The following is a 57,671-nucleotide window of genomic DNA, read 5'->3' as shown; positions in this document are numbered from 1 at the left end:
TTTACTGCTGCGTTGAATGATTTGCTTGGTTGTGAAAACGATCAGCGGAATAATAATCAATGTCACGATCGCTAATTGCCAGCTTAGTGTAAACATCGCGATGCTGACACCAACGACAGTTAAAATAGACGACACAATTTGCGTAACACTTTGTGCGAGTGCGGTATTTAAATTATCGATATCATTGGTCACACGACTCATTAAATCCCCAAGTGCACGCTGATCAAAGAAGCGTAATGTCAGCGTTTGAAGCTTTTGAAATAATTCGAGACGCAATGTCCGAATGGTTTTCATTGCCACATGAATCATGACATAGGTTTGCAGCCAAGTCAGTATAGAGGCTACCGTAAAAATAACGGCCAACAGGATGCCTAAACGAATCGTTCCGTCGATATCCTTTTTCATAATATAATCATCAATAATATGCCCAATCATATAGGGCCCAGCAAGGCTTAAAAAGGTTGAAGCGATGACAAAAAAGATAGAGAAAAACAGCCCTACTTTTTGCTGCTTGACATAATGCCATACACGTGACAATGTCTCCCTTTGATTTTTCGCCTTCTCAGCTGGTCCTCCCATACGCGGTCCACGTCCAAAATTCATTTGCTTTGGTTGACTTTGACTCATCCTTGTTCACCAGCCTTTTGCTGTGACGCGTAAATTGCTTGGTAATGCGCATTTGATTGTAGAAGCTGCTGATGGGTTCCTTGCCCAACAATGTCGCCATCCTCTAGTACCAAAATGACATCTGCCTGCTGAATAGAGGCAATTTTCGACGCTACGATGAAGGTCGTTGTGTCTTGATAATGTGTGGCAATGGCCTGCTGCACATGTTGTTCCGATGCACTATCGAGCGCTGACGTTGTATCATCCAGCACTAAAATGGCAGGCTTTCGAATAAATGCACGACTTAAAGCAAGGCGCTGTTTTTGCCCACCAGATAGATTCGTTGCACCCTGTGACAATTCATGCGCTAAGCCCTTATCAAGCCGCTCCACAAATTCACTGGCACATGCCGCCTCTAATGCCTGCTGTATGTCCTCGGCTGTCGCATCATCCTTGCCGAGTCGAATATTTTTTTCAATCGGTCCAGAGAACAATAACGCTTTTTGTGAGGTAAAACCAATATGCGCACGTAAGGTTGCAAGCGCATACGATTGTAGCGGTTTGCCGTCTATACGGATTTCGCCACCAGTAGGATCAAATAAGCGAGGTAATAACTTCACAAGCGTCGATTTACCACTACCTGTTTTCCCAATAATGCCAACCGTTTGCCCTGGCTTCACAGAAAATGAAATCTTTTTGAGAACATCCTCAGCTGTCTCATAGTAACGATAGCTCACCTGATCAAAGTCAATGGCTCCTTTTATTGGATCTGTCAGCGCCTGTTCCGCTTCCATGACAGCAATGTCTTTATTTAACACGTCCACAATGCGTTCTCCCGAAGGCAAGGCACGCGCAATTTGCATCAGCACCATACTAGAGGACATCAGTCCATTTAAAATAATCGTTAAGTAGTTGATAAACGCAAGAATGACACCAACTTGCAACGTCCCCGCCTCTACCTTAATAGCTCCTAGCCAAAGCGCCGCTACAATCCCTAGATTGACAACAAACATCGTAAAGGGCACAAGCACGCCGACAATTTGCTCAGCTGTAATGAAACGTTTCGTCAGCGCCTCATTTAATTCGCCAAACTGTGCCACCTGCTGTGTCTCACGACGAAAGGCTTTGACGACACGAATACCCGCCAAATTTTCCTGTAGCTTCGTATTGACGGCATCAATGGCCTCCTGAACACGACGATATAGGACGCCCGAATACTTCGTGAAAAAATACATCGCAATAATCAATAAGGGCACGATAATCAGAAGTATAGAAAAAAGCTCACGTGCTGTGACAAACACAATAATCACTGCGCCAATAAAGAGCAACGGCCCACGCACAAAAATACGCAGCGTCATCATAAAGGCACGCTGAATACTTTCCACATCACTCGTTAAAATCGTAATCAGCTTCCCAGTGGTAAACGCATCTCGCTCCTTAGCCGAGTACGTCATCATCTTCTCATATAGAGCCTGCCGAACATCCGACGCAAAATGAATCGCTGCCTTCGAGCTATAATACGAGCAACCAACCCCACCGATCAGTCCGAGCACTGCACTGCCAAGCATCCACACAAACATATTCAATACATATCGATTATCCCCATTGGCAATCCCCGTATCAATCATATGTTGCATAATGGTCGGCTGAATTAAATCCATCGTCACCTCCAGCACCATCAAAAGCGGTGCAATCAAAGTGAAAAATTTATAAGGCCCCAAATACTGCCCTAACTGTTTAACTTCCTGCATACATTCGTCTCCGTTCTATTTAAATCCCATTCGTTCCTCATTATAACTGAAAATCATTCCCATTTGGCAAATAATTTTTCGGGTCTCGTAATATTTTGGACTGGATTGGTTGGATTGTGTTGGGGGGAGATTCGTGAGGAGGAAAGATCTAATTTATAAGCGGCTTTTGGAGGGTGGTGACTCTTTTATTGAGCGGGGTTCTCACATTTTGGAGCGGGTTTTCCTTTCTTAGGAGCGGCTTTCTCACATTTTGGAGCGGGGTTTCCCTTCTTAGGAGCGGCTTCCATTCACTTTGGAGCGGGGTCACTCTCCTTAGGAGCGACTTCCTCTCACTTTAGAGCGGGTTTTCCCTTCTTAGGAGCAGCTTCCTCTCACTTTGGAGCGGGCTCTCCTTAGAAGCAGCTTCCCCACACTTACTAGCGGGCTCTCCCTCCTTAGGAGCGGCTTCCTCCCACTTTAGAGCGGGGTCACTCTTCTTAGGAGCGGCTTCCTCTCACTTTGGAGCGACTTCCTCTCATTTCAGAGCGGGTTTTCTCTTCTTAGGAGCGGCCTCCTCTCACTTTAGAGCGGGGTCACTCTCCTTATGAGCGGCTCCCTCACATTTTAGAGCGGGTCTTCCCTCATTAGGAGCAGCTTCCTCACATTTCAGAGCGGGGTCACTCCTTTGACAAGCGACCACCAGCTACTTTAGATTCAAAGTCACCCGTCTAATGAGCAACACACACCCAGAGCAAGAATACTATCGACTTAAAATAACCCTTGCTACGGATTATCTGGCCATGGTCCAAGAAAGGCTCATTTGCTCAAAACAAGCCTTATCACTTTACAGAAATGTGTAGTTTCTCAAAGTTTCGCAGGAAGATTGTTTGCGCCTGTTGCTCATGAGCAGGATCGATGCCTAGCAAAATGACCGTACAGGGTCCTGCTGATTTTGTACCATCGAGGGAGCTTTCAACTCGTTGCTCTCCAAACAGACGAGCAAATTCTCCTTGTAGCCCCTTTGATCCGACAGGCCATACTTGCTGAACAATTTCTGCCTGCCATGCCTGGAAAATCGGCAGCAGCTGTGCCACATCCTCAGGCTGTGCCAACACTTCTTCGCCAACAAGCGGCAGGCCATAGGTGTACCAGCTAAGCTGTTCATGGTCAAATGCTCGACGCTGCTGGATTTCTCCAAGCATCGTAACAGCTAAGCCTGACTGCAGTGTGGGCATATTGGATTCCGAACTCCCTGCAATGGCTGGACAGGTAAGACCTGCCTCTGCAAACACTTGCTGAATGCCTTTTTCATAGCGTGACCATGCGGCATCTCCAGAAAAATTCGCAAGTAGAACTTGAATAGGTAGTGCCTGTGCAGCAAGCTGTTCTAAAAACGTTACACGGGCTGTCATGTAGGCTGTTAATTGGTCTGGTGCCGACACAACATCTTGTGGTTTTTGGCCAATGGCTGCGGCATTATCCATGGTCGCAATGAATGCCCCTACTTTCATCGCATTTCTCACTGTACGCGACCTGCCTTGCGCACAAAAACCTTTGATAGGACAGGCATTACTACCGCAACAATGATTAAATTGATCACCGTTGCCATTAAAATACTCCCTAAAGCACCCCAGAAAAATGCTGGACTAATCATAAAATAAAATGGTAGTGGCGCTACAATACCGTTTAATACTAAGGCAACTGGCCATTTCCAAAAGTGCATGCCTTTTGTATGCATCACCCCGAAGACCCATACGACAATCAACATTTCTACCGCAATAATAATATGTAAAGGTCCTAGGGGAAATCCAGACGTTAATGCCGTAATAAAATGGCCGATCAATCCAGCGACCCCTGCTAAGATTGGGGATAGAAAGACAACCCCTAAAAAGGCAGGAGCTGAATCTAGGGCAGCCGTTGAAATAAATGTTGGTACCTTAATCATTGCTCCCACTGCACAGATGGCCGCTACCATGGCCGTCAAAATCCATTTCCTTAATTTTTGTCGTTCCATACCATTCCCTCTTTTCGGTTGAATTCTACTTTATTTCAATTGCTCAGCCATTCCATACCAAATCCGTACAACCTGCTCTGCTTCCTTGAACAAAGCTTGGTATAGACGACCACATGTATCTCGTAGCTGTCGGGCTTGTTTTTCCATTGGCACAACCCCACGCCCCATATCCGTCACAATAAGTGCGAGTGTACAATGCTGTTCAAGCTCTTGTAATGTGACTAGCACCTTTTGTACGATTTGTTCATCTTCCTCCAAGTTTTGTGTCACAAGCCATTTTTCTAAGTTCTTCAGGACAAGGACATCACAGGCTGGCGCCACCTCAGGAAGTTCGCCATCCATCATGACCACCTGTTGCTGTTCATACAAGCGCCTCACATAGTCGGTTTTGCCGTTATAGGCACCTCCGATAAAGACATGCATCGTGCTCCCTCCTCCCAAGCCTTTTTAGTAAATGTTAAAACAAATTGTTTGTCATGTGGCACCTGATAGGACCAAAAGGGCTGTTCTGTTGGCGCGAACGCAACAAGTAAGGCACGAATGACTCCGCCATGAACCACTAAATAATAGCTATCCTCATTTTTCGGTAGATAGTGAAATCCATCCACAACACGTGCCACAAAGTCAGCAAATGCCTCGCCCTGTGGTGGGGGCGTGTGGTTTGGATCATCTACCCATGCCCGATATTGAGTATTCATTTTTAATTCCTCATAGTTTTTTCCTTCGAAAGCACCAAAATTCGTCTCCCGAAGGCGTGCCTCCGCCTGATAGCTAGCATTGGGAAAATAATGAGCTGCCGTTTGTCGACAGCGTTGTAGATCACTGCCATATACCTTTTTGACATTAGTATCTACCACAGCAAGCTTCGTTGGATCGGCTAATGGTGCGTCTGTCCACCCAAGATAGCGTTTTTCAAGATTCTCTTTTGTTGGCGCATGCCGCATTAAGCACACAGTAACAATGTCACCCATAGCACAACCTCCATCCCTTCAATTGATGCACCCAGTAAATCGCCTGATACCCCGCCAAAATTACGCAACGTAAATTGTCGAAAAATAAAAAGCGCAATGGCTAAAACGATAACTAATACAAGGGGCAGCAAAGAGAACTGGGTGAAAGTGAAAACAACCCCCATCGCCAATACAAGCGATAACAGCATGATAACTTTCAATCGATTAACGTTTATATGAGACTTAAAAAAATAGGCAAGACCTTTTTCCTTCGAGCAATGGAGTGACATGAAATAAAAGCTCATGCCGACCCTTGTTAAAAAAGGAACGAATAGCACCATCCACAAGGCGAACTTCTGCTGCACAAAAAGCTCATGTAGAATAACAAACTTCCCCATTAATAAAAACACTACAGACAATACCCCGAACGCTCCCACACGAGGGTCATCTAAAATCTCCAATCGTTTCTCTCGGTCTCGATAGGAAAAATAAGCATCGCCCATATCAATAAAGCCATCTAAATGCAAACCACCTGTCCATAAGGCAAATAGCCCTATCACAATAAAAGCTAGCATGACTTCACTGCTTGCTGTCCACTGCATAAGACTATAGAGCACGGCTGCCACCGTCGTCCCCATCAAAGCGCCTATCCATGGTAAGCAAGCGAACATGCCTGTGATGGTGGATCTTGTTAATGGTAGCTCTTTATGTACTGGCAAAACCGTAAAAAATTGAAATGCCAGTAGCAGGCTATGCCAAAAATTTTTCATCGTCTTGCCTTCCTTCTTGATTATTTCCATCTCTTCACAATGCCGTAGTTCATTTCATAGGCCTCCTGTGCCATTGCAACGAACCATTGGTGGAATTGTCCGAGCGTTCGTCGATATAATTCTACCTCATCACTAGCATAAGGTGGCTCATCAAACAGTTCATTGGATACAACAAAAAAAGTCACGTCCTTCTTCAGTAGTGACTGGATAGCCTGCTTGACGACCTGCAGCTTATTAGCTAAACAACCAGGCTGCTGTAAACAGGGTGTCCCCTTGTCATAGCCTTCGTAAAAAGCATTGGTCAGCCAAGTTGTAACACAATCCCACAGCACCACATCTCCATCCTGGAGTGTCTCAAATACTTCAGAAATCGCATAGGGAGCCTCCACTGTCAGCCATTGAATAGGCTGTACCTGGCGATCTGCCTGATGACGTAAGATTCTTTTTTCCATTTCACTATCTAAGGCAATGCCAGAAGCCAAATAGAGCAAGCGTTTCGCTGTACTCGACTGCGCCTCGTAATGCTGAAGCGCTGTTTGCTCAGCAAAATGGGATTTACCACTTCGAACACCACCTGTAATAAAAATGAGTGGCATGTGGGACACCTCCTATTGTAAATGATGTAGATTGCCAATATCCTTCACAAGCCATTGTTGACCTTGCCGTTCAATCACGGTGACACTTGTTCCATGAATGTACGGAGCCGCCCACAGCTCACTGATGCTGCGCTGTAAAATAGCGTTGATGATGCATTTAATCGTTACGGCGTGGGAGACAATGAGAATTGTTTCATCCTGATGTTGCGCTGCTATTTTTTTTAAGGTAAACATCGCTCTTTCTGTCACAGCTCCAAAGCTTTCTGTATGGCTTGCCACAAACTGCGCAGGGTAGTTCGTATATAGCTCATAGTCAAGCTTATGTGTCGCCAGTATGTCCTCGATTGTCTGCCCCTGCCATTTCCCTAAATAGATCTCACGTAAATCATCTTCATAGGCAATAGGCAGCTTGCGCTCAGTCGTCAAAATGTCCATCGTCTCTCTTGCACGACCACTTGAACTACAATAAGCAGCGGTAAAAGGAATCTGTTGCAGTTGCTTGTGAAGTTTTTCAGCCGCTGCTCTACCATTTTCCGTTAATGGAGAGTCCAGCCATCCCTGTAGTCGATGCTCTTGATTCCATTGTGTTTCCCCATGTCTTACTAGATAAAAAGTTGTCACTTTTCTCTCCCCTTATTTGCATTAAACCAAGCTTGTAGACAATTATGTAAAGAAGTCATGGCCGCCATATCTTTTATACCAATACGGAACCATGCACCCTGTAAACCTTGAAAATTTTTCGTATGACGCAGGACAACACCCTGTGCTAAGCAGTAGGTGAAAAAGGCGTCCGCTTGCTGTGTTTTTGGTAATGAGAAGCACACATAATTCGTGACACTGTTGGTTACTTGGCAGCCGTTTTCTTGTAAATAACGATGTAGCCATTCTCTTTGCGCTGTCGCATAGCTAATTGCTTGCTGACAATAGCGCTGTTCATCTAAACAGCTTGCCCCAATGACAAGGGCAAAGGCATTTAAATTCCAATGTGGCAGCATGTCCTTTAAGGCGCTCACTATAGAAGCATGTGCGACCAAATAGCCAAGTCGTAAACCTGGAATCGCATACATTTTAGTCATCGAACGAACGACAATAACATGTGGGTTTTGTGCACTAAACTGAATCAGCGAATGCGCCTCATCTACCCAATCCATAAAGGCTTCATCGATAACAAGCTCACAGTGAACAGCTGCGCCGTGTGCTATTAAGGCAAGTAAATCTTCCTTTTTCGGCAGGACACCAGTCGGATTATTAGGTGTACAAAGATAAACAGCATCTGCCTTCACCATTTCCTGTTTTAGCTGCTCTAATGGCAATGTGTAATCGATAAAATCCGTCACGACAATGGGAACGATAGTAGCACCTGCAGCACACAATGTTCGCTCATATTCTGAAAAAGTCGGATGCACAATAATGACACGCTTATTGGCATAGCGTCTTGCTAGCACACTAAAAAGCTCGGAAGCCCCATTGCCTAGTAAAATCGTATTCTTCGCTACTTGATGAAAAGCAGCGACCTTCGTTAAAAAAGGCTCCCCATCTGGATCGGGATAGCGTTGAATCAGCGGATAAAATGTGCGCCAACGTGCCTCCACAATTGATGGTGGCCCTGCCGCATTGACATTTTCGCTGAAATCATACACCACCTCAGGCATCGTTAAGCCTAATTGCTGATAAACATTGTGCGGATTTGCTCCGTGATTAGGTAACTGCATAAATTAACACCTCCACTGCTAGCATGACAAGCGTGAAGAGGATTGTGGCAATACGCATATGAATAATGGACGTTGCAATATGCTCCTTCGTTAATGGAACTAATTTTTCGCCCATAATCGCTCGATGAGAGACAACGCCCTGATACATATTTTTTCCACCTAGCTGTACACCAAGCTGCACAGCCGTCGCTGCCTCTAAATAGCCACTGTTTGGACTTGGATGCTTCTTCGCGTCCTGTGCCCAACGCTTTAAACGCTTGCCAAGCGAACGATCTGTTTCATTTTTCGTACCAAGCACGATCAGTAAGCCTGTGATACGACTTGGAATAAAATTCAGTACATCATCCAGCTTGGCTGAAAACATACCAAAGTCTTTGTATTGCTCATTTTTATAGCCAACCATCGAATCCAATGTATTAACAGCCTTATAGCCCCATAAACCAATGGCTCCAAATAAAAAGGCATAAAAGAGTGGAGCTGTCACCCCATCACTTGTATTCTCAGAAACCGTTTCTACCACGCCACGCACAATTTCGTCCTCACCCAGTTTGTCTGTATCACGTCCGACAATCCATGACAGCTTAACACGGGCTTCGGAAAAATCGCCTTTGACAAGGGGCTCATAGACAGCCATCGCCGCCTCCTTCAAGCTACGCTGTGCGAGTCCAATGCCAATCAGAAGCCCTTCTACTAGGATGCCAAAAATAATACTCACCTGATAGCTTAGCAGTAAAATCAGTGTCACCACAAACATGGTTGTGCCAACAACAGCAAGTGCCATCACTGTTCCGCGTAGTTTGCGCCATTTGCCCTTATTCCATAAAGCTGTTTGCGATTGAATCAAGTGTCCAATCCAGCGTACAGGGTGAGGAAGCTTCGGAGGGTCCCCTACTACTAAATCAAAAATAAGCCCTATGATACAGGCAATCACGATAGCTATCATTTAGACCGCTCCTCTTTATCTTTTTTATATTTTCTAACCGCCTCACACATCGTTTCATAAACGCCATAGCCAATGACCTTGCCAAGCATGGTGATGGGGCCTGCATATTGATGGTAGTCCCCTTCTTCTGTCGAGGCAATGAGCAAGCTATCGGTAGATGTACCTGTAGCTTGCGTGCCTGTCGTTGGGTCTGTAATACCTTCATCCACTAACGCCTTCACCTTAGCTTCCGTTGTTGAAATCATCGCCTGAAATAGTGCTTCATCAGACAGCTTGCCATTGATCAGCACCCATGTATTGATGGTGCCTGCATGGTACTGCTCCTCCCGATGAAAAGCACGAGTAATATCCACCGCATTACCAAGCCCTGCGGTAATCATAATGACAAGGTGGATTCCCTCATATGTAAAGTCACGAATGGTCGCAAACTTGGCTTGGACAGCCGTCATCATGGCCACTGTATTGTCATGTGGAAAGTGCTGTGCCTGCAAAAATCGCTGTAATTCCTGATGTGGTTGTCGTTCATCATAGGTAATGGGCACCGTTCGATTCATGAGATGCGTATAATGACCAAAGCCTGGGTTATGCATGGCTGAGGATACAACCTTCATGGGTGAAGCCGTTTGAAGGGCAACATAATCGTCAAAAATATGAATGCAATCCTTAGTAAGTATAGGCAATCAATCGCCTCCTCGCGATAAAGTTGTCACGGAACATAAAAAAACAAATTCTTACAAAGAAGAATTTGTACTGTCGATTCTTTATTAAAATTTGAACCTTCTGAACATTTGTACAGAATAACAACTTCATAATACTCAAATTATTTATTTTCTTTGAAATTGTATCATAACTTTGGCTATTGTCACAATTCCATTTTCAAAGTGTTATTGCTGTTTTTGTTTGAGATTCTTAAAGCGGATCACGGAGCCGATAATAATAAAGACCCATCCAATGCCTATGTAAACAATTTTCATTGTTTTTGTCGATGATGGTAAAATATCCATAATCGTTAAACAGACAAAAAGTATCCCGATAATTGAAAAAAGCATACCAATTGTTAAATTCTTCACGAAAAACCCTCCCAACTATGTACGCCCTCGATTTTACCGTATTCTCAGCAAAAAGAAAACACTAATCCAAGCAAGAAACACTTGGATTAGTGATGTTTGTGTCATTATGCTTTTGCATGGGCAAAAAACTCTTCATATAACGCTTGTAAAATGCGGTTTTCATAATCCTGAAGGACCCCAAACACGAGGCTCACTTCAGAAGAACCTTGATTGATCATTTCAATGTTTGCGCCAGTTTTTGAAATCGCTGTGGCAGCACGGGCAGCTAATCCTGTGTTATGACGCATGCCTTCGCCCACAATCACGATCATAGAAAAACCGTGACGCATTTCTACATACTCTGCATGTAGCTCTTCTTTCACACGACTAATAATACGTGCTTCATTTTCTGGTGTTAGTTGATTCGAACGCATGATGACAGAAATATCGTCTAAACCAGATGGTGTGTGTTCATAAGAAATATTCTCATCTTCTAAAATTTGGAGGAGCTTACGTCCAAAGCCTACCTCACGATTCATCAAATATTTAGAGACATATAAAGTTGAAAAGCCACTGTCTGCCGAAATACCTGTAACTGGACGACCTGTTGCAGGACGGCTTGGTACAATACGTGTACCTGGGGCTGTTGGATTATTTGTATTTTTTATGTTAACGGGCACCCCAATCTTGTAGACAGGCATTAACGCTTCATCATGGAACACTGAAAAGCCTGCATATGATAATTCGCGCATTTCGCGATACGTAATTTCTTTAATTTCCACTGGATCATTGACAACCTTCGGATTCGCGGAGAACACACAATCCACATCCGTAAAGTTTTCATAAAGCTCCGCTTCAACGGCTGCTGCTAAAATGGAGCCTGTAATATCAGAGCCACCGCGGTCAAATGTTCGCAATACGCCCGCTTTAGTGTAACCGAAGAACCCTGGGAACACAATAATTTCTTTTGTGTCTTTTAAAGGGGCTAAATTAGCATACGCTTCAGGTAATGCAAAGGTTCTTTCTGGTAAATCATTGACCACTAAACCTTCTTTAGGACTGACATAGCGTGCGGGCATACCAATGGCATTAAAGTAAGCGGCAATAAGCTTGGCGTTATTATCTTCACCTGCTGCTTTAATACTATCGATGAATAATTCCACATTTGTTTTGTCACCTTGTACACGTTCACGTAAATCTTCTGCGATCACGTCACAAATGGCATCATCAAGCCCCAAACCATCTGCAATCGCTCTAAAACGATCCACAACAGTTTGCAATTTTTCCTCTGTATTCTCTTGTTGTAACGCTGCATTTGCTAATTGTATTAATAGGTCTGTTACTTTTATATCGTCACCAGAACGTTTCCCTGGTGCTGAAACGGCAACAATCTTACGTGCCGGATTAGATTTTACAATGTTTGCTACTTTTTGTATTTGTTCTGCACTTGCTACAGATGTTCCACCAAATTTACACACGATCATATCTATCAAATCCTAACTTTTTCAAATTAATTGTATTCCTCCACAAAACAATTGACTGTACACAGTGTACAAATTATCGTTTCCTACGTCAATACAATTTAAAAAATTCACGCAATTTATCGAGAAATATGGACAATTTTCGTACTGTTTGATTTATTATACGGATTTCACATGAAATAGTTAAGGTTTTTGTGAATTTTTTTTCGTGACGTTCACATAATCGTGAAATTTTCTGTTTTTGACTTTCTTCTATATAATGAAGAAAACGCTTACTCCATTTATGATATGCACAAATATCCACTATGTCTGTGCTATTTTGTATGTATCAAGGATTCCTTCAGCAGGGATTTTTCTTTTATTTATGAGGTTTCTCGCTCGTTATCGAGGATTTAACGGTCAATCGCGGGTATTCGCCTCTCTACCGCGTGTATCTTCACTCGATTCGCGGGTATTCACCCTCATCCATATAAAAAACTAGGCTCACATCGAGTGAAGCCTAGTTTTGTTGTTGCTATTCGATTAAATGGCTGTCCAGCCGCCATCGATTACAAGCTCTGCGCCTGTCATGAAGCGAGATTCGTCTGATGCGAGGAAAGCTACGCCATATGCTACATCTTCAGGTTCACCGAAGTACGGTAGTTGCGTGTAAGCTTGATAGTATGGCAATGCGCCGCCCTCTTCCATCGTAGGCGCTGTCATTGGTGTTACGATAATGCCTGGGTGAACAGAATTCACGCGAATTTTATCTTTACCATATTCAATCGCAGCCGATTTAGAAAGGACACGAAGCGCACCTTTTGCTGCTGTATAAGGGCTTGTACCAGCCATTCCCACGATCCCACCGATCGAAGAAATATTGATAATTGAACCGCCGCCAGCTTTTTGCATTTCAGGAATCACATATTTCATACCAATGATACAGCCATTCAGGTTAATGTCCATGATTTTATTCCATTCAGTCATTTCCATGTTGGCAATCGTTTTTGGTGATGAAACACCTGCATTGTTGACGAGAATATCCACTTTGCCATATGCCTTTACAGCCTCCGCAATCACCGCTTTCCACTCATCCTCAGAAGTAACATTATGTTGAAGACCAATAATGTCTCCACCATTTTCTTTAATTTCTTTTACTAAATTATTCAATGGCTCGATTTGTACATCTGTTGCAATCACCTTTGCTCCTTCTTGTGCAAATAGTTTTGCTTCCGAAGCACCCATTCCCATTGCTGCTCCTGTAATAATTGCTACTTTCCCATTTAAACGACCCATTATAAAACTTCCTTCCTTCTATATAAATGAACAATTCGTGAACACGTTAACAACTAGTTGTATTATCGACACTGTGTCGTTAATATAATTATAACTCGCTATTGGAAAAGGGCAAACAACATAGAAGCCCATTATGACGCTTTCACAACACTCGCAATCGAACTGTTGTTAAAATAGAAAATTTAATACAAGGAGCTTAAAAATGTCGAAAAAAATGGACCCTCGCGTCATCAGAACGCGCCAGTTATTAAGAGATGCACTCGTGGAATTAATTGATGAACAAGGCTATGAAAAAATTACGGTACAAGATATTACTCAACGGGCTACATTAAACCGTGCCACTTTTTATTTACATTACCGTGATAAACTAGACCTTCTTTATCAAAGCTCAGAAGAAACCTTACATGAGCTTGTAAGTAGTATCCATCCTACCTTTGAAGAGAAGAAGGACTTTGATTTATTACCGAATTATGACCAACCTCACGAGACATTTATGCATTTATTTGAACAAATAGCGCTGAATAGTAAGCTATACAAGGTCTATCTCACAGAAAAAAATATCCCTTATTTCTCTGATGGCCTAAAAGACATTATTATCAATTTTATATCAAGCGGCATTCAAAGTATGGAGCCTGACGATCAAAAGCTGACCGTGCCCCGCGAAATGGCCGTCCGTTTTTATGCGGCTGCCTTTCTTGAAGTAATTGTCTGGTGGCTAGAAAATGATATGCCCTATACACCAAAATTCATGGCGACCCAGTTAATGCGTATTACCATTAAAGGCCCTTATATTGATAACCCTTTTGAAAGATAAAGCAGAACATCAAATTTTCATTTAACAAAAAAAGGTAATCACAACGCATAGGTGATTACCTTTTCTTAGTGTTGAAAAACAAAACAGTCAATTGAAAGGTAGAAAGAATTTCCGTTGCAGGCTACTTGCTTTCCTATGGGCGAGCGCCGAATCGCTTCCTCCGCTATCGCTCCGTTTAGAGTTTTGCCTGTCTCGCTATCCCACGGGAGTCAAGTAGCCATAGCCGTGTCCTTAAGAAAACATCAGACATCCTATGCCAGATTTTCGTGTGTTTATCTTCTGTTTAAAATGGGTATTACACAAGGAGTGAGGGAAAAATGGCCTCACTAAATAAACTATACAAATTATCCATCCAAATATTGGGTTTACATCGACTTTTAAGAAGTTTTGCGTTTTTTACACTTTAGGCAAAATGACGAAACGTTTCGGGTGAGCGTATCGAAATAGACATATAGCTGTTTTTTCGAATGCCACATACTTTTTAAAAGTCGATTTATTTGTTTCGCAATCAACCGGACCGTCTTTCTTTCACTAATCCTCCGTTTTCTTGTCACCCACAGATCATTTCTCATCATTCCCATGATCATTTCAGTCAATAAAAGCACAATACTTTGAAGATAGAAATGACATAACCATCGTTCAATCTTCACCTTATCGACTTCTAAATCTGATTTCCATGTTTTAAATAAGAGCTCGATTTGCCAGCGTAATCGGTAAAGTTCATGAATTTCACTTGCTGGCATATCCTCTGGTACATTTGTTAAATAGATGACCACTCCAGGTATTTGTTCTACTTCATTTTTATGGACTTGCCCTTGTTTCTTTTGACGCCTTCTTTTTTCCCGCTTGTGTAGCTCTTTTTCCTGTTCCTCTGAGAGGCGATAGAGAATACAACGTGCAGGCATTTTTTCGTGTCGTCCTACAAATAATTGGGACCACTCTTTGTATTCGCCACGTACCATATCTAATGCGATTTCTTCTAAATGAATTTGTTTGTAACGGCGACTTTCAATCAATTTCCCATTTGGATGACGAGGTGGATGACTTACTTCGACAAACAATTGCGTATCTTTTTTCGTTTTTGTGATATAGAAAGCACCTTTTGCGTGCACCTTTTTAAAAAAATCGAATTGAAAATAGCCTAAATCCTGTAGAACCAGTTCTCTCTCCTGAATCAAAGGTAATCGCGTCATTCCTGCTGGATTATCGGCATCACGTCCGTTCATTAAATCAAAATAAAGTAGCTGTTGGGTTAAATAATCAAACTCCACTTGCACTTTAACAGACGAACAATGGACACCCTGAAAATTTCCCTGATAGGCATCTGGCAATTTGATCGTTGTGCTATCTAAAATACGTATTCGAGTAAATGTGTATCCCGTTAGCTTGGGGAAGGCGAGTTGAAGCTGCGTTTTGAATAATCGTCCAAAAATGGTTTCCAAAAAAGTAACAGCCCGTTCATCAAAGCGTTTATTAAGAGCCGATTTCGTCATAAATATATCCTGCTCCGCCAAGTCCGTACAAAGCGTTTCAAGCGAATCACTGATAATCTCACTCTTTTTCAAAAACAGAAAGTGTAAAAATTGTGCCGCACTAAACGAACGCTCGCGTTGAATAAAACCCGATAATCTACCCACCTCTTTTACTTCATTTTTCCCAAGTATCTGAAAAAGTGGCGCAAGTAATTGAATATTTTCTGGTTTCATTTTGCTGGACCTCCTTTATCAAGTGTACTTATCTATACCTTGATAAGAGAAATATGAACCCACGAATAAAGGAAATCACTAAGGACACGGCTATGGTCAAGTAGCTTCCACTCCAATCCACAAAAGTGTTACCTTTTTAGCAAAGGTTTTCAAATAAAGTGTAGGTTTTATGAAGAGGTGTTGTCACGCATCACTTCCCCAATAAGAGCTTATCCCCTCTAAGAATACAGATAATGGGCGATTTGATCGCTACTATGAAAAAAGTAAAGACACTTTGCAGAATGGTTGATTGGAGTGGAGCCAGCGTCACTCCTAGGGGATTTAGCGTCACAGAGGAGACCCTGGAGCGAACGTAAGTGAGTGAAGCGGCTCCTCGGACGCCCCCTGAAAGGACGCTGGCGGAACGGAAATCAACCCCTCGCCTTGCAAAGTTGCTTTTTCTGCCGTTGACATCATCTTTTTTCAACAACATGAAAAGGTAATCACAACGCATACGTGATTACCTTTTTCCATTTGTCTCGGAAGTTATACGATTTTCATGTTTAATTCTCTAGTAGGGTTATAGAAATGTAACCATTTATCAGCTTCACTAACCATCCACGCGCCAAATTCATTTAAAAACAATAACAATACGTTTGTATCTGTTGTGGGTGTTATCGCATATTCAAGTGCCCTTCTCATGTCGCTTTCCTTGTCAGGGAAATATTTCGAAAACCGTTTATAAGCGGGGTATAAATCCCTTGTATAGGCGTTTTCCTTCGTTATGACAAGTGCAAGTCCTGCTCTTACTATAATTTTCATAATCCACTTGCAACAATCCTTTATATCCTCACGATCCGAATTATCTTGAAGGTCATCACAGGCATTTTTAATTTGCCCCTGTAAATGAATAAGGTGGTCATTCGCTAAAGCTTCGTTCGCTTTATATCTTGGTAATTGAGGTATTAAATCCTCTCCAAACACACATATACTATGGGTTTGGAGGATGAAACTAATGATTGAAAAAGATGCCGTATTGAAAATCGCTTCTTTGCAGAACACACTTAGCTCAATCCCATCTACACAAGGATGGTGCTGAGTTAATGCTTGTTCTACTTCTTTTATCCGCTTCAACTGCTGTTTATTAGGGTTTTGCTTGGTAATCGCTATTGTGTCTAAGTCAGCTACTCCTTCAATACCTATACCTTTTGGAATCGATCCCCTTATGTATATGCTATGTAGGTCATCTTGAAGAAGGGTGCGATACGTATGAACCACATCGTTGATGACAGGCAGAAAAATAGGGCTGATTTTATGCCAATCTGCATGATTTATAATGTATCCATCACTATCCGTAATACATAAGCTTCCAATTTCTTTAATAGTCGTCATCACATTACTCCTTTTGTAATTTCAGGTGATTTATTCGCTTAAATAGCTAACTATCGCATAAAAATAGGATAGCATGTTGGAAGTCCTTTGAATGGAGATAGCCTTCAAAAACGATACTTCCAGCTAAAAAATCCGCTTTTACTTTTCATTAAACTCAAATTCAATCTTTCCTTCTACCAAACGGAGTGCCGCATTAAATTGTTTGCCATTCTTTGATTTAAAGCCTTTCATCACAGCTGTTTTCCCACTCTTACATAAATCATGAATGTTTTTTTCCGTTAGTTTTTTTCCTACGCTATGACCGTTTTTTCATCGTATTCATAATCCTGATGAAACATGGCGAGTGTCGTATTGAGGATTTCAAAATAAATATTGCGTTCATCAGCATTCATGGATTGTAACGCTTTTGCTGTCGGTATTTTTTTCGTTGGAATAATCGCATAGTGCTCCCCAACATTGGCACTATCGACATAGCGCTTGTTCTTCCCTCGATTGATCGCATGAAATGATTTTCCCACGAGTTGCTGATAGTTTGCCAATGATTCATTTAAATAGGCAAACTCATTATGTGTAATGAGCTGTGAATCGGTACGTTATCTACATAAAAATGGACTTAATTATTTTGGACCTAATTAATATGTATAAAAGTCCAAATTATTAGTCAACATAACTAGATTTTCTAGTAAAAGATGGACACAATATTAAAATAACCGTAATATTGAAATTTCATTTATAATTATAATACAAGAAGTTGTAATTATTATTAATAGGAGAAGAGTATATGAAAATAGTAATTGCAGAAAAACCAGACCAAGCTGCAAAATTAGCTGCCCCCTTTTCTTTTACAAAAAAATCTGGTTATTTTGAAGTGAAGCCAAACACATACTTTCCAGGTGGAGCACTAATAACATGGGCAATTGGACATCTATGTGAACTGAAAGCCCCTGAAGAATATAATCCTACATGGAAAAAATGGACATTAGAAACATTACCGATTATTCCAGATCGATTTGAATATAAAGTGACTAAGTCAAAGTATAAACAATTTAATGTGATTAAAAGTTTAGTAAAAAGACCAGACATTCAAGAAATCATTATTGGTGGTGATGCTGGGCGTGAAGGTGAATTGATTATCCGCACCATTTTAAGAGTATGCGGTGTTCATAAACCGATGAAACGTCTATGGATATCATCTTTAACAGAAAACGCTGTAAAAAACGGTTTTGCAAATTTACTACCAGAAGAGAAAACACGCGATATATATTTTGAAGCACTAAGTCGTTCATGTGCAGACTGGCTAATTGGCATCAACACATCCAGATTATACACGGTACTCCTCAAACGAAATGGCGTGAAAGATGTATTTTCAATTGGTCGTGTACAAACACCTACACTTGCACTAATAGTAAAGAGAGAACATGAAATTGCGAATTTTAAATCAGAACCATTTTGGGAAGTGGAAACAGAGTTTAATTTTGATGGAAAAATGTTAAAAGCAAAATGGCATAAAGATAACATTTCAAGGGTTCAAGAGGAACGACAAGCTATTGCGATTGCTAATTTCTGTATCAATAAAAATGTAGAAATTAATAGTATTAAAAGAGAAACAAAGGAATACGCTCCTCCATTGTTATTCAACTTATCTGCATTACAAGCTACAGCAAACAAGGCCTATAAATTCTCACCACAAAATACACTGGATATTTTGCAAAAACTTTATTTAAAGGGCGTAGTTTCCTATCCAAGATCTGATTCACAATTTTTAACGAATGAAGAAGCAAAAACACTACCAAAGATACTAGAGCATTTAAGTAAAATTAATAAATATAAAGGTCTTCTTCCGCCACCGACAAGTACAATTATGAATAATAAAAGATATGTGAATGACAAAAAAGTAACCGATCACCATGCAATTATTATTACAGAGCAAATACCAGACGTAGCAAAGCTAAGTACAGAAGAAGAAAAGATTTATGATTTAGTTGCAAGACAAGTCATTGCAGCACATTACAACAATGCCATATTTTCTTATACAACGATTCATTCCCTTGTCGATAAACGTGCAGAATTTATCTCTAAGGGCAAAGTGCTAATGGAAGAAGGTTGGCGTAAGGTTATTTATCATTCTAAAGATAACTCACCTATAGACAAAGATGAACTGCTCCCTCCATTACATGAAAATGAGCAAGGTATCGTTGCGAAAGCGAACGTAAAGAAAGGTGAAACCCAACCACCAAATCGTTATTCTGAAGGTAATTTGATTACCGTAATGAAAACAGCTGGTAAACATTTGGAAGATGTAGAATTAGAAAAGGTCTTATCGAAAACGGAAGGATTAGGTACTGAAGCTACACGCGCTGGAATTATTGGTACATTAAAAGATCGAAACTATATCGAAGTTAAGAAAAACCAAGTCTTTGCAACGACTAAAGGTATATTACTAATTGAGGCACTGGGTGAAAGTATCTTAACGTCCCCTTCCATGACAGCCAAATGGGAGCAACGACTATCTGAAATAGGTGACGGCAACGCTTCTCCTAAAGCATTTATGGAACAAATAAAAAAGCTTGCTGACAAATTGATTTCAGATGCTAACAAGCGTGAAAAGGAATGGGCATTTAATCAAAATGTAGTAGATAAAATCACTGCAAATAATCCATATAATAAAAAATATAAAAAAGAAAAAACAGTTGTTGGGAAATGTATCCTTTGCGAAGGGTCAATCATAGATCATGGCACTTTTTATGGGTGTTCAAATTATAAAACAGCTAATTGTAAATTCTCGGTTTCAAAGAAACTTTTAAGAAAAACTATTTCACAATCGAATATAAAAAAACTCTTGGCAACTGGTGAAACAGACTTGATAAAAGGCTTTAAAAAAGGCGAAAAAACTTTTAATGCCCACCTTATTTGGGATAAAAAAGAACGTAAAATTAGTTTTAAATTCCCACAATAACTAACAATTCTACTTTCAACATATCGATGAATGTAGTTTGGCGTTCTAACAGATGATGTTACTTCACCTGTTAGAATGTGGTCACTTACTGTTAATATTGAAAGTGCTATAAATATCAAAATTTATGATACGTTTATAGGTTCATTACCTTCACACAAAATAACAAAAGCTGAATAGCAGTTTTACTCCAACAAAAATATTTTAGTCCCTTTGGTTTCCTATTTTCTTAGGGGACATATTTACCATCACAATAATATTAATCATGTAGTTTCGTAAATAACTTCAATTCATGTTAGTACAACAGGTTTGATGTCACCTACCTAAATATAGGAACCGTGCCCCTGTCGTTAATTTGCTCTTTGTTGCGGATTATTCTTGTTCGCATAATTATCATTTCTTTTAGCAGATGATTACTTTCGATTAGATACTCATTATGCTTATACAATCGTTGTAAAAGTTGGTTTTCAGGTAGTCAAGCAAACTTCCCATTAACTTCTCCTCTTTTACAATCCTGACAGATTAGAACTAAATTCCAAACTCCGTTTAAGTATAAACCATGTGTACGATTGAACCATGTTGATAGCAGAATGAAATGGTGAGACCTTATTATTATGGAGAGTGTTGCTGATGGAATCATCAAGTCCAAGTAAGTGGAGGTATAGTCATCCTCCACTTTTCTTATTTTTCTTGAATTTAGACTGTTATAAAAAATATTTAAAAGCTATACTTTCTAGCGTAATCCCTTCATTAGATCTTGCCTGGTTGCCCACAGAGTAGGAAATAAAACTGCCGCCACACCTACTAATGGAGAAAGAACAATTATACCTCCTAGTAGTGAGGGCATTAACCGAAATGTTGTAGCATTTAAACTTTGAAGCAAACAGTATGTGGAAATCATGGATAAACCTACTGCAAATATTCCAACTGTTCCCGTTAAAAGGGCTCCTTCAAGCAATAATAACGCAAATAATCTTTTCTTCGTATAACCAAGTACACGTAGCATACTTAATTCTTGGATTCTTTCCTTAATACTACTGGCTATACTATTCATTAACCCGATGATGGTAAATATAATAATTAATCCTACTGCTAGAAATAAAATGAAAAAGCGCTGCAACAATTGTTCTTCTAGGTCATTCAATTCTTCTGCCCTATTATATAAAATAGTATTAGCATACTGCGGTTGTTGGATCAGTGATTGAACTTCTTCCATTGTTTCTTGTTTATCTATATCTGATGTTATATTCATCTCTACGCTATGAAGAGTATGAATCTGAAACATATCTTCCATATTTTTTTTAGTAGTGAATACTTTGTAGTCGTCACTCATATGCTCTGAATTGGTTATAATACCTTCTACGATAAATTCTTTCTTATCCACTTCATCCATATTTTCAGACATATCAGCCTCTATTACATCGCCTAAATGATATCCTAATTTCTTTGAAGTAGACTCTGTTATCATAACGCCGTTAGGACTCAACTCTTCCTCTAGATGAATACCATCCTTTATCTTAACTTCATTTTTATCTAAGCTGTATTGTAAATCAGTCCCACTAAGAGCTAGTATCACTTCGCCTTCTTTTGAAGGGAGATTCATCGTATCAAACAGCTTTACATTTGTGTAAAAATGCGCCTCTATATTAGGGCTCTCACTGACAAGGTCATAGAATGAAAATGGAAATCCCTCTTCTATTTCTGATCCCACAGACACTAATTTTAAATCATTTGGGTAAGTATCCATGATTGTTTCAGTTGTGTTCGCTTTGACACTTGTTAATACCACCATTCCTATAATAGAGATAATAACCCCTAAAGTGAAAATAATAGAGATTTGCACATTTCTGCCTAATTGCCTTAATAAATTTTTCGTAGCTAATAAGCCTTCTGCTCTAACCTTTAATTTTCGATCTAACAGACTTATTCCTTTCTCAAATAACACAAACATTAGAGGGATCGTAACAAATATTAACGCTATAAACGAAACTGCGTTAATAACATATATAAACCTTGATTGCCAATGCCATTGATTAAGAGCAAATAAAATAGTTATAAATACTGCATACAACAAACTAATCATGAAATACCTTTTAGTAATACCTTGAGTGGTTTTCACACCTCTATAAACAACAATTGGTGGAGAAAGACTTGCTATATAGCCAGGAATGAGTGAAGATAAAAAAATGACTACTGTAAAAATCCCCAAACTAAATAATACATCATGGTAGGGCAGTACAATACCGGCATTTGGAATATTCATTAGTCCTAAAAATACATCAAATGTAAGAAAAGGAATTAGAATACCAAGAAGGATTCCCACTGCTAAAGAAACTGATCCTACTATCATCGTTTCAATTAAAACTAAAAACATAATGTGTTTTTTCTCAAAACCTAATAGGCGTAGCGTTGCAAGTTCCTTTTGTTTTTCTTGAATGGACATACTCATTGTGCTAATAAGTATCAATGCGCTTATTAGGTAAATGGCAATATTAAGCCCTTTAACAAATGGTCCAAGCCCTCCCATATTATTACGTTCATTATCAATCTCTAATCGATTATCAATAAAAAAATCATGGTTAAGCTCTCTCAATTCTTGAACAACATCCGATTTCTTTTCAATATCATTTAACTTAATAATCAATGCGGTTGTTATTCCATCGTTTAAAGTAACTTCTTGAAGCCAATGAAAGTCGAGAATGACCATATTCGTTAAGCCTTCATGCTCTTCACTAATTCCCGATACCGTAACCTCTCTTTTCCCTTGTGGTGGAAAATTCATTTCTATCGTGGAGCCAATTTGCAAATTATTTAATTTAGCGTATGCGGGAGAAATTAAAGCTTCTTCTGCTTTAGGGAAATTACCAGATTTTAATGATACAAATGGATATTCATAAGCCAGCTCATCATCGTTAAAACCAATGTAAGTTGGTTCGCTCCACATATCATACTCTTCTTCTTTGTTTAAGTATGGATATAGGAAGGGACTTATTTTCTCCACTCCTTCTATCGTCTCTATCATATCAATCTCTGATTTATTAAGTGACTTATGACTATCTTGATAACCAACTACTAGGTCAAAATCGCCATGTAAATCTTTGATTGTCTGTTCATTTGATTCTTGTAAACTAGCTAATATTATTTGCACAATTACAATTAGAGCAACGCCTAGCGAAATACCTAAAACTAAGAATGCGTTTCTGGCCTTATGGTTGAATAATGATTTAATAGCTGCTTTAATAAATAATCTCATAAGCTTAGTTCCTCAATCTTAGAGGCAATGATCCTAACTACTTCATTATCCTTCAAGCTTGAGTTTTTTAAATTTAACGTATCGCAGATTTTACCATCATGCATGAAAATAACTCTATTAGCATAAGCAGCTACATTTGCATCATGTGTTACTACAATTAACGTATGTCCCAATTCCTCACAGAAGTTACGTAGAATACTCATCATGGCTTTAGAGGTTTTCGAATCAAGGCTACCAGTAGGTTCATCTGCTAGAATTAATTCCGGGTCATTTATAAGTGCTCTCACTATCGCTACTCTTTGTTGTTGACCGCCAGATAATACAGTAGGCTTAGATTGTATAAAAGAACCTAGACCAACCAAATGCAACAAGTCAATCGCTTTTTCTTCTAATTCTTTCTTATTCTTTATAGTTAGCATTGCTGGGAGGGTAACATTCTCTATAACGGACAATACAGGAATTAAATTAAATAATTGAAAAATAAATCCTATTTTTTCTCTACGTAAACGAGTCAATTCGTGGTCTGAATACCCCTTTATATTTTCACCACTTATCAGAACTTCTCCTTGATCATAAGTATCTAGCCCAGATATCATATTTAAAAGGGTCGATTTTCCAGAACCACTTGTCCCCATTATTGCGACAAATTCGCCTTTTTCAATTTCTAATTCAATATGATTTAATGCCTTTACTTGACTTTGACCTTGACCATATATCTTAGAGAGTCCTCTCACGCTAAGAACAGACATTTTTATCTCCTCCTTCTTATTCTTGTAAGAATTATAGCCAAGGTAAATCAATTTTCTATCTATCTATTATCAAGACTTTATCAAGAAATATCATCCTTCTATACAACAATAACTAGGTATACCTATACATTCCCTTTCAATGATTTGAAAAAAATAACAATCCACAAAAAAATGAAGGAAGCAATTTCCTTCATTTTTTTCTAATCCTATTATTCGATGATATTTTTAGGTATCTTTATAACAATCTTTGCCCCTTTTTCCTCATCATTTGCGGCTTGAATTATGCCACTATGCTTCTGAACAATAACCTGTGCAATAGTTAAACCTAATCCCATTCTTTGATCAGCACTAAACTTTTCTTCATTTCCTTTATATAAAGGTTTAAATATGTATGTAAGATCCTTTTCTACAAACCCCTTTCCATTATCTAAAATAATTGTTTCTATAAAACTATCTCTTTCTCTAATGAATACTTCTATTTTCTCTGTTGGTGGACTATGGCGAATACAATTAATAAGTACATTTTCAAATGCTCTTTTTAGCAATATATAATCACCAGCAATGGGCTGACTTGTTCGATTATTTACTTCTAGCGTAAGTTTTTTCTCTGAAAGGTTATAAAACAACATCTGCTTTAAATCCTGTACCAAATCATTAACTTGAAATTCCGTTATTTCTTCGAGTTTAATTTTCCCTTCAATATTTGCATAATTAGCCAAAGACGTGACCAATTCATTCAAGTGATTTGCTTGTTTCATACTCATTTCTAAATATTGCGTTTTCTTTTGTTCATTTTTAAAAATCCCTTTTATTAAGCCTTCCAAATAACCTCGCAATGAAAAAATGGGGGTCCTTAAATCATGAACAATGGAAGACACAAAGAGCTTTCTTTCATCTTCTAGTCTTTCGTTCGTTTCCTTTGATAATTTGAGTTTTTTGGTCATTTCAATAAAGGCATGAGTCGTATAGCTCATTTCTTTAATGTTGGAACTTGGCAAATCTATGCTATATGTTCCATTCGATATAAGTTGTGAAGATTTATTAATAGCACGTAATGGTTTCATTAAATTTACTTGCAGAAATACTATATAGAGTATCGATACTAGAGAAAATGCACCCATATAAAAGACAAAGTCGTAATTCGTACTTTGAATTTGTTCATCTGCAGGTATAGAATAGCTAATATATACCGTTGCAATGAACGAATCATCTGAATAAACATTGTATGGAACTAGATTTAAATTAGATTTTCTTTCGAGATTTCCTGGAAGGGCTTGACCCTCTTCATGAAGCTGAGTATTTTCAGATTCCTTCATTCCTTCAGTATAAAGCAATTCATCATCTGCAAAAATAATGAACAAATCAAGCTTATCTGCTTCGGCTTTCTTTTTTAATTGACTTTTCCATTCTTCCTTATTGAACTGTGTCTTATCTGCATTCACTATATTGTCCTGCACCCACAAGTCCAAATCGAATATTTGACTCTCTTTGGATGAATACACGTCTGTTAGGCGTGTAACTGTTTTTGCTAAAAGGATTGGCGTGAAAACAATAATAATTAGGCTAAACGTAATAAATGCCTTAAAGCTAATCTTTGGCATCTTTTATCCTCTCATTCCCTTATGCAACTGGTAACCAACGGATCTTATTGTTTTTATCTTGGGAATTGTATCGAAAGGAGCTAGCTTCTCTCTTAATTTTGCAACATGGACTCGCACACTGTGAAATCCAGTTACATGGTCATTCCATATTCTATCTATAATTTGCTCATACGTTAGCACAATCCCCACATTTTCCATAAAATAATATAATAAATCAAACTCAATAGTCGTTAGCTCTACTGTTTGTTGTCCTACCCTCACTGACCTCGTGTCTAGGTTTAATTCAAGTTGATCGATAGATAAAACCCTCTGCACATCTATAGCTTTCCGAGAATGTATAGCTATTCTTCTTTCAACTGCCTTGACCCTTGCCACGATTTCACTTGGGCTTGCCGTTTTGACAATATAATCATCGGCTCCAAGCATAAGACCTCTAATTTTATCTGCATCGGTTTGATGATTGGCACTTAAAAATAAAATAGGAACCTCGGATTCTTTTCGGATTCTCTTGCAAAGTGTAAAGCCATCAGTTCCAGGCAGCATGATGTCTAAAATAATACAATCTATTGTCATTTGACGTAACAGAGTTTCTGCATCTTCAGCATTTTTAGCACTATAAACTATGTAATTTTCCATTTCTAGAAAATCAGTCATCAATTCTATAATTTCTATATGGTCATCAACAATTAAAATATTTCTAAAAGGCAATTCAACCACCTCTTTAATTAAATTTCTATAGCTTATTTTATCATTTATAACTCTCATAGTAGTATTCTACTATATAATTTATTATAGAACATGTTTTAGATATTACAGATATGAATGAAATAATCCATCTTGAAGAAGAGTTATCATTTTTATAACTCAATCATCACCATATATTGAAAAAAGCACTCCCCGTAATTATAATGGTCTGAAATAAACCATTTCTTAATGGAAGTGCCTTTTGATTAAGAGATTTTTATTTAGACTCTGACAATCAACTTACTTAATTTTCAACTCTAAAATACCTAAAAAATTTGGAGCAAGTGTAAGATTAATTAATTTGCCATTCTTTTCATAGACAACATGATGACCATCCATTCCCACCTGTTCCCATCCCGCTTTTTTAATTATCAAACGATAACTAAGTGGTATATCTGTTCCATTAGATTTTCCTCAAGTATAACCTTTTTCTTTTAAATTTACGCTTTCAAGTTTTGCATCTTTTGGGGAAGCAATATAATTGTTATCTAAAATTATATAATAATAGCCACCTACCCCAATTATAAGGGCCAGAATTAAAATTATAGACACTTTTTTAACATTCTCTTCCTCCTATACTTTTAAATTTCCCACCTCCATTATACAATATAGGTAAAAATAAACAGTTACAATAGTTTTCTATAATTTTTACATTTTCCGATTTATTTTAAGTATTATTAATTTGATAAAACATTGGATATAAGGAGGTTTTATACAAGTATTATTATAAAATGACTACAATAAAGTTTTCATAATAATATATTCTGAATTAATCCCATAATGTGCAGAGATAATAAAGTTGTTTAATTTACAATAAAGTCATTTAAAAAATAATATAGTTATTTAAAAATCCGTCCTCCACTAACGGTGCAGTTTAGTGCAAGAAGGTGTTACTATATAAAATGGAGAATTTAACAGGAAATAATATCAAAATTGATGAGAGGTTTTGGTTATGTATTTTAAATTGTTCAAAAACAATCTTGCTATTCTAATTGCTTTTTTGCTCCTTTTGTTAACGGGCTGCGAAATCCCCAAAAAATTTGTAGAAGAAAATGTTGAAAATCATTTGGAAAACTACGGAATAAAGGACTACAACATACTAAGTGCTAAAAATGATGGGGAGCTTGGTGAAAGTAAGTATGGTTATGTAGAAATCTATAAACCTTATCATGTAAATCTCAGATTAGCCTTTAGTCGAGAAACAAATCAATTTATTCCTAAGTATAGTGACGATGTTTATTTACAACTATTTAAAGAAGCATATATACAACAACATCCCGAACTTATCAAGGTGTCTAATCAGATTGTCGAAAAATACCATTTAATGGATGAACCTTCAGGTGAATCTTCAAAAAATTATTATCTTGCTTTTAATATTGAAAAAGGTCAAAAAGAAAGGCTAATTGAAGACCTTAGAAAGAATGAAAAAATAGACACCGATTCATTATTACCATCACTAACAAGCGAAGAAAATGAATCGTTGTATCCTTTGAAAAAGGAGTCAGTTATTAATTTTCATTATAAGTTTAATATTTACGAAAATAACAATACAATCCCGAAAGCTAGTGATATTTTAAACGATTTTAAAGAAAGTAAAGTGTTGGGTGAAGGGAAGTATTTTTTAAATGTACAGGTGGTATCTTACGAACAAAATTCAGTGTCTTATTTAGATGAAGATTATCCAGAAAACAATATTCTTTTTGAAGTCGGAAAAGATGGAGAATTTAGAGATATAAGGACATTAAAACGTACCGGATGGCTTGAGTATACCGTAGTTCCATTCCCCTAGTAATTGATGTAATAAAGTAGGTAAGAAGATTTTTATAGCTATAACACCTCTATTTAGTAACACAGTATTTTAAAGTTTAGTTTTAATATATCAATCTAAAAAGATAGTCCGATATTTTTTTAGGAAGGATTTTGAAATATTACACTTTAAGAAACAGGTGCTTTAGTTCAATAAGAATTAAACAACTTTATTAATGAATTTTAAGTACAAATACCTTTTAAATGTATAGAAATTAAACAACTTTAAAGAGCCTTACTACTATTTTACTTTAAACAATATAAAATAGCACTTACTAAAATCTTTGACCACTTTCAAAGACATATTATAAAGAATCGAAAATTTTCTTTACCCATTCAAGATACGCTCGCATATAGTATTCTTGCTTAAAGCCATGATTCTGACCTTCTGCTACAATCACAGTCACATCCGCACCTGCGTTTCGTGCGGATTGAATATATTCCTGTGGACCTTTTACCTCAATTGCTAAATCCTTTGTCCCATAAGCAATAAATTGTGGAATATGAGCTGTTCGGAAATGCGTAGATAAATCTGTCTGCTTCAAGAGCTCTTCACGCTTTTCTGGATTTCTGACATCCTCATCATTAAAAGAGGCAAAGAGCATGGGCACATTATAGCGATACGTCAATGCAGGGTAAATCATCGCGGCGGCTGCTACTTGATCATCAACTGCATCGATGACATCAGGCTGATAACGAGCAGGAAACAGATTTTCTCCCTGAATGAGGTTAATAAAGCTACCCGTTTGATAGCCTCCCGCACTAAAACCTATCAACCCAATTTGATCTGGATGGATACCATAATCATTGGCATGATAACGTAGATAACGGACTGCTCGCTGAACATCTAGTTGTGGAATAGGCCACTCATACGGATTGGAACGATAGTGTAGAACGAATGCGTTAATACCTGCCTTATTTAATGATACAGCGACTTCCTTTCCTTCCGCTGTTCCACCATCCATTTCCTTAAAGCCATACCCACCACCTGGAATAATAATGACAGCACTGTCACTGTTCGCTACCGTATAAGGAATCAGATAGGGCTCATCTTCATAGGTTGATTTTTCATAGCCCCCTTCAATTTCATGGATATAGGTAAAGGTATCAATGGCCGCTTCATTATCTTTATAATCTTCCCCCACAATGCCAGTGGAAAATTTGAATGTTGCTAGCAATCTATTAGGATTCCCCTTAATAGTCATATCGTCTAGCTTACTTCCCGAATGATTCCCTGCCACTTCTTCTCCCCAAATCTCCACCTTGCGTTCAATATCCGCAACTGGCTTGCCTGGTTTATTCCCTAACGGATTAATCGCAAGAATAGCGTATCCAATCCCTATAAACAAAGCCAGTATAGCTAGAAAAATCCCCACTAACTTGGCTATTTTCTTCGCTATTCTCATCACCATAACCTCCATTAAATTAACGTATGTATCGTTGACTATCGAATTCTACATAAAAAGACCAGAACCTCACTTATTTATGATATGAGTTAATGAAATATTTACTTGTGAATTTTGGTATGTCAGTATCAATCACAAGGGTTATAATGTGCAAGTGAAATTCTTATTCAACTAAGGCTGAAATAGGTAGGCAAGGAGATACTTCAACCCTCAGCATCTAATGTCGGGTTCAACTCGACACTTACTTTCACGGCAGATATTAATCGGTTTACTCTTTAGTATAACGGGTATAGAATCATTGAAATTAATGCAATGTTGTATTCTTCAATTTTCTAATGCATTTACTAAAGTAAAGACCACAAATATTAAAAATAACTGCATACATACCTTGTAATGACGTAAACTATATTATAAAAAGCATCACACTAATTTTTCGGAATATGAGGTAGGTATTGTAAAAAAGAAGGAGAGATACGATGTTTGATCAAGTTGCCTATTTTATTTTTAGAGCCCTGTTAATTTTAACGGTTTTGGTTGTTGTGGTTGGAATCCCTCTTGGTGAAACACTGATTAGAAAAAAATAGGCTGCATCTAAATGGATGCAGTTTTTTGATTTTAATCATACTTCATTTCGATAATAATTGTGATTGGTGAACCATATAGAAGTATCAGAATGGATTTTCACCTTTTATAAAAGGGATAAAAACTACATAGTTCGAACCAATAAAAATGAGCCAAAAAAGTACTGATGTACGTCGCTGTTTAAAGAGAATATTTTCCCGAAAAATAAACAAACCAACAATCAACGAGTATAAGACGAATAAAATATAAGAGAGTCCAAACCAGTTTACCCATACGTTTCCTGTAAATTGAATTCCAAAATTCTCGTATATAGGTCTTAAAATAGAAGTTGTGAAAAGTAAACCAATCGATAAGATTACAATGATTTCAAGTAAACTAAGTAAAACTTTCTTCCATTCTTCCAAACCTCATTTCTACTACCTTTTAATGATGGATGTAAAAAACGAGGCTAGATTCTACTCCTTATTGAAGTACAACACCCCGTTATCACAAAACACTATTATTTACCTTATGGAACTGTATTACTTATAACTGTCACAAAGCCGTTCAACGAGGCGTTATCAATTAATTGGAGTATGCCTAGTCTTGAGGAATCACTATAGACATACCAATAATTTTCAGTAGTATCATGCACTAAAACTCCGCCCAAGTCCCCCGTTGAAGAGTAAATATCAAATCGTTTGATACTGTTCCCCTCTTCATCTAAAAAATCATATTGCGCATTTTTATCATAGTTCCCTACTGGAATGGGATGAGAATCCCATGGATTATAAGCAGGTGCTTCAACTTTACTTCCATTATTTTTTATAAAAGTATTATAAATAGCTTCGTTATAACCATTCCCATTGATTTGCTGTATGACTCCGCCCAATGTCATATGATATTCGTATTGCAATGCTTTTACTTTTATACCATCAATAAAGAATGGCTTTGTTTCAATCGTTACTGTACCGTTTTTGTAAGTGACATGGCTGCCAAATGTTTCGGCAAGAAAACGCATTGGAACAAAAGTACGATTATTTTTCATGTACGGCTTTACATCAAGCAGTTCCGTTTTACCGTTTTTTACCACTTTATTGCTATTAAGTTTCAGTATTACCTGCAGATCGTTTTTAGTAAGCGTGATTTGAGAATCCGTCCATGTAACATTTGCCCCCAAATTTTCACTAATTACACGTAAAGGAACCATTGTCCGATTACTTTTAACTTCTGGCTTCACATCGGATGCAATCGTAACACCGTCAACTTTTATGTGAAAATCGGCTGCATATGTAGGTGATGGAGTCATGATGAGAATCAATACAAGAAAAATGCCTGAGAACACTTTTTTCATCTTTGAACACCCCTTTTCTTAAATATTCTTCCAAAAAATCTATCCCCTACCCCACTAAATATTTTACCATAAAAATCCACATATATTTTTGCTCTTTATTCAATCTACATGACCCAATAAAAGAAGACGCGTTTCGAAATAAACGCGTCTGATTGTTATAAAAAGGGTTCTCCTATATTGGAGAATGGGGTTGGATTGGGAAGGTTTATGCTTCATAGGTCGACCAAACAGTATCAGCAGGACATCAGCGCAAGCATTTTAGCGTGAATTGATGTCCTTGCATAAAAGCTAATAAATTCCTCTACTAAAGGATGGCTGCCAAATTCCTTGGGCATTTTTCTCCATACCTAGCTCTTTTTGTCCTTCGAGTGAAATAAATTTTACAACCCCTGTTGTAGCTGTTTGTTGCTCAAACTCTGCATTTTCTAACCCTGCAAAGAGGTTTGCAATAATAAGACGATTTATTTCCTTTGTAAACAATTCCTGACGTACGATTTTCGTTTTCTCATAATATCTGCGAACACTTTCTGTTTCATCGTTCCTATTTGTTGTAAACAATGCTTCATATGTTTCATAATCTTTTTCAATATCACTCAATAAAAACATTTTAGTAATCGCTTGTGGTGTCATATTTTTTAACCTTTCAATATTATAATCCGTTTTAAAGGCATTAAAAACTTGCTGCTCCTGTTCAGTCAATTCAAATGTTAGCTCAAAATTTTGGAATCCTACGACCTTACCTACTAATTGCCCCTCACTAATTTTCATAATCGTGTGGCCTTCGTCACTGTCATAAACAACCATTTCTTTTTCTTTCGCAGAAATCGATTTGTCATTGAATGGCGCTGGCCTTGTTCCAAAATTATGAAAAAAGTAGGGATTCTTCAATGGGTCATTGATATCCTCTTTTTTTATTTGCGCATTTAATCCATGAACCTTTAATGGGGTTTCCTCTACTAAAATTTGCCCTTGCTTCATTGTTACATGATCATTACCTAATCCTAATACAGTTGAAACGACAAGCCCATCCGTTCCATAAAAGGCAATAAAATCTCCATACGTAATGGGGGCTGCCTTATCGATAATCATTGGCAAAAAATGCAGCATCCATTGTTCCCCAAGTAGATGGGCATATTTCGGCTCAATTATATCTAAAGAGGAAACATCATCGACAATCGGTAGTAGCACATTTTGCTGACTTGCGGTTTGTAGGCTATTCTTTTGAGAAAATTCAACGAATAGCATGAACCCAATAATGAAACAAGCTGCAATAGATACCGAGACGACCTGCCAGTTCAACTTTCTTTTTATTAGTTTCGGTTGCAATATGCGTTGCTTTATATCATTTGTAAATGGGGCATCTTGTCGCAATTCTTCTTTTAGCTTGGCTTTAAAATCCTTCATAAAATAGTGCCTCCAGTTCCTGATTTGTTTTCAACAATTCTCTCGCTCGACGAATCCTTGTACGAACGGTGTTTTGTGAGACATTTAATAAACTAGCAATTTCAGAAACATCAAATTCTTCATAATAAAACAGGACAATGACTTCCCTATAATGAAGTGGTAATGCGAAGACAATTTCCTTTAAAGTCGTATATTCTTCAGTTGCTATATACGTTTGTTCCACTGATGGTTCAGTTTTGCCTAGTGGTAAAAGTTTTGAAATAAATGATTTTCTCTTTTGTTTTCGTAGTTCATCGTGACAGCAATTAATAGCGATACGCGTTAAATACGTTTTCAATGAAGCATCTTTTCTGAAATCGTCTTTATGTAATAAATACTTCATTAGGACGTCCTGTGTAACTTCCTCTGCAAGCTGAAAATCCTTCATATATAAATAGTTAAGATGATATAAATATTCACCGTATTGTTCTACGATTTGTTCCAACAACAACTCACCTCGTTTCCATCCTACTACTTAGACGCTCGTTTTCTAAAAAATTGTTCAATCTTCTGAAAATACTTTTCGAATAGCCTTTTTATATTAATAACTGATGAAGTTTGCGACTCTTCTTTAGTGCAATAAGAAAATTAACCTAAATAACGTTTTCAAATAAAAATTTGTGAATACACAAAAAAAGCACGAAGGTTGTGTAATCAACGTTCGTACCTTTTGGCGAGGTCAATTATTTTTACAAGTAGCACAAATAGTTGATGCAACAGCATTTATACTTACATATAGTATATCTACCCATAAATAATGCCCCTTCTCATGAAGAAAGACGCTTTCCTATTTCAGAAAAGCGTCCGATTGTGGAAGATCGTTATTCAACTATAACCTTAGTTAGTTCAAGAAGGACTGTTCTTTTTTAGATTTGTTCAATAAATCTATTCTTTCTTTCATACTTTCGTTCTTACTAATATCCCACCATTCAACGACCACATAAATCTCATTTATATCTTCAAGTGTAACAAAGTCACCATTTTTATTGATGTATGGGCCTTCAATAGCACCAGTTGTATATTCTGCTATGTTCATCTCACCAGTAGCTGAATTAGTATGAACCACTGAATCATCATTATCTATAACCACATGCGCTTCAAAGTGGAAGGAATCTGTCATATACTCATTGACGTTTTTCATCTTTAAATTCCCAAATCCGGCTTTAAAGTCTTCTGGTGTTATAACCATTTCATAACCTGTTAGATTCCAGCTTTCACTTTCACCCATCAATAATAAATAATAATGATTACCACCTTTTTGAACATTGCAGCCAGATAGTACAATGAAAGACAACATCAAATACATCCAAGGCACTAAACCTTTTATATACTTCTTCATTATATCCCCCTTTGAAACATTCCTACTATAAAACTTTAACATAAATATCCAATTCTACAAAAAGAATGTTATTCAATAATCTGGCTCTTTAAAAGAAAAAGACACGTTTCTAAATAAACGCGTCCTTCTCTGGAATAATAGCTAACGAGTTACTAAATATTCATAAGCTATTTGTATGCAACTTGAACGATTTGTTGTTCACCATTCTTCTCAAAAAACTTATAATTTTCCATCCCGATTTTTTCCGCAACTTTTTGTGATGGAATATTTTTCAAGGTCGTATATGAAAATATTTCAGAATAGCCCAAAATATTAAACGAGTATTCCTTACAAGCAGATGCCGCTTCTGTGGCATACCCCTTATTCCAATACGCTTTAATAATGTGAAACCCGATTTCAGGCAACCTTACACCGTCGATATTCTGCATTGTTATGCCACAATCACCGATAAATGTATCCCCTTCTTTTAAAACAACCGCCCATAGTCCTTGATTATATTGCTTATAATTTTTCTCATTCCATTTGATCCAATTTTTAACCTCTTCTTGGTTAAAGGGATGCGGGTAATATTGCATAGACTCTGGGTCGGAAAGCACTTTCGATAATTCGTAATGATCCTCCATTTTTAACTCTCTAAGGTATAATCGTTCCGTCTCGATTATCTTCAAAATAACCACCCTTTGCTTTTAATTTATTTTGTCACAAAATGGCCCTTTACGCCCAATTGTGGAAGATTGTTATTCGGCTAACGCTAGATTTCCTTTCAATTATTACAGGAATCCTGCTTATAGCAATATAACAAAAGAATTATTATTATTTAATAAACCCCCATAAAAGACACTGACCGAAAGCCCTTAAATTCCTATTTTTTATAATTAACAGGTAAATGGAGGATTATAAACAATAATAAAGGCTATTTCCAAGGGGAAACTAATAGTTTACACCCTTGCAACGATGTGGTTCTTTCGTTTTTTAGTGCAATTAAATATACTGTGGATAGGAGTTGATCATATGTATTTTTCTTCAAAAATAAAAGAAGAACGTCAAAAGCATAATATGTCACAACAACAGCTTGGAGAAAAACTTACTATTAGTAGACAAGCTATTTCAAAATGGGAACGTGGAGAAAGTTACCCTAGTCTTGACATGTTAATTAAGTTAAGTGACCTATTTGATATTACGCTTGATGCATTAGTAAAGGAGGATCATTCTTTGAAAGAGAAACTCATCAAAGATAGCCAAAAATTAGTCTATCCACGCTGGAAATTGTTTTTTGATATTCTTCTAATCATTGGATTCTTAATCATACTAGCTAAGATATTCATTGTAATAGGTAATAAGTTATTTGATTTAAACATTGTGTTCTTACAGGATTCTCTGTTATTTCAGATTGGCCCGTTTTTTATGACGATCATTGGAGCAATTGGCAGCGAATCTCTAGCCAAAAAATACAAATAATCATTCTGGATTTAGATTTATACAGTTACATAGGAAAGTCCCTTCAAACTATCTGAAGGGACTTTTTTCAGTATATATCTTCTTCAAATTTGCTCCGGCAGTTTCTGAAATGCTTTACCTATTTTCATGATTAGTTATCACATTTATTAATAGTAAGGTAAAGCTAACCTGATCACACATACCCTCATTATATATCTAATGATCGCTCCTATCCCAAATGGCTTTTTTTATTGTCTCGTCTAACAAAAATATACTTTATTTAGCCCTATAATTGATAGGTTAACACCCCAATCCTTGTCTACAGCTAACATACTATGTATTGTAGAAAGGAGGGATATATTATGGGATACTGTGGAAATGTAGGTGGCATAGAAAATGGTGGGTATTATGGCGGCGGATCTAATAATGGCTCAACATTTGCCCTAATTGTTGTTCTATTTATTCTTTTGATTATTGTCGGCGCAACTTTCTTAAAAAGAGAAGAAGACTGTTAATAAAGCCAACGAGCTGTAGCGTGTGTACCGCTGCAGCTCTTATTTCTAGAACATCTATGTGAGTTGAACGCTTCTATCACAAAACTTTTGATACATAAAATAACACTTTGAACATCCTATTCCCAGATACTAGGCTCTCCTAATCTTTTCTTTCATCTTGATCACTTTCTAAATTAGAAGGTGGTCCTGTTAATTTACAATGGATGGCCATTTTTGAACATCACGTCCTAGTTGAAATGATTAAAAAGTAATAAGTAACATTACATTACATACATTAATATTGGTGCCTCGTACGCACTTTTTATAGGCTGTGGCGTTTATTGAAAGCCGCAGCTTTTTTATTTTTGTAAGACAGAACTAGCAAATCCAAACTTGAGATGCAACAAGCAAAACCCGTTAATGGTACATTTTAATAATTATTTTTTATAGAATAAAAATAGGCAATTGTCCCATGCTAAAGGGTGATTTTGCTCTGTTTGAAACGCATGCTTCGGATTTACCAGATAAACGGAATTAACTTTTTTGTTTTCAGTTTATATACTGTAAATTGTTCTCCATACTTGCTCTGTAGATAATCGTCGGATTTAGGAATATATCCAAATATAAATACTAAAATGAGACCAAGTGGTATAAGTAAACTATAAATATTGTTAGAGATGAGCGCTAAACCTAATACCCAGAGGCAATCCCCAAGATAATTAATATGAATCGCATATTTAAATAATCCTCCTGTATATAGCTTTCCTTGATTAGCAGGATTGTCTTTAAAAGGCTTTCTTAACAACTCTGAAACGGTGTTTAGCATACTTCCTCCTACAAATAATACCCAACCTAAAATAAGTACTACTCCATTTGGATCTTGATTACTAGTAATCATTAAGATTGGGAAGCCTAAATAATAGATCCCAAAAGCAATACTGTTCATGATAGCTTCTTGCCATGCTATTCCTCTAGTCAACCATATAAACATCATAGCCGTTAATCGTAAAGCTGTAATAATCAAAGCAATAAAAAGCCCTAGTGCAATGACTGAATTGTCATAAGTAATGAAAAGTAAATAATATGCAATGACTAGATAGATCATTTCAGCAACTACAATCAAGATTTTTTCTTTTATCGTTGGCCGGTTAATGCCATACATTGTAGTACACTCCTTCAACTATTTATTGGATAGGAAAATATACTTCTACAATATTATTTTCCTCCGATGTACGATATGGATTCGTTTGATAAACTTCAAACGGCGCCCCATTCAGATTATAGTGATTCTCTTTAATCCACATATGTAGCTTTGTATGAATAGACGGTAATTCATCATAAGAACCAGTAAGCGTCGCCATTGCGCAAAGACCAGGGTTAAACACTTTTGTTTCATTTGTGGCCTCTGCCAAAGGAATTGCTATTTCTACATCATATTTTTCTGGTACATATTCTGCGCTATGAAAAATGGCAAGTGGTTTCGCAATAGGTGCTAAATTTGCAAACAAAGCTCTACTCAATAATTCATTAAAGTGTAATAGAAAATCAGCGGTATTCATTTGTTTTCGTTGAGATAATAGATGAAAGGTCAAGTGATTCATAAGTTTAATCTCTATTTTATCTAAGTACCCCATGATATGTTCCGCTTTATTTAAGCATTGAATATCAAGCTCTAATTTTTTTAATAGCGAACAATAATCAGTTATATGTTTTGTTAATTTTTCTTGCTTGGTTTGCATTTTAGCGTTTAAAAAGTCCGTATCTTCCAAATTTGCTAAAATAACTTTTATTTCTTCAAGCGAAAATAAATAGTTTTTTAATCGCGTAATCAATAAAGCCGTTTTTAATTGGGAAAGATGATAGTAGCGATAGTTATTTTGACTGTCTATGGAAGCTGGCTTTAAAAGCTCAATTTCATCATAGTATCGAAGTGTCTTCAACGTAAGATGTGATATTTTCGAGAATTCACCAATTGAAAGCATAATCATCACCTCCTTTCATAATTTACTTTAAATATAATGTTTCCTGTAAGGGGAAGGTCAATAAATATAGCTAGTCTTCGATTAATTTTTTACTGGCTGCTGCCTGAGCTTCAAAAAAAATGACCAGGTACTCCATTGAGTGCCTGGTTACTTTTGTTTAGAATTTTTGTATAAATAAGCTTCCATCAGATTGAATCTCAGCATAAAACACTTCTTCTATCTCTTTTATATTGGCCCTGCTTAATTCATTTTTTAACCAATCTCTACTTTTACCAACTTCCAACAAATTTTTAGGTAATAATTTTCCATCCGTAATTATTTCAATCGGTAAATAAGTCGGTGGCGAAGGATATATGTTTAAGTCACTTTTTTGTGTCCCTTGATATTCTGGCTTTTTGAGAATACTAAGTCTACCATCCGGTTCTAGAATGGCGAAATCAATTTCTGTTATTGAAAAGATTTGATTTTGCCTGATCAACATCGTTAGGTCATCGATATTCACACCTGTTCTTTTTAATGCTTTTCTGTCTATCTCGCCATGTTTTATAATAATTGTAGGTTGACCATCAAGGAATACTCTAATTTTCCCTGACTTAAGACTTATATAACTGATTATTATAGTAAGTAAACACCAAATTACTAGGCTAAGTAGATCCTTTGTGTAATCTTTTGTACTAAGAACAACCATATTTGCAGCCATGGACCCTATTGTTATTCCTGTTACATAGTTAAAAAAAGTTAAATGACTTAATTGTTTTTTTCCTAAAAGACGTGTAAGAGCTAGAAGGACAAAAAAAGTTATAATTGTTTCACTAGCTATTTGTAAGTAGCTGATATCGTTCATTGTTTCACTCCTATCCATAATAGAATGGTCAACTATTTAAGAAAATACACAAATAGCCTGGGCTCAACATTAATGGAGTGCCTAGGCTTTAATAATTTTCTACTTGTGCTTGAAGAGCAATATTAACATAGCGTAGTACAACGTCATTTCCTGCTGTAGTTAAAAATCTTGATACGCCTTTGTAACACTGCGTCGTCTTTTGCCATGTCCATCCTATTTAGATAGGCGAATTGTTTTATAATGGAACTTTTACTCCTTTTAAAGTACAGAGAGAAAAAGTAAATAGATGTAAATTAAAAAAATCTAGCTGTCCAAGTTAAAAGAGGGCGTAAAAATGGGTAGTTATTTCATAATACTTATGGTCTTGTTTATCATTATTGCGAATCTGATTGCGTTTATAGCGTACAAAAAAAGAATAATCTTTATTTTTCTGCGTTCATACTATTACTACTAGCAGTCTTCTTTGGTGCTATTGGTTTATTCGCGATCCTTTTGTGTTGTTTTATAGCATGCAAATAGAGTACTTTTTATTGATCAATAGTGTTATAAAGAAGAAATTAATTTTCGTTCCTAAAACTAAAGCAGAGGTTTTAAATAAAAAGAAGCATTCCTTCCTCTGAAAGAAACACTCCTTTTGTAATCATAATATTTAATCAAAAGCTCGGCATTGTTAAATAAGTTTATCCTCATCTCCACCTTAGTATCCTCAAACCCTTAACAGTAATAGTTGAGACCCGCAAGCAAAATTAAATCAAGCTAACGATCGCAGTATATCATCGATTTTTTTGCTGTTGGAAATAATTCCATTATTCATCCATGTTAGAAAATCAACCTCGTAAACACGGTTGTTTCTAACAGCGGGCAGATCGCGCCACTCTGGCTTCTGGAGCAGTTCCCTCTCCTTCCCTTCTTCCTGGCTATGCCATTTATCGAAAGTAATGAACAGGTGATCTGCGGTTAGCATACGCAGGTCTTCTACAGTGAGAGTGAACATACCCGGCCTGTTCGCTTTTGAAGCTACACCTACTGCGGAGTGGGAGCGCAAACCAACATCGCCATAAAGAACTGTTGAAACAAAGGCTTGCCCTCCTTCCGTATATTGGATGATTTGGTCCGCCGAAATACGCAAAAAAGCAACACTCTGCCCTTTCATAAGATGACTCAGCGTTTGACTCGCACTCCTTGCTTTGAAATCATAATTTGCGATAGCTTCATCGGCCAACTCCGCCCGTCCGAAATAATCAGCGACGGTACGTAGCAGTGTACGCCAATTATTGGTCTGCTCACGCAGGATGCACGTGTTGGATATGCGTCGGCACTGAGCATATTGCTGTTGTTCGTAACGATCCACAAGCAATATCAAATCAGGTTTATAATAGGAAAGCTCTTCAAGATTGTCGCTGTTCTCCTCAAATGTCGGAATATCGTTTAAGCCTAGATAATCTTGTTTTCCCCATTTCTCATGCCGATATTGGGCGATAGGCTCCATTTCCAGCGCGACAATGAAATCCTCCAAATATGGCGCTACTACTCTAAGCTTTCCCTTACGACTGAGACGGTATTGTCCAGGCGATATGCCTACCGTCTGCTTGAAACGGCGGCTGAAATAATATTCATTGTTGAAACCTGCATTTAGCGCAATATCGAGCAACTTGTCATCAGCACTGGCCAGCCACTTCTTGGCTTGATTAATCCGTACTTCATTCAAGTACTGGAGCGGTACTTGACCAGTAGCTTTTTTGAACAAACGGGTATACTTCCAACGATCAATACCTGCGAGGGAGGCCAACTCTTCCACGGTCAGAAGCTCACGGTAATATTGATGAATGTGCCGTATACTGAGCTCTATCCCATGATACTCGGTATCCGTTCCCTTCTCTTCAATTGCTGGTGCATTTTGTTGGAATAGAAAGAGCAGCAACTCTTGGAATTTTACAAATCGTTGGAACAGCTCGAGCTCGTCGCTCGCTCTGCGGAGTTCATATAACTCATTAAGGAGTTCCATTGTCTTTGCGAAGGGTGAGCAGGCAAGCTCTTGCTTATCAGGCAGTAAACCCGAAGCTGCATCATAGCCTCTCGTTTCGAAGCGCACCTGGTAGTAACTGCAGTTCGAAATCTTTTGATCAATAGTGAAATATCTGCCAGGCCCCTGTAAATAACATTTTCCTTGTCCCGTGCCACTCATAATAAAGAGGAGTTCATAACTTTCCTTATCGTTACTATTGCTGCCCTCCGAATCATTCATTTCAGCTTGATCGCCCACAACGATGAAGCGGATGGATCGCAAAACATATTGGACTAATGGGGCTATCTCGGCTTGTTTGCACTGTTCAATATCCATTGTTACTAACAACCGCCCTTTAATTGATATTCATTCTCAATGAATATAGTGTAAATCAAAAAGAGCCGCCCATCAACCTTAAACTGTACTTTTTTAAATTCAGAAAAAAGAAGTTAATGTAGAAATGTCCAATAAATACTTTACTAAAAAAGTACAGGAATAATACAATTCAAATCTACAGGCTAGTGATTACATATATAAGAATGTAACCGTCATTTTATTGCGAAAACTGAAAATGGTAAATTACCTAGAGAAATTTTTAAAGCAGCAGGTTTAGATGTTGAATTAATTGGTTTAAAGCGTAGACAGAGGAAACGTTGGCGTACCGCTTTTCGTATAACTGGAGTTGAAAGTTTACAAGCTATGCGAAAACAAATGCAAGACGTTCGTCAGAAGGTGAATTAAGCTTAGCGGGAAAAATTGTCAATGGAAGTTGAAAAAGCTGCCGCAAAATACAGACGGCAGCTTCAAAAAAGTGTCTAGCCTTTATTAAGATTATCCTTTATAAAGGGGTCAGTTAAATTTCCAACTATGGCGATAAGTCATGCAAAGGAACGTAATCACCCTATTTCGTATTAAGGAGCCAGTAATCGAAGTAAATCGTCCAGCTTCAACTCGTTAGCCGTAATGGCTCCCGTCTGCCAATAGGATCTCTCAACTGGATATACATGGCCGTTCTTAAATGCAGGAACGGTCTGCCATAACCGATCTGCCTTCATCTCCTCTAGAGCTTTCGCGTTGCTCTCTTCCTCCCACGTCCCATTGGATGGAAGTAAAATTATATGGTCCGCGTCAAGTTCAGGAATGACCTCCTTCGACAAGACGATATTGCCCTCCGTCATTGCCTCGGCGAACCCCGGAGCCTTCAGTCCAAGATCCTCATACAAAATTTGTCCAACAAACGTGTTATGAATGCCGAAAATATTAATCGATTTGTCTACGACGTTCATTCGCAGAACAACAATCTTCTCATCGCCAATCGCCGCGTTCAGCTTCGTTTTCACATCCGCAATACGTGCATCGTAATCAGCAAGAACCTGCTTCGCCTTATCGCTTAGTCCAAGCAAATCGGCGATTAAGGTCAAAGTTTTGCGCGTATCCACAAGTACATCATCCGGCAATCGGAACGTCGGTGCAACCTTAGAATAGAGCTCGTATTGTTCAGCATCTACCTCTCCAGCGCCGATAATCAAGTCTGGCTCGGATACAAGCAAAGCTTCGATGTTCCCAGTCACGTCAAACAATGGCACATCCAGTTTCAAATAATCCTGTTTGCCCCACATCGGGTTATAGTATTGCACAATGGGCGTTACCCCAAGTGCAACCAAATAATCCTCCCGATAAAGAGCTGAGACTCGCTTCGGATTTTTCGGAATCTCTACCTCTCCGAAGCCATCTGTTACGACACGTGTTTCGGTTTGAGGCGTGCCTTCGCTTGAAACTGCCGTTGCGTTTGCAGGCTGATCGGTCGTCCCCACAGCTTGATTGCCTGTCGAGGCGCAACCTGACATCGTAATCATTCCTGCAGTTATAAGCGATATCCATCCTGTTTTCATAAGCATCAATCTTGCCATGATTAAATTCACTCCCATAATTTATGTATAGTAGCAAAACAATTCGATTATTTATAATGATAATCATTATCGTTTAGCCTGAGTAGATAGTACCCCAAATTGGTTTACATAATCAATACACATTCTCTACGACTGGCTTTATACAAACTCGTCACTTCCGTATAAAGGAAAAACAATAAAAACACGCATGAACCAAACGGACGTCATGACTTTTTGCGGTAGTTTGACCCTAAAAAACGGATGCGAACACCTTATAGTAATCACATGGTGATTAAAAAAATACGGTAGTATATGTTCTCTCATCCACTTTACATATTATTAATCTATAAAAGATGCCCCACTCCAAAGTCTATTTATAGACATTAAATATAGAATGGTAAAAGTTCCAAATTCCAACAATTTACTCATTTAATTAAATGGCCCTTGAATGCAAATAGACGCATTCCTTATTAGGGAAATGCGTCCTTAAGTGTGTTTCCAAACTTTCATTTGGAAACGTTAATTGAATTTATAATGTATATAGTATTTATTATTCAAGAATAGACAGTATAGTAATACTTCAGACTATTCATATAAAAGTACCTGTTTTTTTAAGCACAGTTGAAGCCAACAGTTATCCCAAGTAATGATGAAAACACCAAACAACAAGAAACATACTCGCTATCCCCCAAGCAGTGGTACTCCATATCCATAAAACTACAGATTTAGCTTTTGATGAATTTTCCTCTTCTTCCATATTTGCTTTTATAAAAGCGACCTTACTTTCCATACCTTTTTTCATAGAAGTGAGCACAACAAATCCAATTATTATGAAACCAATAGTTAGCCAAATTAATAGGTCCATCTTTACACTCCCTTTATAACATTGAATTTCACCGCAATTTATTATAGTAATTAGATGCTACAAAGATAACAATAACCCTTGTGTTAATTCAAGTGCGTTTTAGTATATAAAATACCCTATGAAAATAATACATAATCACGTATTAAAATACTGAAACTTAAAGTGCCAAAAGCTTTATTTGAAAAGCTTTTCCAAAAGAACCTTATTCAACAATAGGACCCGATTGCTGAATAAGGACTGTTACTTAAGTTAATAGAATTGTTATAATTTCCTAATATAAAAAAGCCGATTCTCAATTGAAGTCTACTTTTTCTTTCACTAAAGCTCCCTGTTAGTTGAACATGCTATCATTACTTTTTAGATAATGGCTTCAGCATATTAATTCCAGCAATTTCAAATCCAAGCTCTTCATACAGTTTACGTGCTCCTGTATTACTACCGAAAACATGAAGTTTAAAATAATAGATTTCTTTTTGGATTAAGAAATTCTCTATACAATTCATAGTTTCTGTTCCAAAGCCTTTACCTCTGAAATTTTCAAAAATATAGATTTCATAGAGAAAAGCACTTTTTTTCTCTTCCTCCATTTTCAACCAAACAAAGCCTATTACCTTATCTCCTCTTTGGATATTAAAAAGGTGATGATTAGGCGTTTTAATTCCATTAGGGAGTAAACCTTTTAATTGTTTAAGTGCTTTGGTAGAAGGGTCATCTCCCTGTTCATGTATATTTTCAGATAATACATCCGAATATCTTTCAATCTTATTTTGGAAGTAACTCTCAAATTCATCTTTAGACATTCTTCTTAATAAAATCTCATCCATTATTGTCTCCTCGATTTGTTTGACTTTTCTATAATGTAACGTAAATCATGAACTAAACTGCGCTACTCTAATAAAGCGATTCCTCAATAAAGAAAACTCATGTTAAGATAAAAACGCAAATGTAATATGTATTGCTTTACTCAACAATCTGACCCTTAAATGAAAAGGAGCACGTATCTTTTTAAGAATTGCGCCCGATCGTAATATAAGGTTAGTCAAAAAACAAACCGTTTGTGTCTAGGAAAGAATGATCTTTTTCGATTCTCATTCTAAAATGGTTCATTATCCTTATCTGTTCTTCCGTTAACCTTTCTTTATTCCAGTACATATGCATTAAGCTGTACTCAAAAACTTCTTTTAGTTTTATAAATAAGGGCAGCTTTTCTAACATTTCCTTCGGGAGATCGTTTTCCTCTTGGTATCCCTCGATGATTGCTTTTGTAATACCTCTGCCATATTCAATGATGTTCCCACTACCGACAAATGAATACTCCATCGCACTATATATGGGAACAGCTAGATCAAATATATAAAAATTCTTCTCACAATCTTGAAAATCAACCATTGACAGTTTTACATCACGATCTACCAATATATTCTCTAACCACAAGTCACCGTGTAACAATCCATAATTGGACTTGTTTTTTGGCATGCTTTTAATCTTTGTTAAAATTTCTTGTGCAACAGCTCTAATCGTAGTCTCTTCCTCAGGAATATATTTCAAGAAAGCATATTCCTCATTTTGATACCAATCCTTGATATATCTAGTCGGATGTATTTCTTCAAATTTTCTAGAGAGGCGATGTAATTTACCAATTTGCCTGCCTAACTCTTTTAAAACATTTGCCTGCCATTGGTTTCTTGGTAAGTGTTTACCTGCAGCAGATTCATAAAGAACCGTTAATACTTCCTTGTGATTCAAGGCTATCTTTTCTACCTCTTTACCATTGATTGAAACGATTGCAGGTGATACACCTAGCCCTTCTTTATGTAGGTAGTTTGTATAGGTAACCTCTTCTAATTGCTCATCATAACCTTTGTAGTTTGTCATTCTTGCAAAGTATTCACCTTGTTTTGCGGAACACCGAAACATTTCATTTGTTACTGCTTCCACCTTAATAAAATCCACTGGATATATGTTATTGAGCAATTCTAGTATTTTTTGTTCCATAACAGCGATCTCCCGTCTCAATAAGTTAATTAACGAGTTACAGATGATATGTAAACTATATCATAAATTATCCAATTTTTACGTTTTTATAGCCAAACAATTAAGGATACATCTTGTTAGACGTATGCTCACTATTAGAGACCTTCAACTTCAAGAAAAAAGACACTTTCCTTTTTACAGAAAGTGCCTGAATGCGGTATAAATATTATATTTTTACTAAGACAGCGTTAACAAAATCGGTTTTTACTTGTGGATATTTGTAGGCTGAGACGTTGATAGCTTACATTTCTTTCAGAGAAATCCTATTCTACTAAGGATTCTGTTATTTGCCTATCTTTTTAATTGCCAACATCGAATTGTCCTGAATGATTCCTGTATCTACGAAACCAAATGAAGCGTATAATGTTTTTGCTATGACATTACTTGTTCGATAAAAGAGGGTTATATATTCTGCTTCTCCATTTGGCATCGTTTCAATATCCATCAACATTTTTTCAAAAGAAAGTTTGCCGTATCCTTTCCCTTGGTAACGCTTATCGATCATAATATGCCAAATAAAATAGCTCTTTTTCCCGTAAAAGACTTCATTTTCAAATGATTCATGATCCAACGTATCATAAATATACATCAAAAATCCCACTGCAACTTCATCGACATAAATGGCCAAGGGAGTCGCTGGTATACCATCAGCGTTCAACGCATGAGCGTCTGCAAAGCTTCTAAGGTTCGTCGTTTCGATAAAGTCTTTCTGGTTTTCTCCAACTTCAAGTGCTATTACTTCCTCTATATTATCTCCAGTTATTTTTCGTAATTCAATCATTTTTTATCCCCTCTCCTAAGACAACCACTTCCACATATGTCCAAAAATACCCCAAATGAAATTCCCATAATTTACAAAAATTATACAGAAAATTTTCATCAATGTAAACTGAGTTCTAATCCTTGTGCCGCAAATTGAATGGAAATAGAATCCTTTAATGACATAACTAAACTTCATTTGGGAACAGTATTACCATTTGCTAATGTAGAAAAATTATTAATCTTGAGATAGGTGTAACCAATCGAATTAACCAAAAGGATTTTTTAACAGATAGCTGAAGAAGTATCGGTTAAATGACTACTTTTTAACTTTTATTACTTTGTATCCAATAAATAAGATGAAAAACCAAACGGGTGCGACATATAGGGCAACACGCATATCTGGAATAAACGCCATTAACACAATCACCATTAATAAGAATGCAATGGCCATATACGTAGAAAGTGGATAAAGCGGAATTTTGAATTTCAGTTGGGCTACTTCCTCTTTCGTTTTTGCCTTTCTAAATTTCAATTGGGCTAATAAAATAATCATCCAGCTTGTAATGACTGCAACCGTCGCAACAGCAGAAATATAGATGAACACTTTTTCAGGTACTATATAGTTTAAGACAACTGCCATTAATAACACCGCTGAAGAAAATAAAATCCCTCTACGCGGACTACCGTTTTTGCTTACTGTTTTAAAATATTTTGGACCATCTTTTTGAACCGATAAGTTGTGTAGCATACGTCCTGAACCGTATAAACCACTATTAAATGCAGACATTGCTGCTGTAATGACAACAAAGTTAATAATGTGAGCCGCAGCAGGGATGCCGACGTAATCGAAAATTTGAACGAACGGGCTACCTTCTGAACCAACTTCGTTCCAAGGATAAATCACCATCATAACGCCTAATGCACCAATGTAGAAGATTAAAATACGCCAAACGATGTTGTTAATAGCTGAAGGAATGGACTTGCTAGGATTTTTTGCTTCCCCTGCAGAAATACCAACTAATTCAACCCCACCGAATGAGAACATAACTAATACTAGTGACATTAAAATACCATGGAAACCATTTGGCATGAAGCCACCGTGTGCCCATAAATTATCGAAGCCCATTGCTTCACCGTGGTTGCCAATACCGAAGAAAATAATGCCTAATCCGAGAACGATCATACCGATAATCGCAACCACTTTAATCATCGCAAACCAGAATTCGAATTCCCCGTAAGCTTTTACATTTGCTAAGTTTACAAGCATCATCATGATAAGTACGACAAGGGCAGTTACCCATTGTGGAATATCGGGGAACCAGTAGTTAATGTATACACCGACAACTGTTAATTCTGCCATGCCCACGACAATCCACATGAACCAATACGTCCAACCAGATAAGAACCCAGCAAAACGTCCTAAATATTTATTCGCGTACGTACTGAACGAGCCTGACACAGGTTCCTCTACTGCCATTTCACCTAATGCACGCATAATGGTGAAAATAACTAATCCGCCAATTAAATAACCTAGTAAAATAGATGGCCCAGCCATTTGAATGGTTGAACTAGAGCCATAAAATAAACCGACCCCAATGGATCCGCCAAGTGCAATTAATTGCATGTGACGCGTACTTAATCCGCGCTTTAGCTGTGAATCTTGATGATTGTCTTTCATAATGTCTAACTCCTACTACGTTTAGATTTTCAAATAATTTGCTCAAAAAAGGAATAAAAAAAACGCCCTTTTGGATTAACCAAAAGGACGATTCAACTCGTGTTACCACCTTTAATTTATAAGCAATTCACATTACTTACCTTAAGAAGTACGGTCATTTGACGATACTCTCGCACATGATTACGGATGCTTACCGTTGTAGCCTACTTAGCATGATCTTTTCGGTACACAGCTCCAAGATGAATTCTCAATCGTTTTACATGCACCTCTCATCAACCGGTAACTTTCTGTTCGTAAAAATAATCGATACTATTTCTTTTCATAGCCTTTGTTCTATACAAATATTTTTGAATTGTTTCTCATTTTACAGAAAAAAATTATTTTGTCAATATAATTCCCAAAATTTCTTCCTTACCCGCTTACATTTCCTTTGATATTTTACTATAGCGTGGTTGGTTCTTTTAGCAATCTCACGATAAAGAGTAGATTTTCGCTAAATAAAGCGCCCGATTGTTAAATATTAAAAGACCCGAAAGTCGCCGTTCGCTTCTTACACCCTCTTAAAACCTAAAATATATTTCAATCAGGAACAGGAAACTACTATCCTACTTTTTGCTCTGTCGAGATACAATAAAAGTAAGTCCATTTAATAGCAATGTAAAGATGAGAAGGACGGCTGTGGCGATCACTACTGCACGTGTGGTGTCCATTAGTGCCGTCCAATCCTCAATTTTTACTAAATGATAATTATAGAAAATCTGAAAACTAATTGAAATAGCACAGGCACTGATGCTGCTAACGGAAAGGATGCCCCAATTATTATGTTCATGTTTTTTATTTCCCATGAGATAAATAATTGGCAGTATCCAAGCGATTAGTCCAAGTAAGAGACTGCCAATATTAAGCCAGCCAATCATATCGAATCCCTCTTTCTATTTTTTTATTGTTGCTTAACAATACTTAACGGTAAATTGTGGGAAAGGTTTCAATTATAAACACTAACTGTATTTAGCCTGTATACAATATGGCCCTTTAAAAGAAAAAGACGCGTTCGAAAATAAACGCGCCCGATTGAAGAAGATTATGATTCTATTAAAACTGCCATTATAAATTTTATATTTTAGCTTCACGTGTATATTTATAGATGGAGATATTTTTTAGAGAAAATTTCACTATTAATAATCCAAATACTCCACCTAGCATATTAAATAACAAGTAGATAGCATCTACAGGACCAAGGTTTTTTGTAGTTAGACTAAACGACCCCAATAGGAGACGTAAAAATTCAATACTTAAACAACACAATATCACTATAAAAACGGCTTTCTTTACATTTTTTAAATTGAAAAGAACGAATAAAAATATACCTAAAGGGAGTAATAATAAAAAATGATAAATTATAGCTGAATAGCTCCATAAAGAAATATTGAAGTGGATCGCATCAAAAATTCCAAACCAGTCATTAGCTGTAATAAAACGTCTACTATTGTCTGCTGGATTTTGAGGTATAAGTGTTAATCCCCCCACTTTAATTTGAATTAAGCATATTAAATAAAAGATAAAGCTGTATAGGATAACTCGTCTTTGATTACGCTTGCTTTCTTTTCTAAAGTAATCAAGCAATACATCGATAAAAATATATAACAACAAAACTAAAAATCCTAAAGGAACAATATTATATAGAACGTAATTTGTATGCAAGTAAACACCTCCAATTTTGTAATAAATCTTATTTTAACAGTGTTAGTCAAATAGCGTTCTTCTATTAAACTGATTTTATATGGCCCTATTTATGAAGAAAGACACTTCTCACATTTAAGAAAAGCGCTGCAAATGGAGTTGCCCTTTTAAATAAATATGAGGTTTTTAAAATAAGTTTGATTATTTTCCACTATGTTATTCAAGAGTAGCGCCTGATTGTTGAATAACTTAGGTAAAAATTATTTCTTTTCTTTGTCGGTCCATAAAACTTTGTATATAAATGCTAGTTCAGCTTCTTCAATACCTAAGGGCAGTTCCCCAGTTGTGCCACCTCCAGAACGCAGTTCGTTTTTAGTAGTGCCTAGCCATGCTGTTAAATAAATAGGTTTATTTTTTTCTAAAGTCATTTTTTCGTCGATTAGCAAACCGAAAGAAGATGTTGTCATGTTATTTGAATAAAACGTTGTAGCAAGCCCAGAAGGTATACCATTTAAAAGTTTTAAAGAATGATCTTCGTCTCTATTGTCAATTATTCCAAAAGAAATAAGGCTGTCATTATATTTTGTTTCGAGTTCATCCCAAGTCTTTAGTAACTCCTCTTTAAACTTACCGTTTTCAAACACTTCCACTGAAAATTGCAAATCATCATCTTCTTTCAAAGTGCCATTCAACTTAAAAAATTCAATTTGCTCTACACCTGTTTTACTAATTAATAAGGTTTCTTTTTCACTCATGTTGTAAGACTCAATGGTTAATTTCGAATTTGATGGAGATTTTTTTGTTTCTACTCCTGCACACCCTGTTAACAACAATGTGATAACTATAAACAAGCAATAGTTTTTTAAATAACGCATATTCGCTCCCCCAATTGATGAATGTTTCATTAAATTATTTCAAATCTTATCCATTTTTTTGCAATACGCATTACTCCAATAAATGGCCCTTTTCATGAAAAAGGACACTCTCCTATTCAAGGAAAGCGCCCGATTGTTTAATAGAGTATTGACGCAAATAGAACGTGAAGAAAGATATCTGCTGACATATGGGCAATCATTGCATATTCTAAGCCCTTTCTCCAGTATAAGTAACCAAACCACAAGCCTAAGAGCCCATTTAACACCAATGCCCGTATGACAATAATGGTAGATAGATCGCCGAATACTTGTATTGTCGCTGGCAAATGCCCTAATCCAAATAGTATTGCTACAAGAAAAATTGCAACATAGTAAAAACTATTAGGAATGTTATCCTTTTCTTTTTTTGTTATCCTGGCCAATAACCATACAATGAACGTCATGCCAAACAATCGCAGCATTAGTTCTTCTGTCATTCCTCCGTATAGTGAAGCAAGTAAACCTTGCCACCAATTTGGTGAGGGAAGTTGATCCATTGGAGCTCCTATCAGAGGGCTAAATACGAATAAATCAAGAAGAATGATCATAAGACTTCCAATGAATGCCCCAACAATACTATTGATTAACCACTTTTTTGAAATATGTACTCGTGTCTTAGGATAAACAATTCCATTTAATAGTGGAGCGTTTAACCCTGTACGATTTTGAAGTCTTAAACCAACCAATATCAATACAAACATATAAAAAACTTGAATAGTTGAATTGATAATAATGATTAATGAAATTGGACTATCTCCCGGTACAGATTGATTGCCCATTAAAGTTATCGAATATGGAATGATAGCGAATATTCCTATTATATTTAATATTGTAAATAACAGGACCAGTTTTATTCTCCAGTTTCCCACGTATACACTCCTTTCAATAGCCTATTTGATCTAATCCGATGACTATAATAATCAAAATCACATCAATCATAGCCAAGACCCCAGAGATTTTTCCGACTGTATCCCCAAACCATATAGTAAAAATAGACGCAAAAATGGCTATAACACCTATCATCATTAAGAGAATCCCAACTCTACTACCTAGTCTTTCTTTATTAACCGGTTGCCACGTTTCCCTAAAACCTGCAAGAAATGCAAATGCCTGTTTTGTCCGAACAATATTGCCGGCCCAAATTACAAATACACCGAAAACTAGGCCAATTCCCATTACTTTTGTCCTCCCTTTTTATGAGCAGTTATTTTTACAAATTTAACCTATGTATTCAACCAAATGACCCGTTTATGAAAGTGGCTTTTTATAGTACATTACGTCACTTTTGTTTTAATCATTTGGTCAATTATAACATATAAAACAATATTTAGTTTATGAGCATCCAAGAAGAGGTTTCTTAAACATACTTGTTATAAATAATCATCCATTAATTTCTCACTAAGATCTTTGTTGTTTGCTTGCAACTGCAGCTCTTCAACTAAACTGCTTAGTTCAAGTAAGTTATTAATAATTAAATTGAAAAAAACCAAACATGTTCGGTAATATAAAGATCAAAAATAGCCCTGTAAACGAGTAGGTTATAAATCTTTTTCTATCTATACCCACTCTTAATTCCCAGAGTCCCAGACATACTAAATACAAACCTAACAACATACTAATCATTGGTAATAGTACTATATAAATATTCATTTCATTTTCTCCTTTTTTTTATTATGTATCACTTTGAACTGCCATAGTCCCTCAACTTTAATACGTCTGAAATGAACAGAAGTTCCAAAATTAAATAAATTATCCATCTAAATTCACAAAAATTTAAACTAAAGTGCTCCGTTATTTTAAGTACTTTTCTTTACTAACGCCAATTTAGTATTTTTTTCAATCACATGACCCTGTATATTTTCACTCCTATATACTATTTTCGGAAAATTTGATAAATTAAGAGGAAGGAATGTGTTGTGCGTTACAAAAAAAGGAGGTTATCCAAATGAGTAAAAAAGAACTTTTGCAAAATGGAGTCAATCAAGTTTTTTACGAAGAGGAATGGTACCCACCGTTATCAGAAGCATTAAAGAATCTCACTGCTGCACAAGCATGTTGGCAACCAGAAGGAAATGCGGCGAATACGATTTGGGAAAATGTAAACCATTTACTAATCTTTAAAGAGCGCTTAGTTTCTCGCTTACATAAAGATGAGACATTTGTTGCTCCACAAAAAAATGATGAAACATTTATCCAAGGTGGCGCTCATGATGAAGATGCTTGGCAAGAAACCGTGACGCGAACGCTTCACGTACATGATGCCTTACAATCTTCATTAGCATCCCTTCAAGAAGAGGCATTAGATCAACCTAGTCCTGCTCTTCCAGTTTGGCAACAATATCTAAATATCCTGTTGCACGATGCATATCATACAGGGCAAATTGTCCAACTTCGTAAACTACAAGGTTCATGGCCAGCTAAGCGCTCATACTTATAAACGAAGATTAAAACGACTTGCATATTGCACACAATAAAGCGATTTAAAAGCAGATGCCCCCTAGAGTTAAAATATCAACTGTAGGGGGCTCGTTTCATTATCTCTCGTAAGCCATGTGTCCACCTTTTGCGAGCTTGCACTAATTAAAGCCTGTTACATTTTTCTGAATACCCTGTGATCATTTACTTTAAACAGCTTCAGATTTATTTTTCTCCTCACCCAATGATTGAGTCATTTACCTTTTCCTTACATAAGAAAAAACACCCTATATAAGCGAGCAAACTAGTCCAATGTTGAAATGGATCGTTTGAACACTTACATTGAGTGTTTTAAAAACCTCTAAATAGGGGGTTATGAAAGTTATTGAATAGCGTTTTGTATGTTTAGACAGCTTTTCATGCTTATGCTTGTAACGCCTCAATTGCTTGAGCTACTTGCTCTTCTGTTAAATTGTGACGCACGATGTAGCGGTTGCGTGCATGCTTTGTACACTCGATTGTACAGCCACCTAAATGCTTGGCTTCATTTTCTTCAGATGCGATGATTTGCTTGTTACATTCAGGATTTGCACAGTTAATGTAACGTTCACAAGGTTCTCCGTCATAGTGATCACGACCGATAATCACATGCTCTACTTGATTGATTGGCACCGTTAAACGCTCATCAAATACGTACATTTGACCGTCCCATAATTGGCCTTTCGCAACAGGGTCTTTTCCGTATGTTGCCACACCGCCATGCAATTGACCGACATCGCCAAAGCCTTCACGTTTCATCCAGCCGGAAAACTTCTCACAACGAATCCCGCCCGTGCAATAGGTTAACACATTTTTCCCTTCGAATAGCTCGCGGTTTTCACGTACCCATTCTGGTGTATCACGGAAGTTTTTTACATCTGGTCGAATCGCGCCACGAAAATGGCCGACATCGTATTCATACGTGTTACGCACATCTAATACTACTGTATTTTCATCTTGCATTTCAGCAAGGAATTGTTCGGGTGACAGGTAACGACCTGTTAATTCATGTGGGTTTACGTCTTCTTCTAAGCCTAAGTTTACTAACTCAGGACGTGGGCGTACATGCATTTTTTTGAATGCATGATCATCTGCCGCATCAATTTTGAAGACAATGCCTTCAAATAATGGGTCAGCTTGCATGTTTGCCATGTATTGCTCTGTTTGCTCAATCGTACCCGAAACAGTACCGTTAATACCCTCATTGGCTACTAAAATACGACCTTTTAAACCGATCTCTTTACACATTTCTAAGTGCGTTGCTGAAAACACAGCTGGATCTTCAATCTTCGTGTAATGGTAATATAATAATACTTGATATTTCATTGTTTTCCACCTATCATTTCAATATTTGCAGGATATTCCTGATAGTGTCTTTTACGACCTATTAACAATAAAGGATAATCAGTTAATATGCTATCGGTAATTAGACTGAAATGAGTATCAATATATTTTTCCACATTCTGGCCCTGTAGATGAAAAAAGACATATTCCTTCCTAAAGAAATGTGCCTGATTGTTGCAAGAAGAAACTTTTCAATAAATTCTTTTTATATAACTTTACTGAAGTCTTTCAGCAATTATCTCAATACGAGAGTTTGGAATTTTAGCGTGTTCAAATAAAATTAACAGCAGGATTTTTCAGAATATATCCAGGGAGAGCCCTTTTCATACAGAGATTATTCAATAATCCAAGATATTGATATCTTTACGAAATCTTAGTAACTAGTTAAAAATTAAATTTCATCAATTTAGCTTTTATGATTTACTGGGTGATTTTTCGCCAGTAACACCGCTCCAAGAATAGATTCTAAAGCGACTTAAACAAAAAAGACGCATTCCCCATTTTAAGAATTGCGCCTACTTGTTCAGTTACTTCATGATAAAACTGACAATAACTGAAGTATGATTCCCACATGATTATCAAGTAATTATTTGAATAACAACAATAATATAATAAAAAACGAAATAAATATATTGATAAACGATAATAAATAGACTAATATCATATTATCATAAAATCAATGAGGTGCTTCATATGAATGTTAAACTAAGTTCAACTTTTTTCTTAAAGATCGTTGCTTTTCTAATGGGCATTGCGGTACTTGCTGTATGTATATATTGGTTACCTCAAGCAGCTATACAAGATGCACAAGTGCGTCCAGGAGATTACTCGATATATCCATTGTTAATATGTGCCTATGGCGTATGCATTACGTTTTCTGTTGCATTGTATCAAGCATATAAACTATTGAGTTATATCCATTTAAACAATGCTTTTTCAGAGTTATTCCTTAAATCCTTGAAGGCTATAAAAAAATGTGCTTTTACAATTATTTTCTTCATTTTGTTGTTAATCGTTTACTTAAGGATTTTTGCTATGTTCACAGGTGAAGACGCAGCAGGTCCGATAGCACTTGGTCTAATAGCGATTTTTGTAACAGCTATCATCGTAGCCATTATAGACGTACTTCAAAAGCCCATAAAAAATATCCTAGAAAAAATGTAGGTGTTTATTTTGCAAGTATAACTATTTTCCCTACCGAATTATGACCCTTAAATGACACAAAATTTAGACACTATATGAAGTTAAGTAGCTAAGAAGGATTGAAATCGGTATAGTACCGAGCTCAATCCTTTTATTTTCTCTTTTATACGTTTCTGATTTTCATATTCACTATACAGTACAAGATCACGCTTAAATGAAGAAAGACACTTTCCACATTGATGAAAAGTGCCCGATAATTGAAAAGTTCACTGCCTATAAACAGTGAACTTTTCATACTTGATTTATTCATTAAGGTAGCTGTAAAACTTACTCATTAAATATTTGTCTATCTCTCCTAAATAGAGTTTCATTCAATGCTTAGCCGTTTTTACATAAATAACTGTATTTAAATCGATCTTTTTATAAAAGGTTATAAAAATTAATAATCAACATTTAAATTTGGTAGCAATGGTTTGTCTTCAATAGGTGATGATAAGGAAATCAATGTAGTAGAATCGCCATACCTCATGCTATCATTTTCAAATAATTCAAGTTCCTTTGTTGATTCCACTACTACCTTAATTAGATAATTGTATTCTCCGCTAATTCGATGACACTCTACTACTTGTGAAGCTTGCATACAATAATCAACGAAATTATTGCACTTTGTAGTCCGGAAAAGGATAAAAGCAACAATGGATTTTCCGACTTTTTCATTCGATACTTTAGCCCTGTAGCTTTTTATCACGCCTTGTTCTTCTAGTCTTTTTACCCTCTCTGTTATTGCTGGTTGAGATAATCCTATAAGTTTTCCGAGGGCAGTCATTGACAACCGAGCATCTGATTGTAAATGCATGAGTATATCTCTATCAATACTATCCATTTAAGCACCCCTTCATATCATTTACGATAGTGACATCAAATTGTGGGACGTATATTACCCTGAAATCATTATATTATAATTTAAACGTGATAGCATCAAATTACATTGTTTTTACAACCAAATATAAATTTATTCCTTTATTATCAAATGTAAAATTCAAAATCTGATTAGTATAATTAATCCTATCAACTAATCAGGAGGCCTTTTATAAATGGATAATAATAGTGATTTAAGTAAACAAAATTCTTATGCAATACCCTCAGAACGTCTTCCTTGGGCAGGTTTAATGGCGCTCGCTATGGCTGGGTTTATATGTATCCTTACCGAAACTATACCTGCTGGTTTACTAATAGAAATAAGCAAAGGACTCGGTGTGTCAGAATCCCTTGCAGGTCAACTTGTTACAGCTTATGCTCTTGGTTCACTCATTGCAGCTATTCCTATAACCACTGCAACACAAGGATGGCATAGGAAGCCCTTACTGCTTTTGTGTATTATTGGATTCCTTGTATTTAATACTATTACAGCCTTATCTTCTAGTTTGACCTTAACTTTAATCGCTCGCTTCTTTGCAGGTGTAACGGCTGGAGTCCTGTGGGGGCTGACTGCGGGATATGCACGACTGATGGCGCCAGAATCACTAAAGGGAAGGGCAATGGCCGTAGCCATGATTGGTACGCCTCTTGCATTAGCTTTGGGTGTTCCTACTGGGACATTTCTCGGTTCCCTTGTTGGCTGGAGAAATGTCTTTGGCATAATGTCACTTTTAGCAGCATTACTGATTTTATGGATTATTTGGAAAGTCCCAAACTTCCCTGGACAAACATCTTCAAAACGAATGACTCTTCTAGAGGTTTTTATTACGCCTGGAGTTCGTCCAATCTTGTTTGTTGTATTAGCTTGGATACTTTCGCATAACATGCTTTATACTTATATCGCACCATACCTTTCCGAAGCAGGACTTGCCAAACGAATTGATTTGATTTTACTTGTTTTCGGTATGGCATCTTTAGTTGGAATCTGGGTTATAGGTATAT

Annotated in this window: 53 protein-coding genes, 1 pseudogene and 1 other annotated feature (2 of these 55 only partly in view); of the genes and pseudogenes, 8 read left to right on the top strand and 46 right to left on the bottom strand. The window is 36.9% G+C overall.

Annotated features, from left to right (window positions below; genetic code table 11):
* The 15 genes from MHB40_RS10165 to MHB40_RS10095 form a co-directional block, all read right to left on the bottom strand.
* Window positions 1-627, bottom strand: the 5' end (the start) of a protein-coding gene (locus tag MHB40_RS10165) for an ABC transporter ATP-binding protein (protein ID WP_342534481.1). 1,185 nt of this gene lie to the left of the window's left edge; 627 of the gene's 1,812 nt are visible here — the first part of the coding sequence; it begins with the start codon at window positions 625-627; its stop codon lies off the left edge, out of view.
* Complete coding sequence (locus MHB40_RS10160) at window positions 624-2,357, bottom strand: ABC transporter ATP-binding protein (RefSeq protein WP_342534480.1); 1,734 nt, start codon at window positions 2,355-2,357, stop codon at window positions 624-626. The genes MHB40_RS10165 and MHB40_RS10160 overlap by 4 nt, the downstream gene beginning before the upstream one ends.
* An 818-nt stretch (window positions 2,358-3,175) precedes the next feature.
* The gene (locus MHB40_RS10155; RefSeq protein ID WP_342534479.1) at window positions 3,176-3,859 is read right to left on the bottom strand and encodes a hypothetical protein; all 684 of its coding nucleotides are present in this window, start codon (window positions 3,857-3,859) and stop codon (window positions 3,176-3,178) included.
* Window positions 3,856-4,350 (bottom strand): ECF transporter S component, encoded by a 495-nt coding sequence (locus MHB40_RS10150; RefSeq protein ID WP_342534478.1) that lies wholly within the window; start codon window positions 4,348-4,350, stop codon window positions 3,856-3,858. The genes MHB40_RS10155 and MHB40_RS10150 overlap by 4 nt, the downstream gene beginning before the upstream one ends.
* A gap of 30 nt (window positions 4,351-4,380) precedes the next feature.
* The gene (locus MHB40_RS10145) at window positions 4,381-4,773 is read right to left on the bottom strand and encodes a bifunctional adenosylcobinamide kinase/adenosylcobinamide-phosphate guanylyltransferase (RefSeq protein ID WP_342443378.1); all 393 of its coding nucleotides are present in this window, start codon (window positions 4,771-4,773) and stop codon (window positions 4,381-4,383) included.
* On the bottom strand, window positions 4,725-5,321 hold the full coding sequence (locus MHB40_RS10140) for a histidine phosphatase family protein (RefSeq protein WP_342534477.1): 597 nt from the start codon (window positions 5,319-5,321) through the stop codon (window positions 4,725-4,727). Before MHB40_RS10140 ends, MHB40_RS10145 begins: the two co-directional genes overlap by 49 nt.
* Complete coding sequence (cobS, locus tag MHB40_RS10135) at window positions 5,294-6,070, bottom strand: adenosylcobinamide-GDP ribazoletransferase (protein ID WP_342534476.1); 777 nt, start codon at window positions 6,068-6,070, stop codon at window positions 5,294-5,296. The genes MHB40_RS10140 and cobS overlap by 28 nt, the downstream gene beginning before the upstream one ends.
* 20 nt (window positions 6,071-6,090) lie before the next feature.
* Window positions 6,091-6,666: a bifunctional adenosylcobinamide kinase/adenosylcobinamide-phosphate guanylyltransferase gene (locus MHB40_RS10130; protein ID WP_342534475.1), complete on the bottom strand. Its 576-nt coding sequence runs from the start codon at window positions 6,664-6,666 to the stop codon at window positions 6,091-6,093.
* 12 nt (window positions 6,667-6,678) lie between these two features.
* A complete protein-coding gene (locus MHB40_RS10125) occupies window positions 6,679-7,287 on the bottom strand; it encodes a histidine phosphatase family protein (protein ID WP_342534474.1) in 609 nt (202 codons plus the stop codon).
* The gene (locus MHB40_RS10120; protein WP_342534473.1) at window positions 7,284-8,378 is read right to left on the bottom strand and encodes a threonine-phosphate decarboxylase; all 1,095 of its coding nucleotides are present in this window, start codon (window positions 8,376-8,378) and stop codon (window positions 7,284-7,286) included. The genes MHB40_RS10125 and MHB40_RS10120 overlap by 4 nt, the downstream gene beginning before the upstream one ends.
* Window positions 8,365-9,321 (bottom strand): adenosylcobinamide-phosphate synthase CbiB, encoded by a 957-nt coding sequence (cbiB, locus tag MHB40_RS10115; RefSeq protein WP_342534472.1) that lies wholly within the window; start codon window positions 9,319-9,321, stop codon window positions 8,365-8,367. Before cbiB ends, MHB40_RS10120 begins: the two co-directional genes overlap by 14 nt.
* Window positions 9,318-10,001 (bottom strand): adenosylcobinamide amidohydrolase, encoded by a 684-nt coding sequence (locus tag MHB40_RS10110; RefSeq protein WP_342534471.1) that lies wholly within the window; start codon window positions 9,999-10,001, stop codon window positions 9,318-9,320. Before MHB40_RS10110 ends, cbiB begins: the two co-directional genes overlap by 4 nt.
* 204 nt (window positions 10,002-10,205) lie before the next feature.
* Window positions 10,206-10,391 carry a hypothetical protein gene (locus tag MHB40_RS10105; protein WP_016994978.1) on the bottom strand — a complete coding sequence of 62 codons (186 nt, stop codon included), beginning with the start codon at window positions 10,389-10,391 and terminating at the stop codon, window positions 10,206-10,208.
* A gap of 104 nt (window positions 10,392-10,495) precedes the next feature.
* A complete protein-coding gene (locus MHB40_RS10100) occupies window positions 10,496-11,854 on the bottom strand; it encodes an aspartate kinase (protein ID WP_342443371.1) in 1,359 nt (452 codons plus the stop codon).
* A gap of 519 nt (window positions 11,855-12,373) precedes the next feature.
* Window positions 12,374-13,126 carry a glucose 1-dehydrogenase gene (locus tag MHB40_RS10095; RefSeq protein ID WP_342534470.1) on the bottom strand — a complete coding sequence of 251 codons (753 nt, stop codon included), beginning with the start codon at window positions 13,124-13,126 and terminating at the stop codon, window positions 12,374-12,376.
* 202 nt (window positions 13,127-13,328) lie between these two features.
* Between MHB40_RS10095 and MHB40_RS10090 the strand changes: the two genes are divergently transcribed.
* Window positions 13,329-13,940 carry a TetR/AcrR family transcriptional regulator gene (locus MHB40_RS10090; RefSeq protein ID WP_342534469.1) on the top strand — a complete coding sequence of 204 codons (612 nt, stop codon included), beginning with the start codon at window positions 13,329-13,331 and terminating at the stop codon, window positions 13,938-13,940.
* A 377-nt stretch (window positions 13,941-14,317) separates the two neighbouring features.
* Here the strand turns inward: MHB40_RS10090 and MHB40_RS10085 are convergent, their stop codons facing one another.
* The 3 genes and pseudogenes from MHB40_RS10085 to MHB40_RS10075 all read right to left on the bottom strand — a co-directional run.
* Entirely contained in the window at window positions 14,318-15,646 is a 1,329-nt protein-coding gene (locus MHB40_RS10085) for an IS4 family transposase (protein WP_342534468.1), read from the bottom strand.
* A gap of 525 nt (window positions 15,647-16,171) precedes the next feature.
* A complete protein-coding gene (locus tag MHB40_RS10080) occupies window positions 16,172-17,017 on the bottom strand; it encodes a nucleotidyltransferase (protein WP_342534467.1) in 846 nt (281 codons plus the stop codon).
* 290 nt (window positions 17,018-17,307) lie between these two features.
* Window positions 17,308-17,598 (bottom strand): annotated as a pseudogene (locus MHB40_RS10075) (DNA topoisomerase); the annotation flags it as partial.
* Window positions 17,599-17,798: 200 nt separating this feature from the next.
* Here MHB40_RS10075 and MHB40_RS10070 point away from each other — a divergent pair.
* Window positions 17,799-19,973, top strand: coding sequence for a DNA topoisomerase III (locus MHB40_RS10070; RefSeq protein ID WP_342534466.1), 2,175 nt, complete (start codon window positions 17,799-17,801; stop codon window positions 19,971-19,973).
* Window positions 19,974-20,703: 730 nt separating this feature from the next.
* Here MHB40_RS10070 and MHB40_RS10065 read toward each other — a convergent pair.
* From MHB40_RS10065 to MHB40_RS10045, 5 genes are all read right to left on the bottom strand, one after another.
* On the bottom strand, window positions 20,704-23,223 hold the full coding sequence (locus MHB40_RS10065) for an FtsX-like permease family protein (RefSeq protein ID WP_342534465.1): 2,520 nt from the start codon (window positions 23,221-23,223) through the stop codon (window positions 20,704-20,706).
* On the bottom strand, window positions 23,220-23,972 hold the full coding sequence (locus MHB40_RS10060) for an ABC transporter ATP-binding protein (RefSeq protein WP_342443366.1): 753 nt from the start codon (window positions 23,970-23,972) through the stop codon (window positions 23,220-23,222). The genes MHB40_RS10065 and MHB40_RS10060 overlap by 4 nt, the downstream gene beginning before the upstream one ends.
* A gap of 209 nt (window positions 23,973-24,181) precedes the next feature.
* The gene (locus MHB40_RS10055) at window positions 24,182-25,414 is read right to left on the bottom strand and encodes a HAMP domain-containing sensor histidine kinase (RefSeq protein ID WP_342443365.1); all 1,233 of its coding nucleotides are present in this window, start codon (window positions 25,412-25,414) and stop codon (window positions 24,182-24,184) included.
* Between the two features lie 162 nt (window positions 25,415-25,576).
* A complete protein-coding gene (locus MHB40_RS10050) occupies window positions 25,577-26,338 on the bottom strand; it encodes a response regulator transcription factor (protein WP_342443364.1) in 762 nt (253 codons plus the stop codon).
* A 219-nt stretch (window positions 26,339-26,557) separates the two neighbouring features.
* Complete coding sequence (locus MHB40_RS10045) at window positions 26,558-26,692, bottom strand: hypothetical protein (RefSeq protein WP_342534464.1); 135 nt, start codon at window positions 26,690-26,692, stop codon at window positions 26,558-26,560.
* A 577-nt stretch (window positions 26,693-27,269) separates the two neighbouring features.
* Between MHB40_RS10045 and MHB40_RS10040 the strand changes: the two genes are divergently transcribed.
* Entirely contained in the window at window positions 27,270-28,106 is an 837-nt protein-coding gene (locus tag MHB40_RS10040; RefSeq protein WP_342534463.1) for a hypothetical protein, read from the top strand.
* A 322-nt stretch (window positions 28,107-28,428) separates the two neighbouring features.
* Here MHB40_RS10040 and MHB40_RS10035 read toward each other — a convergent pair whose 3' ends face one another.
* The 6 genes from MHB40_RS10035 to MHB40_RS10010 form a co-directional block, all read right to left on the bottom strand.
* Window positions 28,429-29,529 carry an alpha/beta hydrolase gene (locus MHB40_RS10035; protein WP_342443361.1) on the bottom strand — a complete coding sequence of 367 codons (1,101 nt, stop codon included), beginning with the start codon at window positions 29,527-29,529 and terminating at the stop codon, window positions 28,429-28,431.
* 1,090 nt (window positions 29,530-30,619) lie between these two features.
* The gene (locus MHB40_RS10030) at window positions 30,620-31,444 is read right to left on the bottom strand and encodes a copper amine oxidase N-terminal domain-containing protein (RefSeq protein ID WP_342534462.1); all 825 of its coding nucleotides are present in this window, start codon (window positions 31,442-31,444) and stop codon (window positions 30,620-30,622) included.
* Between the two features lie 288 nt (window positions 31,445-31,732).
* On the bottom strand, window positions 31,733-32,848 hold the full coding sequence (locus MHB40_RS10025) for a hypothetical protein (RefSeq protein WP_342534461.1): 1,116 nt from the start codon (window positions 32,846-32,848) through the stop codon (window positions 31,733-31,735).
* Complete coding sequence (locus MHB40_RS10020) at window positions 32,835-33,332, bottom strand: sigma-70 family RNA polymerase sigma factor (RefSeq protein WP_342534460.1); 498 nt, start codon at window positions 33,330-33,332, stop codon at window positions 32,835-32,837. Before MHB40_RS10020 ends, MHB40_RS10025 begins: the two co-directional genes overlap by 14 nt.
* A gap of 396 nt (window positions 33,333-33,728) precedes the next feature.
* Window positions 33,729-34,226, bottom strand: coding sequence for a hypothetical protein (locus MHB40_RS10015; RefSeq protein WP_342534459.1), 498 nt, complete (start codon window positions 34,224-34,226; stop codon window positions 33,729-33,731).
* Between the two features lie 167 nt (window positions 34,227-34,393).
* Window positions 34,394-34,894 carry a GNAT family N-acetyltransferase gene (locus MHB40_RS10010; protein ID WP_342534458.1) on the bottom strand — a complete coding sequence of 167 codons (501 nt, stop codon included), beginning with the start codon at window positions 34,892-34,894 and terminating at the stop codon, window positions 34,394-34,396.
* 343 nt (window positions 34,895-35,237) lie between these two features.
* Between MHB40_RS10010 and MHB40_RS10005 the strand changes: the two genes are divergently transcribed.
* Window positions 35,238-35,684, top strand: a complete 447-nt coding sequence (locus tag MHB40_RS10005) for a helix-turn-helix transcriptional regulator (RefSeq protein ID WP_342534457.1) — start codon at window positions 35,238-35,240, stop codon at window positions 35,682-35,684.
* A 341-nt stretch (window positions 35,685-36,025) separates the two neighbouring features.
* A complete protein-coding gene (locus tag MHB40_RS10000; RefSeq protein ID WP_081937001.1) occupies window positions 36,026-36,178 on the top strand; it encodes a YjcZ family sporulation protein in 153 nt (50 codons plus the stop codon).
* Window positions 36,179-36,674: 496 nt separating this feature from the next.
* Here MHB40_RS10000 and MHB40_RS09995 read toward each other — a convergent pair whose 3' ends face one another.
* From MHB40_RS09995 to MHB40_RS09925, 15 genes are all read right to left on the bottom strand, one after another.
* Window positions 36,675-37,319 (bottom strand): DUF1295 domain-containing protein, encoded by a 645-nt coding sequence (locus MHB40_RS09995; protein ID WP_342534456.1) that lies wholly within the window; start codon window positions 37,317-37,319, stop codon window positions 36,675-36,677.
* A 22-nt stretch (window positions 37,320-37,341) separates the two neighbouring features.
* Window positions 37,342-38,139, bottom strand: a complete 798-nt coding sequence (locus MHB40_RS09990) for a MerR family transcriptional regulator (protein ID WP_205442976.1) — start codon at window positions 38,137-38,139, stop codon at window positions 37,342-37,344.
* Window positions 38,140-38,296: 157 nt separating this feature from the next.
* On the bottom strand, window positions 38,297-38,983 hold the full coding sequence (locus MHB40_RS09985; RefSeq protein ID WP_342534455.1) for a DUF421 domain-containing protein: 687 nt from the start codon (window positions 38,981-38,983) through the stop codon (window positions 38,297-38,299).
* A 751-nt stretch (window positions 38,984-39,734) separates the two neighbouring features.
* Complete coding sequence (locus tag MHB40_RS09980) at window positions 39,735-41,324, bottom strand: helix-turn-helix domain-containing protein (protein ID WP_342534454.1); 1,590 nt, start codon at window positions 41,322-41,324, stop codon at window positions 39,735-39,737.
* Window positions 41,325-41,899: 575 nt separating this feature from the next.
* Window positions 41,900-42,898 (bottom strand): ABC transporter substrate-binding protein, encoded by a 999-nt coding sequence (locus tag MHB40_RS09975; protein WP_342443352.1) that lies wholly within the window; start codon window positions 42,896-42,898, stop codon window positions 41,900-41,902.
* A gap of 613 nt (window positions 42,899-43,511) precedes the next feature.
* On the bottom strand, window positions 43,512-43,742 hold the full coding sequence (locus MHB40_RS09970; RefSeq protein WP_342443351.1) for a hypothetical protein: 231 nt from the start codon (window positions 43,740-43,742) through the stop codon (window positions 43,512-43,514).
* 350 nt (window positions 43,743-44,092) lie between these two features.
* Window positions 44,093-44,566, bottom strand: a complete 474-nt coding sequence (locus tag MHB40_RS09965; protein WP_342443350.1) for a GNAT family N-acetyltransferase — start codon at window positions 44,564-44,566, stop codon at window positions 44,093-44,095.
* A gap of 211 nt (window positions 44,567-44,777) precedes the next feature.
* On the bottom strand, window positions 44,778-45,737 hold the full coding sequence (locus tag MHB40_RS09960; protein WP_342443349.1) for a phosphotransferase: 960 nt from the start codon (window positions 45,735-45,737) through the stop codon (window positions 44,778-44,780).
* Window positions 45,738-46,059: 322 nt separating this feature from the next.
* On the bottom strand, window positions 46,060-46,557 hold the full coding sequence (locus tag MHB40_RS09955; protein WP_205442964.1) for a GNAT family N-acetyltransferase: 498 nt from the start codon (window positions 46,555-46,557) through the stop codon (window positions 46,060-46,062).
* A 297-nt stretch (window positions 46,558-46,854) separates the two neighbouring features.
* Window positions 46,855-48,216 (bottom strand): amino acid permease, encoded by a 1,362-nt coding sequence (locus MHB40_RS09950; RefSeq protein ID WP_342443348.1) that lies wholly within the window; start codon window positions 48,214-48,216, stop codon window positions 46,855-46,857.
* 80 nt (window positions 48,217-48,296) lie between these two features.
* Window positions 48,297-48,548, bottom strand: a binding site (T-box leader).
* A 273-nt stretch (window positions 48,549-48,821) separates the two neighbouring features.
* Window positions 48,822-49,133: a hypothetical protein gene (locus MHB40_RS09945; protein WP_342443347.1), complete on the bottom strand. Its 312-nt coding sequence runs from the start codon at window positions 49,131-49,133 to the stop codon at window positions 48,822-48,824.
* Between the two features lie 196 nt (window positions 49,134-49,329).
* The gene (locus MHB40_RS09940) at window positions 49,330-49,917 is read right to left on the bottom strand and encodes a hypothetical protein (protein WP_342443346.1); all 588 of its coding nucleotides are present in this window, start codon (window positions 49,915-49,917) and stop codon (window positions 49,330-49,332) included.
* A gap of 239 nt (window positions 49,918-50,156) precedes the next feature.
* Entirely contained in the window at window positions 50,157-50,771 is a 615-nt protein-coding gene (locus MHB40_RS09935) for a hypothetical protein (protein ID WP_342443345.1), read from the bottom strand.
* Between the two features lie 137 nt (window positions 50,772-50,908).
* Complete coding sequence (locus MHB40_RS09930) at window positions 50,909-51,589, bottom strand: CPBP family intramembrane glutamic endopeptidase (protein WP_342534453.1); 681 nt, start codon at window positions 51,587-51,589, stop codon at window positions 50,909-50,911.
* Window positions 51,590-51,692: 103 nt separating this feature from the next.
* Window positions 51,693-51,986 carry a hypothetical protein gene (locus MHB40_RS09925; RefSeq protein ID WP_342443343.1) on the bottom strand — a complete coding sequence of 98 codons (294 nt, stop codon included), beginning with the start codon at window positions 51,984-51,986 and terminating at the stop codon, window positions 51,693-51,695.
* A gap of 769 nt (window positions 51,987-52,755) precedes the next feature.
* On the opposite strand from MHB40_RS09925, the gene MHB40_RS09920 reads away from it, so the two are divergent.
* Window positions 52,756-53,247, top strand: a complete 492-nt coding sequence (locus MHB40_RS09920) for a DinB family protein (RefSeq protein WP_342534452.1) — start codon at window positions 52,756-52,758, stop codon at window positions 53,245-53,247.
* A 401-nt stretch (window positions 53,248-53,648) separates the two neighbouring features.
* On the opposite strand, the gene MHB40_RS09915 is transcribed toward MHB40_RS09920, so the two are convergent.
* Entirely contained in the window at window positions 53,649-54,590 is a 942-nt protein-coding gene (locus MHB40_RS09915) for a rhodanese-related sulfurtransferase (RefSeq protein WP_342534451.1), read from the bottom strand.
* Between the two features lie 711 nt (window positions 54,591-55,301).
* Here MHB40_RS09915 and MHB40_RS09910 point away from each other — a divergent pair.
* Window positions 55,302-55,772, top strand: a complete 471-nt coding sequence (locus MHB40_RS09910) for a DUF2975 domain-containing protein (protein WP_205442954.1) — start codon at window positions 55,302-55,304, stop codon at window positions 55,770-55,772.
* A gap of 418 nt (window positions 55,773-56,190) precedes the next feature.
* On the opposite strand, the gene MHB40_RS09905 is transcribed toward MHB40_RS09910, so the two are convergent.
* On the bottom strand, window positions 56,191-56,634 hold the full coding sequence (locus MHB40_RS09905; RefSeq protein WP_205442953.1) for an Lrp/AsnC family transcriptional regulator: 444 nt from the start codon (window positions 56,632-56,634) through the stop codon (window positions 56,191-56,193).
* 211 nt (window positions 56,635-56,845) lie between these two features.
* On the opposite strand from MHB40_RS09905, the gene MHB40_RS09900 reads away from it, so the two are divergent.
* On the top strand, window positions 56,846-57,671 hold the 5' portion of the coding sequence (locus MHB40_RS09900; protein WP_205442951.1) for an MFS transporter. Its footprint extends 380 nt past the window's final position; 826 of the gene's 1,206 nt are visible here — the first part of the coding sequence; it begins with the start codon at window positions 56,846-56,848; its stop codon lies off the right edge, out of view.

The organism is Lysinibacillus sp. FSL K6-0057, from assembly GCF_038630885.1.
In the GTDB taxonomy this organism is placed as follows: Bacteria; Bacillota; Bacilli; order Bacillales_A; family Planococcaceae; genus Lysinibacillus; species Lysinibacillus fusiformis_F.
This window is presented reverse-complemented; position numbering and strand designations above follow the sequence as displayed.

What these genes read in the sequence shown, in the direction of transcription:
- MHB40_RS09935 (WP_342443345.1), bottom strand. Translation starts at nt 50,771, where the DNA reads ATGCGTTATTTAAAAAACTATTGCTTGTTTATAGTTATCACATTGTTG.
- MHB40_RS10030 (WP_342534462.1), bottom strand. Translation starts at nt 31,444, where the DNA reads ATGAAAAAAGTGTTCTCAGGCATTTTTCTTGTATTGATTCTCATCATG.
- MHB40_RS10050 (WP_342443364.1), bottom strand. Translation starts at nt 26,338, where the DNA reads ATGAGAGTTATAAATGATAAAATAAGCTATAGAAATTTAATTAAAGAG.
- MHB40_RS10040 (WP_342534463.1), top strand. Translation starts at nt 27,270, where the DNA reads ATGTATTTTAAATTGTTCAAAAACAATCTTGCTATTCTAATTGCTTTT.
- MHB40_RS09975 (WP_342443352.1), bottom strand. Translation starts at nt 42,898, where the DNA reads ATGGCAAGATTGATGCTTATGAAAACAGGATGGATATCGCTTATAACT.
- MHB40_RS10130 (WP_342534475.1), bottom strand. Translation starts at nt 6,666, where the DNA reads ATGCCACTCATTTTTATTACAGGTGGTGTTCGAAGTGGTAAATCCCAT.
- MHB40_RS09960 (WP_342443349.1), bottom strand. Translation starts at nt 45,737, where the DNA reads ATGGAACAAAAAATACTAGAATTGCTCAATAACATATATCCAGTGGAT.
- MHB40_RS10005 (WP_342534457.1), top strand. Translation starts at nt 35,238, where the DNA reads ATGTATTTTTCTTCAAAAATAAAAGAAGAACGTCAAAAGCATAATATG.
- MHB40_RS10085 (WP_342534468.1), bottom strand. Translation starts at nt 15,646, where the DNA reads ATGAAACCAGAAAATATTCAATTACTTGCGCCACTTTTTCAGATACTT.
- MHB40_RS09945 (WP_342443347.1), bottom strand. Translation starts at nt 49,133, where the DNA reads ATGATTGGCTGGCTTAATATTGGCAGTCTCTTACTTGGACTAATCGCT.
- MHB40_RS09950 (WP_342443348.1), bottom strand. Translation starts at nt 48,216, where the DNA reads ATGAAAGACAATCATCAAGATTCACAGCTAAAGCGCGGATTAAGTACG.
- MHB40_RS10035 (WP_342443361.1), bottom strand. Translation starts at nt 29,529, where the DNA reads ATGAGAATAGCGAAGAAAATAGCCAAGTTAGTGGGGATTTTTCTAGCT.
- MHB40_RS10070 (WP_342534466.1), top strand. Translation starts at nt 17,799, where the DNA reads ATGAAAATAGTAATTGCAGAAAAACCAGACCAAGCTGCAAAATTAGCT.
- MHB40_RS09990 (WP_205442976.1), bottom strand. Translation starts at nt 38,139, where the DNA reads ATGCTTTCAATTGGTGAATTCTCGAAAATATCACATCTTACGTTGAAG.
- MHB40_RS10000 (WP_081937001.1), top strand. Translation starts at nt 36,026, where the DNA reads ATGGGATACTGTGGAAATGTAGGTGGCATAGAAAATGGTGGGTATTAT.
- MHB40_RS10090 (WP_342534469.1), top strand. Translation starts at nt 13,329, where the DNA reads ATGTCGAAAAAAATGGACCCTCGCGTCATCAGAACGCGCCAGTTATTA.
- MHB40_RS10025 (WP_342534461.1), bottom strand. Translation starts at nt 32,848, where the DNA reads ATGAAGGATTTTAAAGCCAAGCTAAAAGAAGAATTGCGACAAGATGCC.
- MHB40_RS10095 (WP_342534470.1), bottom strand. Translation starts at nt 13,126, where the DNA reads ATGGGTCGTTTAAATGGGAAAGTAGCAATTATTACAGGAGCAGCAATG.
- MHB40_RS09920 (WP_342534452.1), top strand. Translation starts at nt 52,756, where the DNA reads ATGAGTAAAAAAGAACTTTTGCAAAATGGAGTCAATCAAGTTTTTTAC.
- MHB40_RS10150 (WP_342534478.1), bottom strand. Translation starts at nt 4,350, where the DNA reads ATGGAACGACAAAAATTAAGGAAATGGATTTTGACGGCCATGGTAGCG.
- MHB40_RS09955 (WP_205442964.1), bottom strand. Translation starts at nt 46,557, where the DNA reads ATGATTGAATTACGAAAAATAACTGGAGATAATATAGAGGAAGTAATA.
- MHB40_RS09905 (WP_205442953.1), bottom strand. Translation starts at nt 56,634, where the DNA reads ATGGATAGTATTGATAGAGATATACTCATGCATTTACAATCAGATGCT.
- MHB40_RS10100 (WP_342443371.1), bottom strand. Translation starts at nt 11,854, where the DNA reads ATGATCGTGTGTAAATTTGGTGGAACATCTGTAGCAAGTGCAGAACAA.
- cbiB (WP_342534472.1), bottom strand. Translation starts at nt 9,321, where the DNA reads ATGATAGCTATCGTGATTGCCTGTATCATAGGGCTTATTTTTGATTTA.
- MHB40_RS09965 (WP_342443350.1), bottom strand. Translation starts at nt 44,566, where the DNA reads ATGGATGAGATTTTATTAAGAAGAATGTCTAAAGATGAATTTGAGAGT.
- MHB40_RS09925 (WP_342443343.1), bottom strand. Translation starts at nt 51,986, where the DNA reads ATGGGAATTGGCCTAGTTTTCGGTGTATTTGTAATTTGGGCCGGCAAT.
- MHB40_RS09985 (WP_342534455.1), bottom strand. Translation starts at nt 38,983, where the DNA reads ATGAACGATATCAGCTACTTACAAATAGCTAGTGAAACAATTATAACT.
- MHB40_RS10145 (WP_342443378.1), bottom strand. Translation starts at nt 4,773, where the DNA reads ATGCATGTCTTTATCGGAGGTGCCTATAACGGCAAAACCGACTATGTG.
- MHB40_RS09910 (WP_205442954.1), top strand. Translation starts at nt 55,302, where the DNA reads ATGAATGTTAAACTAAGTTCAACTTTTTTCTTAAAGATCGTTGCTTTT.
- MHB40_RS09980 (WP_342534454.1), bottom strand. Translation starts at nt 41,324, where the DNA reads ATGGATATTGAACAGTGCAAACAAGCCGAGATAGCCCCATTAGTCCAA.
- MHB40_RS10140 (WP_342534477.1), bottom strand. Translation starts at nt 5,321, where the DNA reads ATGGGTGACATTGTTACTGTGTGCTTAATGCGGCATGCGCCAACAAAA.
- MHB40_RS09930 (WP_342534453.1), bottom strand. Translation starts at nt 51,589, where the DNA reads ATGGGCAATCAATCTGTACCGGGAGATAGTCCAATTTCATTAATCATT.
- MHB40_RS10060 (WP_342443366.1), bottom strand. Translation starts at nt 23,972, where the DNA reads ATGTCTGTTCTTAGCGTGAGAGGACTCTCTAAGATATATGGTCAAGGT.
- MHB40_RS09995 (WP_342534456.1), bottom strand. Translation starts at nt 37,319, where the DNA reads ATGTATGGCATTAACCGGCCAACGATAAAAGAAAAAATCTTGATTGTA.
- MHB40_RS10080 (WP_342534467.1), bottom strand. Translation starts at nt 17,017, where the DNA reads ATGACGACTATTAAAGAAATTGGAAGCTTATGTATTACGGATAGTGAT.
- MHB40_RS09915 (WP_342534451.1), bottom strand. Translation starts at nt 54,590, where the DNA reads ATGAAATATCAAGTATTATTATATTACCATTACACGAAGATTGAAGAT.
- MHB40_RS10160 (WP_342534480.1), bottom strand. Translation starts at nt 2,357, where the DNA reads ATGCAGGAAGTTAAACAGTTAGGGCAGTATTTGGGGCCTTATAAATTT.
- MHB40_RS10065 (WP_342534465.1), bottom strand. Translation starts at nt 23,223, where the DNA reads ATGAGATTATTTATTAAAGCAGCTATTAAATCATTATTCAACCATAAG.
- cobS (WP_342534476.1), bottom strand. Translation starts at nt 6,070, where the DNA reads ATGAAAAATTTTTGGCATAGCCTGCTACTGGCATTTCAATTTTTTACG.
- MHB40_RS09970 (WP_342443351.1), bottom strand. Translation starts at nt 43,742, where the DNA reads ATGGACCTATTAATTTGGCTAACTATTGGTTTCATAATAATTGGATTT.
- MHB40_RS10015 (WP_342534459.1), bottom strand. Translation starts at nt 34,226, where the DNA reads ATGAAGAAGTATATAAAAGGTTTAGTGCCTTGGATGTATTTGATGTTG.
- MHB40_RS10120 (WP_342534473.1), bottom strand. Translation starts at nt 8,378, where the DNA reads ATGCAGTTACCTAATCACGGAGCAAATCCGCACAATGTTTATCAGCAA.